Source organism: Streptomyces sp. NPDC029526 (assembly GCF_040637405.1).
GTDB lineage: Bacteria > Actinomycetota > Actinomycetes > Streptomycetales > Streptomycetaceae > Streptomyces.
Genome location: NZ_JBEZWE010000002.1, coordinates 395,663 through 452,011, shown reverse-complemented (window position 1 = coordinate 452,011; position 56,349 = coordinate 395,663). Strand labels below are relative to the sequence as shown.

Sequence of the window (56,349 nt, the reverse complement as noted above, 5' to 3'; positions counted from 1 at the left end):
CGCCGCCGGTCGCGCCGGTCCCGCCGGTCGCGCCGTCCCGCCAGAGGAAGCCGTGGAAGGGGGCGACGGTGACGGCCGTGTCGGCGCGGCCCTCGACGACCGCGGCGGCCACCGCGTCGACGTCGTCGGAGGTGAGGAACGGGCTGGTGCACTGCACCAGCAGGACCACGTCCACCGGGCGGCCGTGCGTGTCCTCGTGGGCGTCCAGGGCGTGCAGGACGGCCGCCTCGGAGGTGGCGGTGTCGCCGGAGAGGGCGGCGGGCCGCAGGACGACCTCCGCGCCGGCCCGCCGGGCGACGTCGGAGATGGCCGGGTCGTCGGTGGAGACGACGACGTCCGTGACGTGCCGGGCGGCCCGGCAGGCGCGCACCGCGCGCGCCACCAGGGGGACGCCGCCGACGGGGGCGAGGTTCTTCGCGGGCACTCCCTTGGAGCCGCCGCGCGCGGGGATCACGGCGAGCACCCGGCGCGCCGGGGGCGGAGAGGACATCGGATCAGCTCCTGGAGGCGGGGTCGGGGTGGCGGGCGGCGGGGTCACAGCTCCCCCATGCGGCGGATCGCGGGGGCCACCCGCTGCACGCCGTGCCGGTAGGCGCCGCGGGCGGCCCGGCGCACGATCTGCCGGACCGCGCCCGGGGCCCGGCCCGCCGCGGGGGCGCCGGGCAGCGGGGTGCCGTCGGGGGCGAGGTGGTGGCGGGCGAGGACGCCGGGCAGGTAGCCGGGCGCGGTGGCGGCCGTGTAGTAGGGGGCCAGCGGCGGAAGTCCGCCGGGGCGGTCGAGCAGGGCGCCGATGCGGGCGCGGGCGGCGTCGAAGGCGTGCTCGTACGCCCCTGCCCCGGAGGCGGTGCCCCCGGGGGCGACGCCCTGTCCCGCCACCCACCGCGGGTCGGGTTCCGGGCGGTGGCCGGCATCGAGCCGGTCCCAGGAGGTGAGGCAGCCGGAGCCGACGAAGTGGTGGTTGCCGAGCGCCTCGCGAATGCCCAGGTCGGTGAGGACGGCGGTGGGGATACGGCGGTGCAGGGACTCCAGGGCGGCCGTGGAGCTGACCGTGACGAGCAGGTCGGTGCGGTCCAGCACCTCCCCCATGTGGCCGTGGACGAGGCGGAGGTTGGCGGGGAGGTCGAGGCCCCGGGCCAGCTTCTGGTAGGGCACCTCCTCCAGGTGCGTGGTGTGCTCCCCGGGCTTGGAGCGCAGCTTCAGCAGCACCTGGCGCTCCGGGTGGCGCCGGGCGTGCCGCACCAGCCGGTCCAGCAGGTACGCGCGCTCGCGGCGGCTCTCCGGCACGGACGGCTGGGCGGCGAACACCACCGTGTACGGGTCGCGCGGGCCGGTGTACGGCTCGCCGCCCAGGAAGGGCAGGGCCACCTCGGTCACCGCGGAGGCGTCGGCGCCCACCCCCTCGTACACGGCGCGGAACCGCTCGGCGTCCCGGCGGGAGTTGGCGAGGACCAGATCGGCCCCGTGGCGCAGCAGCAGGCCGTCGGCCAGCTTCTCGTAGACGATCCCGACGTAGCCGGTGACCACCACCGGCCGGTCCGGGCGGTCCTGCCAGACCCGTCCGAGCCCGTGCAGCATCGCCTGCACTCCCCCGCCGACGAGGGCGAGGACCACCACGTCGCAGGGCTCGGCGTCCATGGCACGCAGGAACTGCGCCGCGGTGACCTCGCTCAGGCCGTCCGCCGGGACACCGACCTCGGTGAGCTGGCGGGCGGTGGGGGTCGCACGGCCGCGCAGGAGGTATCCGTCCAGGCGGATATCCGTGTCCCCGGGGGCGAGGCGGCGCGCGGTGAGGGCGCCCCATTTCCACCGGGTGTCGGAATCCGCGAGAACGGCCACTCGCAGGGAATTCGTCGCACTTGCTGGCACGTCGAAAACGCTAGGAAGCAATTCCGAGGAGCGGCCCAACCGGAATCCAACAAACGGTGAACAGCGGCCCCCCGAAAGGCGAATCGGCACGCCGGGGCCGCCGAATTCCGCCCGCTTCACGGCTTCGCCATATGCCGTTCACCGGAATTCAAGGATCAGGTCAGGACGAATGCCGGGCCGTCCTCTAACGTCGCCGACGTGCCGAAGCTCTCCGTCATCGTGCCGTTCTACAACGTGCGGCCCCATGTGCCCGATGCCCTGCGAAGTCTGCGTGCCAACGCGCGCGACGACTTCGAATTCGTCCTCGTCGACGACTGTTCGACCGACGGGACCGCGGAACTCCTCGCCGCCGCGGAACGCGACCTGCCGGGGGCCGTCCTGGTCCGGCACGAGCGGAACGGCGGGCTGGCGACGGCCCGCAACACGGGCATCGACCGGGCCCGCGGGGAGTACCTGACCTTCCTGGACGGCGACGACTGGCTCGCCCCCGGCCACTACGCCCGGCTGGTCGCCGTGATCGAGGAGCTGGGCTGCGACTTCGTGCGCACCGACCACGTGCAGTGCACGGCCCGGGCCCGCACCGTGCACCGCGTCCCGCACGGCCGCCGCAACGTGCCCGTACGCCCCCGGGACGCGATCCTGCCCGCCCACCGGACGACGTCCGTGGACTACGCCTACGCCTGGGCGGGCATCTACCACCGCCGGCTGGTGGAGCGCGGGCTGCTGCACTTCACCGACGGGCTGCGCACGGCGGAGGACCGGCCGTGGATATGGCGGCTGCACCGGGAGGCGGACTCCTTCGCCGTGACCGGTCTCCTCGGTGTCTTCTACCGGCGCGGGCTGTCCTCGTCACTGACGCAGATCGGCGACGACCGGCAGCTGGACTTCATCCGCGCGTTCGACCAGGTGGTCGAGGAGACCGCCCGGGACCCGGAGGCGGCGGCGCTGCTGCCGAAGGCGGTCCGCACCTACTGCGCCATCATCGCCCACCACCTGGGCAACCTGGACCGGTTCGAACCGCCGGTCGCCCGGCGGCTGAGGACGATGAGCGCCGCCGCGCTGCACCGCCTGCCGCAGGACGTGCTCGACGGGGCGCTCGACGCGATGGACGCCGGGCGCGCCACCCGGCTGCGCCGGCTGCGCCGCCGTCCGGTGTCCGCCGTGGAGGGTGCCGCGTGACCACCCACCTCTTCATGGCGTCCACCCTGTACGGCACCGCCACGCTCGCCGCGGCCCTCGACGCGGGCTGCTTCGGGCCCGCCGACCGGCGGATCCTGCTGGTGTCCAACAACGCGGCGACACCGGAGACGACCCCGTCCGTGGACGAGATGCCCGGCTTCGAGCGCCTGCGGTCGCGCTTCGACGACGTGGTGTCGTGGAACGCGGCCGTCTTCCCCCTCCATCCCGGCGCCTGGTCCCCGCGCCCGGACGACGAGCCCCTGTGGGAGCGGCACCTGCGGCTGGCCTGGGGCATCGGCGACGACGACGTCGCGCTCACCCTGGAGTCCCTCCAGGTCGACCCGGCGCTCGGGGTGGCCCGGATCTTCACCGACGCCCCGCTCACCGTCTACGCGGACGGCCTGATGAGCTACGGGCCCACCCGCAACAAGCTGGACCCGCTGGTCGGCACCCGGGTGGAACGGCTGCTCCACCTCGATCTGGTGCCGGGCCTGCGGCCCCTGCTGCTCACCGAGTTCGACGTGCCGGCCGAGGTGGTGCCCACCGCGGCGTTCACCGCGGTGCTGGCCGAACTGGCCGAGGCGGCCGACGTCGCCGAACCGGCCGGCTCGGCCGACCTGGCCGACCTGACCGGCGCGGCGGAAGCCCCCGTCCCGGCCGGGCGCCCCGCCGCGGCCGACCCGGCGGGGCCGGCGGCGCCCGTCCCCCCGGAGGCAGCCGATCCGGCGGGGCCCGCGCTGCTGCTCGGCCAGTACCTGTCCGCGCTGGACATCCTCACCGCCGAGGAGGAGGAGCAGCTGCACGTGCGGATGCTCCGGGGCGCGGCCGGACTGGGCCACACCCGCGCCGTGTTCAAGCCCCACCCCACGGCCCCCGCCCGCTTCACCCGCACCCTGGAGGAGGAGGCCGGGCGGCTCGGTGTCCGGCTCACGGTGGTGGACACCCCGGTGCTCGCCGAGGTGCTGTACCAGCGGCTGCGCCCCGGGCTGGTGGTGGGCTGTTTCTCCACCGCGCTGCTCACCGCGTCCGCGTTCTACGGCCTGCCCGTCGCCCGGGTCGGCACGGACACCCTGCTCCAGCGTCTGCGCCCGTACGAGAACAGCAACCGCGTCCCGGTGACCGTCGTCGACGCCCTGCTGCCCGCGCCGGACGACGCCGCGGCGGTGGCCGCGGGGCGCGGCGCCCTGGACACCGACGCGCTCGCGGACCTGATCCGCGCCGTCGGGTTCGCCATGCAGCCGCGGCTCCTGCCGGACCTGCGGGCGGAGACCGAGCGGTACCTGGCCGCCCGGCTCGACGCGCGGACCCGGCGGTACTTCACGAAGAAGCGGCTGACGGCCCTGGGCCTGCCCGGCGGCGTGCCGGCCCGGCTGGCGTTCCTGCCGCGCAACGCCACCGTACGGCGGGCCGCGCGGACGGCCCGCCGCCTGCGACGGGCGGTGGCGCGCGGCTGAGGCGGGCCCGCCTCCCGCCGACCGCACGGCGGCCGGACGCGTGCCCGTCCGGCCGCCGTGCGGTGCGGTGCGGTGTCCGGCGATGGTGGGAAGCCAGTACGACGCCGAGGCGCACGGGCCGCCACCGGGCGGGGAAGGGGTGCTCCGGGCGGGGAAGGGACGCTCAGGGCGGGGGCCGACGGGCCGGGACAGCGACGCACCCGCACCTGAGGGGGCGTCACACCCCGCAGTGCGACGGGCCCCTGGGGCGCCACGCCCGGCACGGTGACGGGCCCCGCAGGGTGACCTGGGCGGGCTGACGGGCGGAAGCAGACCGGGCGGAACCAGCGGGTTCACGGGCACGGGGGCCCAACGGGGCTGGGCCCCACGGGGGCTGGGCCCACGAGGGCTGGGCCCCAAGGGGACTGGGCCCCACGAGGGCCGGGCCCGCCGGGAACAGGACGGGCGGCGGCCGGCGGCTGACCGGGCGGACCCGGTGGCGTGTTACGCGCTCGCCAGCGAGAGCTTCGCCGCGAACCCGAGGAACAGCGCGCCGGCCGCCGAGGTCGCCCCGGCCGACAGGGCCCGGCGGCGGCGGAAGGCTGCGGCGAGCCGGGTCCCGCCGAAGATCAGCGCGCTGAGGTAGAGGGCGCTGGCCAGTTGCAGGAAGCCCCCGAGGATGAGGAAGGACAGCGCGGGATAGGCGTACCCGGGGTCGACGAACTGTACGAAGAAGGCGACGACGAACAGGATCGCCTTCGGGTTGAACACGCTGATCACCAGGGCCTGCCGGAAGGGCCGCTCCCCGGTGGCGCCGCCGGCGTCCGCCGCCCCGCCCGTGTCCCGGTCGCCGCGGGTGCGCCACATGGCCCACGCCGCGCGGAGCATGCCGACGGCGAGCCAGGTCAGGTACCCGGCGCCCAGGAACTTCACGATCCCGAACAGGAACGCGTTGGTCTGGAGCAACGAGGCGGCACCGGCGGCCGCCAGGGTCATCAGGACCGCGTCCCCGCACCAGACGCCGGCGGCGGCCGTGTACCCGGTCCGGACCCCGCGCCGGGCGGCCACGGACAGGACGTAGAGCGAGTTGGGCCCGGGGAGCAGCACGATGAGGACGAGGCCCGCCAGGTAGGTGGGCAGATCGATGACGCCGAACATGCGGGGAGTTTCGCATGAGGGTGGGACATGTCGCACGGGAGTTCCGCACGTCGGGACACCACCGCCGGGCGAGTGGGCCGGGACCGGGACGTCCCCGCCGGCCCGGCGGGGACGGTCGCGACCGTGACTGCGGTCGCGGTCGTGCTCGTACTCGCGACCGTGCTCGCGGTCGCGGTCGCGGTCAGAACGCGTCGCTCGGCACGTACGTCCCCCACACGTCCCGCAGGGCGTTGCACACCTCGCCCACGGTGGCGCGGGCGCGCAGGGCGTCCTTCATCGGGTACAGGACGTTGTCCTCGCCCTCGGCGGCCTTCTTCAGGGCCGTCAGGGCGGCGTCGACGGCGGCCTGGTCTCGCTCGGCGCGCAGCGCGGCGAGGCGTTCGGCCTGCTGCGCCTCGATGGCGGGGTCGACGCGCAGGGGCTCGTACGGCTCCTCCTCGTCGAGCTGGTAGCGGTTGACGCCGACCACGACCCGCTCGCCGGAGTCGGTCTCCTGGGCGATGCGGTAGGCGGAGCGCTCGATCTCGCTCTTCTGGAAGCCGTGCTCGATGGCGTTGACCGCGCCGCCGAGGTCCTCGACCTTCTGCATCAGCTCGAGGGCGGCGGCCTCCACGTCGTCGGTCATCTTCTCGATGACGTACGAGCCCGCGAACGGGTCGACGGTGGCGGTCACGTCGGTCTCGTAGGCGAGGACCTGCTGGGTGCGCAGGGCGAGCCGGGCGCTCTTGTCCGTCGGCAGGGCGATGGCCTCGTCGAAGGAGTTGGTGTGCAGCGACTGGGTGCCGCCGAGGACGGCCGCCAGGCCCTGGACGGCAACGCGGACCAGGTTCACCTCGGGCTGCTGGGCGGTCAGCTGCACACCGGCGGTCTGCGTGTGGAAGCGGAGCATCAGCGACTTGGGGTTCTTCGCGCCGAACTCCTCCTTCATCACTCGGGCCCAGATCCGGCGGGCCGCGCGGAACTTGGCGACCTCCTCCAGGATCGTGGTGCGGGCGACGAAGAAGAACGACAGGCGGGGCGCGAAGTCGTCGACGTCCATCCCGGCCGCGACGGCGGTGCGCACGTACTCGATGCCGTCGGCCAGGGTGAAGGCGATCTCCTGCGCCGGGGAGGCACCCGCCTCGGCCATGTGGTAGCCGGAGATCGAGATGGTGTTCCACTTCGGGATCTCGGCCCTGCAGTACTTGAAGATGTCGGCGATCAGGCGGAGGGAGGGCTTGGGCGGGAAGATGTACGTGCCCCGCGCGATGTACTCCTTCAGCACGTCGTTCTGGATGGTGCCGGTGAGCTTGTCGGCGCTCACGCCCTGCTCCTCGGCGACCAGTTGGTAGAGGAGCAGCAGGAGGGCGGCCGGGGCGTTGATCGTCATCGACGTGGAGACCTTGTCCAGCGGGATCCCGCCGAACAGGACGCGCATGTCGTCGATGGAGTCGATGGCGACGCCCACCTTGCCGACCTCGCCGGAGGCGATCGGGGCGTCGGAGTCGTGGCCCATCTGGGTGGGCAGGTCGAACGCGACCGACAGGCCCATGGTGCCGTTGGCGATCAGCTGCTTGTAGCGGGCGTTGGACTCGGTCGCCGTGCCGAAACCGGCGTACTGGCGCATCGTCCAGGGGCGGCCGGTGTACATCGTCGGGTACACGCCCCGCGTGAAGGGGTACGCGCCCGGCTCACCGAGCTGTTCGGCCGGATCCCAGCCCTCCAGGGCCTCGGGCCCGTAGACCGGCTCGATGGGCAGTCCGGACTCCGACTCGCGTGCCATGGTGTGTCTGCCTCCCGCTGAGCAGTACCGCTCGGCCTGCCCACCCGTTCTCGTCCGTCGCTCCGCCCGCCCCTGTGGTCCGAGCCTCTACGGACTGTAGCGGTGGGTGCGCGGCCGGGTGGAGTGCCGCACCCTGGGACCTTCCTCACAGGGCGGGTGGGAGCCCGCTCACAGGACGGGCGACGCGCTCACCGGGTCCACGACGGGCGTCCTCGCCTCCAGGATGCACCCGGAGTTCGAGCGGGGTCACCCCCGGGGAGTATCCGGGGTACCGGCCGGGCGCGGCCGGTGGGACGAGGGGGGCCTCGGGTGGGGGTACGGATGCGGGTGAGGGTGCGGAGTCGGAGTCGGAGTACGGGCGGGGCGGAACCGGGGAGGCGGCACGCCGGGACGGCAGGTCCGGGGTCCACCGGGACGGCGGGCGGGGTCGCCGTCCGGCGGGGCCTCGCCGTGGTCGTGGCGCTGGCCGGGCTGACCGGGGCCGTCGCGGGCTGCACGGTGCAGCCCGCCGACGGGAACGGCACGGGCGGCCCTCCGGTGCGCGTCGAACTGCCCGACGGCACGCCGTCCGCCCCCCGCCCGTCGGAGGGCTCCGGGGACGACAGCAACGGCAGCGGCAGCGGCAGCCAGGATCCCGGGGACCGCGGCAACTCCGCGCCCGCGCGGGTGCTGTGGTCGCGCGGCGACACCGGCCGGGACGTACGGGAGCTCCAGGCGCGGCTGCGCCAGGTCGCCTGGCTGTTCGACGGGCCGACGGGCACCTACGACGCCCCCACCGAGGAGGCGGTACGGGGCTTCCAGGGGAAGCGGGGGCTGCCCCGGACCGGGCGGACCGACACCGTGACCTGGCAGCGGCTGCTGGGGATGACGCGTGAGCCGGGCCGCTGGGACCTCTACCAGATGGGCGGCCAGCCCGCCGACGCGCCGGACGCGCGCTGCCGGACCGGCCGGGTGCTGTGCATCAGCAAGGAGAGCCGCACCCTGCGCTGGATGGTCGACGGCCGCACCGTGACGACTCTGCCGGTCCGTTTCGGCGACCGGTACACGCCGACCCGTGAGGGGGTCTTCTCCGTCTACTGGAAGTCGCGCGACCACTGGTCCACGCTCTACGACTCGCCGATGCCCTACGCGATGTTCTTCAGCGGCGGCCAGGCCGTGCACTTCTCCGCCGACTTCGCCGCCCGGGGCTACGCGGGCGCCTCGCACGGCTGCGTGAACGTACGGGACGAGGCGGCCATCGCCCGCATCTACGCGCAGGTCCGCACCGGCGACAAGGTCGTCGTCCACTGGTGAGGGTCACCCGGGTGCCGGAGACGGCAAGGAGACGGCGAGGAGGAGTGAGGGGATATGGGGCGCGGGCGGGACCGGGGGAACGTGTCCCGCCCGCGCCGAGGTGCACGAGCCGCGGGTACGGGGGGAACCCCGGCTCCGTGCGACGGCCGATGACCAGTCGGCTCACTCTTTACTGCGTCACGGCGCCCGAAAGTGTCACACCCCTGCGCCCGTGCCCGCGCTCGGGCCGTGAAACAGCAGGTCAGCGGGTTGCGACGGCGAGGGCGACCGTGAGGGAGGCGGGGCCGGCCGCGGAGGCGGCGGCCAGGGAACCGCGGGCGTGGTGCCGGTCGGAGCGGCCCGGACGGTCGTCGCCCCCGCCGCTGCCGCCGCCCTTGCCCCGGTCGCCGCTCCCCTTGCCGTTCTTCCCGCCCGCACCCCGGTCGGGGCCGCCGTCGTGCCGGTCGTCGCCGTGCGCCTCGCCGCCCTTGCCCGCGGCCCCGGCGTCCGCTGCGGCGAGGACGCCCTTGCAGTAGGCGTGCACCCGGGAGGAACCGCCGGCCAGGGAGTCCAGGCGCCGCCGGTGAGCGCTGCCGACGTCCTTGCCGTCGCGCAGGGCGCGGCAGGCGGCGACGGCGTGCTTCCAGCCGGACCCGTGGCCGCCGCCGGGCCGGACGGCGTCCGGGCCGGGCGTCCCCCGGCGTCCGGTGGCCGTGTCCTCGTCACCCGCCGCCCGGGGGTCGTCGGACGCGGTCCCGGCACCCGGCGCTCGCTCCGGGGCGCCGTCGGGGGCACCGCCGGGCGCGGCCGGGTCTGCCGCGTCGCCGCCGGACGGCCGGGGGCTGACCAGCGGCCGGCCGGGCGGCGGGACGCTCGCGCTGACGGAGGCGCCGGGGTCGCTCACCGGGCCGCCGGAGGGCCCGGTCTGTGCGCCGGTCCCGGCCAGGTAGGCGGCGCCCCCGACCATGCCCGCGGTGAGCGCGGCGGCCAGTCCGAAGCGCAGGTACCGCGCCCGGCGGAGTCCGCGTGCGGTTCCGGAAGGGTGCGGGTCCGGGCCGCCGAGGCGGACCAGGCCGCCGTCGGCGACCGCCGTCCGGTCCGGCTCCCCCTCGCGCGCACCGGTGGCCGTGCGTTCCCCGCGTTCGGCGCGGGCGGCGCGGAAGGCGGCCAACGCGGCGGCCTCACCGGGCAGTTCACGGCCGGGCGGAGGGGGCGGGGCGGCGAGCGCGCCGAGAGCGTCGGCGAGCCGTTCCGCCTGTTCGCGGGCTGCGGGATCGGCCACTGCGGAGGGCTCTCCGCTCAGCAGACGCTCCGCCGTCTCACGGTCCAGCCACCCGTTCTGCTCATCGGCCATCACATGTCCTTCTGCGTCCGCGCGCGCGTATGCGTCACAGTCGCGGACGTCACCGCACGCCGGCGCGGTTCTCTCTGCGGCGGGAGGGCGTCGAGCACTCCGGCGGATTCCGGATGGCCCTCCGGATCGTCACCGAGCATCTCGGCCAGCCGTTTCAGGCCACGGTGTGCCGCCGTGCGCACCGCGCCCGGCCTCTTGCCCAGGGTCTCGGCGGCACTCTTGGCGTCCAGGCCCACGACCACCCGCAGGACGACGGCCTCGGCCTGGTCCTGCGGCAGCCGGGCGATGAGGGACAGGGTGCCGTCGGTGGCCAGCGCCTCCATGGCCTCCCCGGCGGTGTCGGATTCGGCGGGCCTGCCGGTCAGTTCCGTCTCGTCACCGCCGATCGCCGGCCGGCGCCCGCGCATGCGGATGTGGTCCAGCGCGCGGTTGCGGGCTATCCGGGCGGCCCAGCCGCGGAACCGGTCCGCGTCACCGCTGAAGCGCTCCAGGTCCCGGGCGATCTGCAGCCACGCCTCGGACGCCACGTCCTCGGCGTCGGCGTCACCGACGAGTGTCCGTATGTAGCCCAGCAGGCGCGGGTGCACGGCCCGGTAGACGGTCCGGAACCCGGTCTCGTCCCCGTCCTGTGCCGCACGCACCGCGGCCGTCAGCTCCGCGTCGTCCCCCAGCACCGCGCGCGCCCTTCTGCGCCTGATCCGGTCCCGTCTGCGCGGACCGGGTTGCTCGCCCTCGTGGTTGCCCCATTGCTCATTGCGGTCTCGGGCCGTGCATCGGTCGTGGTCGTGCGACCGCTCACGGCCTGGCGCGAATGGAACGTTACGGCCTGAAACCGCGCGCCGTCCATGTTCGTACAAGATGCAACTAACCCGTGACACAGAAGGTGTGACAGAAAACGCACCCGCAGCGCTGTAGGAGATACGGGCCGCCGCGCGGCCCGTGCCGCGCGACGGCCGGGGCCTCTCCTGTGGGGGGTGGCGGCCCCGGCCGTTGCCTTGGCCCTCCCCTGCCGCCCCCGCACCGGCACAGGTGGGGGTGTCGCTCAGCGGGATGCCCCAGGCTCTGCCCCTCGTCGAACGCGGCGCGGACGATCTGCCGCACGCATCTCGCCGGGATCTCACGTCAGCGCACATGGTGCCGCTGGTCAGCGGACCACTGCCGCTCTTTCAGCCGCCCGGGACGCCATGTCCTCGCCGAAGCGGTGCGCGGCCAGCGCGAACAGCGACCCGCCGAGAACGAACCCTCCTGGGGACGGCGGCACAACGGCTCCGCCTGCTTCGTGACCCGGCCCCTTGTTTCTGCCGGACACCTGGTTCAGCCGTCACGTGCGTCGCGCGGGGCTCGGCCGGTGCAAGGGGCACTGCTCAGTTGCCCGGAGGCGCCGACGGCGCCAGCAGCGGCCCCGGAACCCGGTTCAGGGACGTTCAGGGACCTTCAGGGACGTGCGGAGGGCAGCACGGCAGCGGGGGCGTGCTCCGGGTCACCGTCGGCGGTCGCCGGCGCGGTGCCGACGCCCGCCCAGGCGACACCGCCCAGGGTGAGGACGGCGACCAGGACGGAGAGCGTGGCCTTGAGTGCCGGTCCGCCCGTGCGGGACTCGCGGGGCCGCCAGTCGTCGCGGCGGCGGGTGCGGGCGCGGGCGCCGTGAGCCCCCGTGTCCCGGGCGGTCCGGAAGGCGGCCAGCGCCCGCTCCTCGGCCCCGGTGTCCGTGCCGTCGCCGGTCAGCGCCGCGGCGAGCAGGGCCTCGACGCCCGCCGGCGCCGGCCGGGTCCCGGCGGGGACGGCCGCGTCGGGGTGGGGTGCGTCCGGTCCCGTCGGCATTCCCGGGGGGCGCACCCGCCGGCGGCCGGACAGCCCGCCGCCGCTCTGCCGTTCACCCATGTCCGTTCCCGTCCCTGCTCGCTCCGCCCGGGCCGCCGGCCCGGGCCGTCCCGGCCGTCCCTCATGTCGACTCCCCCAGCGTCCGGGACTCCCCATCCGTCACACCCTCGGCGCCCACCTGTTCGGCCAGCCGTCTCAGCCCCCGGTACGCGGCCGTCCGCACCGCCCCCGGCCGCTTGCCCAGCACGCGTGCGGCGGCGGGCCCGTCGAGGCCGACGACCACGCGCAGCAGCACGGCCTCCGCCTGGTCCCGGGGCAACGTCCCGACCAGGGCCAGCGCCTGCTCGGTGGAGAGCGACTCCATGGCCTGGTCGTACGTGCTCTGCGGGCCGGGCAGGTCGAGGACGTCCTGCTCCAGAGCCGACGGGCGGGGCCGCACGCGCTGCCGGCGCAGGTGGTCCAGCGCCCGGTGCCGGGCGATGGTCGCCGTCCAGCCGCGGAAACCCGCCCCGTCCCCCTTGAACCGGCCCAGGTCGCGGGCTATCTCCAGCCAGGCGTCCGAGGTGACGTCCTCGGCGTCGTCCCCGACGAGTCCGCGGACGTAGCCGAGCAGTCCGGGCTGCACGAGCCGGTAGGCCACGGCGAACGCGGCCTCGTCCCCCTGCTGGGCCCGCGCGACCGCCGCGCCCAGCTCCCCGTCGTACGCCTGCACGGGGCGGAATTCCCCTCCGTGGCCCAAGAACTGTCCTTGTCCGTACCGAGTCGTCCGTACCGCGTGCGCAGCGCAACCGCCGGGCGGCGCACGTGCCCGCGCACGCCCTCACGGTGCTCAGCGTCGGTCGTCGCGAAAGTGTCACAGCTCGTGACGGGGCCGACGGCGGCCTCCCGGCCCGGCTGCCGGGCCGGTCGCGCTCGGCGGTGGGCGAGCCGGTGACGGGCCGGTGGAGCAACGCGGGACGGGCCGGTCGGCCGGCGGACGGTGTCAGTGGCGTCCGGTGCCGCGCAGGGCGTCCCGGCAGAGCAGCCGCAACGAGCCGTCCGCCGTGTAGCAGCGGCGGGCCTCCTCGACGGGGTCCCAGAGACGGCCGTCGGGGGTGCGCACCCAGTGGTCGCCACCCGTGGCCCACCACTCACCCCCGCTGCCCCGCACGATCACCTCGCCCGCGTAGGCGCCGAACCCGCGCAGCACGGTCTCCAGGGCGGCGATCGGGGCGCCCTCCCGGCGGATCGCGGCGATCATCCGGTCCACGCTCCACAGGCTGTTGGGGGAATAGTCCAGGCGCAGCCGCGCCCCCTCCCGCATCGCGGCCACGGTGTCCGCGGCCCACCGGACCGGCTTCGACGCGGCAGCGGGCCGGCTGTGGTGCGGTGTCGTCACACTCGTCGCAGTCGTCACACCCTGTAGAGCGCTCGGGCGTAGCGCCGCGTCACCGCTTTCCGGCCGCCTCCCCGGACCCGGCGCACGATCCCCGCAACCCCCCGACGACCGTCACACACCCTCCCCCACCCCACGGTTGACACCCCTTCACGTCCTGCACCGCACAGGGCGAGGACCACGGCGCACGCAGCCGCCGCACCCGCAGGACCACGACCTCACCCCAGCGCCCCCACCGGGGCGCGGGGACCCGCGTACACCCCCCGACCCACCCGCAGACGACAGCCCGACCCCCTGAGGGTCGCGGGGAACTGCGCGAACGCCCCCACCCACCCGCGGACAACACCCCCACAGCGCCCCCACCAGGGACGCGGGGAACCGCGCACCACCCCCCACGCGCCCGCGCAGCCCCACCCCCAGCCGGCCGCGGGCCCCCTCAGCCGTCCCGCCGGCTCCGCCGGGACACCGCGGCGCGCAGCACCCGGCGTCCCTCCGTGGAGATCTCCAGCGCGCGTCGCAGTCCCGTCGCCCCGTGGGCCTCCAGGACCTCCAGTACGGCGATCTGCCGCCGCAGTTCCGCCGCAAGCAGGGGCGACAGCCCTTCCGTGTGCCCCTGCCGGGACGCCTCGACCGGGTCGGCGGCGTCGGCCGGGGCCGCGCCGTCCAGCAGCCGGTGGATGCGCAGCGCGGCGACGGAGCAGCCGTCGGCCCACTCCCGCAGGGCCCCGCCGTCCCGCCGGAGCGGCGCGGCGGTGAGCATGCCCTGGGCCAGGCGCACCGCCTCGTCCTCGTCGCCGAGGCCGGCCAGCTTGCCGCGCACCCGGTCGAGGTGCTCCGCCCAGTCCTCCTCCGCGGCGCCCTCGGCCAGGCACCCCCACAGGGGTCGCAGCGCTTCGTCGTCGCCGCCCAGCAGCGGCACGCACCGATCCAAACAAGCCACCCCGCTCGCGGCCGTGCCGCGCTCGTCGGCCCGCGCGATCAGTTCCACCAGGCTCATCCACGCCTCCTCAGCGGGTACCCACCGGCCCCGTACGAGGCCCTCACGGACCTCGCACTTCACGGAGCCCGCACTTCCCCTTACTGCGTGCGACGGCCCGGGAGTGTCACGCAGGCACCACCCCGAGCCGGTCCAGTAAACGGAAGAAGAGGTTTTCGGCCACGTCGTCGGGCTCGACGGAGAGCACGTCCAGCAGGTCGTCGGCCGACGCCGTGCACCCTGCCTCGGCGGCCCACGCCAGGGCCCGTTCGGCGGCGTCGCGCGGTTCGAGGAAGTAGTCCTCCACGGTCAGCCCGTCGGGGTCGCCGCCCTCGGCGGTGGTCCCGCCGCCCAGGTGACCGGCCATGGCGGCGCGCCCCAGGCAGGCCGTCCACGCACCGTGCTCCGGGGAGGCCGCCTCCACCACCACGCAGTCGCTGTCCATGACGTACCCGAAGAGGGCGGGCGCGCCGGTCTCCCGGGCAAGGTCGTTCATGCTCCCGATGCCGCCCGAGGCGCCCGGGTACTCCCACACCTGCCAGCCGCCCGGCGCGGAGGTGCGCAGGGTCAGGCCCTGGGCGGCGCCGGACAGCGCGTCGAGTGCGGCGAGCGGCCGCTCCCCGCGGCCCACGACGAAATAGCCCCAATAGCCCATGTGCCGCTGTTCCCCCCGGTGTCGTGGTTCGGCTCGTCAGAACACCACCACAGTCGTACGGGGGTTCGCAGGCGTATGCGGCAATCCGCCCCCGCCGGATCAGTCCAGCTCGTCGGCGAGCGCGCGGAACTGCGCCCAGGTGAGGGACGGTTCGCCCGGGTTCCACAGCTTCTGCACCAAGGCCCGCAGCGGCATCCGGATGCCCGCGGCGACCTGGTCCTGGGTCTGCGAGCGGGGCAGGTCGCCCCAGATGGCGAGGGAGCCGCCGGTGATCTGGTCGTCGTACTCGGCGGGGACGGCGGTGGTGCCGCGCAGCACACGCGGGGTCCACTGCTCGTAGATCCGCTCGCCGGTCGGGTAGACGAAGGTCAGCGGTTCGCCGAGCACGTAGTAGAGGAACTCGTCGTTGTAGTTGAGGACCGTGCGGCCCTCGCGCAGGTACTCCAGCGGCTGCCGGGCGCCGATCTCCTTGCCCGTCCAGTAGGCGACCTGGATGTCCTTGTCGGCGCTCACCGAACCGCCCCGGAAGAAGCCGTCGTTCCAGGCGCGCGGGACGCGGTCGTGGGCGCGGACGGTCGCGGCGCGGTCGTTGAGCCAGCCGGTGGTGAGGTCCTCGACGGTGGCGCCGGGGCCGTAGCGCTCGCGGGCCGCGGCGGCCAGGCCCGGGAACGACGCCTGCGGGTCGGACACCACCAGCGCCTGGTACTCGTCGCCGCCGAGGTGCCACTGGCGGCCGGGGAAGAGGTCCGCGTACTCGTCGAGCAGGTCGTCGACGATGTCGGCGGCCTTCTTCTTGGAGATGTCGATCGCGCCCCGCACGGCGGCGCCGTTGACGTTGCGCAGCTGGAGGTCCGGGTGGGCGGCGATGACGGCGCCGAGGTGTCCGGGCGAGTCGATCTCCGGGACGACGGTGATGTGCCGGCTCGCCGCGAGGTCGACGATCCGCTTGACCTGCGCCTTGGTCAGGTGCTCGCGCGAGACGACCTCCGGGTGGGAGTCGGACGCGATGCGGAAGCCCTGGTCGTCGGAGAAGTGCAGGCCGATCTCGTTGAACTTCAGGTCGCCGAGCTCGCGGATCCGGTCCTCGATCCAGTCGGCGGTGTAGTGCTTGCGCGCGATGTCCAGCATCATCCCGCGCCGCTCCTTGGCGGGCTCGTCGCGCACGACCCCCTCGGGTGCGCTGCCCGCGCCGCGTATCTCCTGCTTGAGGGTGCGGGTGCCGTAGAAGACGCCCGCCTCGGCGGGGGCGCTGACCGTGACCCGGCCGCCCCGCACGGTCAGGGTGTAGGACTCCGGGTTCGCACCCTTGTCCCGGTTCAGCGACAGGCGCAGGTCGCCGGCCTTCTCGTCGTCCTTCTCCCCCGCGTAGGAGAGCCCCAGTTCACCGGCTATCAGCCGCCCCTCGTCGGCCAGCGCGGGATCGTCCACCACGACGCGGTGGCCGCGCGCGGGGCGCCAGCCGGGGCCGCGTTCGGCGGTGTGCTTGCGGACCGCGGGGATGGTGCGCGGCGCCTTCGACAGGGGGTAGCTGCGGGTGGGGCTCGGTTCCGGCGAGGTGGCGCCGGGGGACGCCCCGGCGGGGCTCTCACCGGTCGCGGAGGCCGATCCGGCCGGCGCGCCGTCGTCGGAGGTCGCCCAGAGCCCGATGCCCACGCCGGACGCCGCCACCAGCGCGCCCGCGGCGACCGCCGCCACCAGGACCGGTCGGCGCCTCACCCCTTCGGTGCTGGTCTGCCGCCGGTGCCGCCTGTGCCTGTGCTGACTCACTCTGCCAACCTACGGCCCATCCGGGTGAAGGGCGTCGTCGAGCCGTTCCCCAATCGCCCCGTCCGAGTGAATTTCGAAAATCGATCGGACACACGGTGGGCTCGGTCGATACCGTGAGGGCACAACTCTCACACCTTTCCCCACCGACACACACGCGACACCGACACACACGCGACGCCCACGAGGACCCACGCTGCCCGCGCACCGTCTCCCAGAGTTCCCCGGGCGGGTCGCCGTTCCCGGACAGTCCCGCGGCACGCCCGTCACCCCCTCCGCCCTGGAGCACCTCAACGCCGCGCCCGCCGCGGAGGCCGAGCACGCCCTGCTGGCCTGCCTGCACAGCCTCCGCTGGGCCGTGCGCGTCGCCGGCCACCGCCCGTACCCCGACCTGCCGTCGCTGCTGGCGGCGTGCGACGAGGCGGCGTACGACCTCACCCCGCCGGAGCTGGCCGCGGCGCTGGCCGCCGAGACGCTGCCGCCGCTGCCCGAGGACGCCTACTCCGCCGCCCACACGGCCCTGGACGCGGCGCACGCGGCCTACGAGGCGAAGTTCGGCCACGCGTTCGTGATCTGTCTCGACGGGGTGGCACCGGCGGAGAGCCTGGACCGGGTCCTGGAGCACATCCGGTCACGATTGGCGAACGATCCGGAGGAGGAGCGGGTGGTCGCGGCCGAGGAACTGCGCCGCCTCGCCGCGGAACGGCTGACCAGGTTCCTCACGGGTACCGGGGGCCCCGCGTCCCGCCTCGACTCCTTCCGCACGGCGGGTCACGCCACGTAGCCGGACAAGAGCCGCGAAAGCCCGGTCTCTAGCCCGTAAGCGTGCCGATTCGATCACACAGCCACACCCCGGGGACGACGGGCGCCGAGGCATGGCTACGATGCTGGGGGCCGGTGGACCGTACCCGGCCGGGCCCGACCGACAAGGAAAGCCGGCGCGGCCCCGAACCCCGCTCCCGGAGGAAATTTCCGTGCCGGCTGGAACGCTGTACCGCGGCCGGGAAGGAATGTGGTCCTGGGTGGCTCACCGAGTCACCGGCGTCCTCATTTTCTTCTTCCTGTTCGTTCACGTGCTGGACACCGCCCTCGTGCGCGTGTCCCCGGAGGCCTACGACACCGTCGTGGCCACGTACAAGACGCCGATCGTCGCGCTGCTGGAATACGGCCTCGTCGCCGCCATCCTGTTCCACGCGCTCAACGGCCTGCGTGTCATCGCCGTCGACTTCTGGATCCAGGGCGCCCGGTACCAGAAGCAGATGCTCTGGACCGTTGTCGCCGTGTGGGTCGTGCTGATGCTCGGGGCGATCTACCCCGTCCTCGGCCACGCCGCTCGTGAACTGTTCGGGAGCTGACGCGCATGTCCACCACTGAAACCTCCGCCTCGGGCACCGGCCCCGTCGAGGGCGCGTCCCTCTACTCCGTCGACAACCCGGCACCGGTCATCGAGCCGCCGCGCAAGCGTACGAAGAAGACCCCGAAGACCACCCGGGGCAACTTCGAGCTGGCCGCCTGGCTGTTCATGCGCCTGTCCGGCGTCGTCCTGGTCGTCCTGGTCATCGGCCACCTGCTGATCCAGCTCGTGCTGGACGGCGGCGTGTCCAAGATCGGCTTCGCCTTCGTGGCGGGCCGCTGGGCCTCGCCGTTCTGGCAGGTCTGGGACCTGCTGATGCTGTGGCTGGCGATGCTGCACGGCGCCAACGGCCTGCGCACGGTCATCAACGACTACGCCGAGCGGCCGAACACCCGCCTGTGGCTCAAGGGCCTGCTCTACACCGCCACGGTGTTCACCATCCTGCTGGGCACGCTGGTGATCTTCACCTTCGACCCGAACATCCGCTAGGCACGGGGCTGCGAGAATCATGAAGATCCACAAGTACGACACCGTCATCGTCGGCGCCGGTGGCGCCGGTATGCGGGCCGCCATCGAGGCGACCAAGCGCAGCCGCACGGCCGTCCTGACGAAGCTCTACCCCACCCGCTCCCACACGGGCGCCGCGCAGGGCGGCATGGCCGCCGCGCTGGCCAACGTGGAGGAGGACAACTGGGAGTGGCACACCTTCGACACGGTCAAGGGCGGTGACTACCTGGTCGACCAGGACGCCGCCGAGATCCTGGCGAAGGAGGCCATCGACTCGGTCCTCGACCTGGAGAAGATGGGCCTGCCGTTCAACCGGACCCCGGACGGCACCATCGACCAGCGTCGCTTCGGCGGTCACTCCCGCAACCACGGCGAGGCCCCGGTCCGCCGCTCCTGCTACGCGGCCGACCGCACCGGCCACATGATCCTTCAGACGCTGTACCAGAACTGCGTGAAGGAGGGCGTGGAGTTCTACAACGAGTTCTACGTCCTGGACCAGCTGATCACCGAGGTCGACGGCGTCAAGAAGTCGGCCGGTGTGGTGGCGTACGAGCTGGCCACCGGTGAGATTCACATCTTCCGGGCGAAGTCCGTCATCTACGCCTCCGGCGGCAACGGCAAGTTCTTCAAGGTGACGTCCAACGCGCACACCCTCACCGGCGACGGCCAGGCGGCCGTGTTCCGGCGCGGGCTGCCGCTGGAGGACATGGAGTTCTTCCAGTTCCACCCGACCGGCATCTGGCGCATGGGCATCCTGCTGACGGAGGGCGCCCGCGGTGAGGGCGGCATCCTGCGCAACAAGGACGGCGAGCGCTTCATGGAGAAGTACGCGCCGGTCATGAAGGACCTCGCCTCCCGCGACGTCGTCTCCCGCTCCATCTACACGGAGATCCGCGAGGGCCGCGGCTGCGGTCCCGAGGGCGACCACGTCTACCTGGACCTGACGCACCTCCCGCCGGAGCAGCTGGACGCCAAGCTGCCCGACATCACCGAGTTCGCGCGGACCTACCTGGGCATCGAGCCGTACACGGACCCGATCCCGATCCAGCCGACCGCGCACTACGCCATGGGCGGCATCCCCACCAACGTCCGCGGCGAGGTGCTGGCCGACAACACCACCGTCGTCCCCGGCCTGTACGCGGCCGGCGAGGTCGCCTGCGTGTCCGTGCACGGCGCCAACCGCCTGGGCACCAACTCCCTGCTGGACATCAACGTGTTCGGCAAGCGGGCGGGCATCGCCGCGGCGGAGTACGCGCAGGACGCCGACTTCGTGGAGATGCCCGAGGACCCGGAGGCGTTCGTCGTCGGGCAGATCGAGCGGCTGCGGTCCTCCACCGGCTCCGAGCGGGTGGCCGAGCTGCGCCGCGAGCTGCAGGAGACCATGGACGCCAACGTCATGGTGTTCCGCACCGAGCAGACGATCAAGACGGCGGTCGAGAAGATCGCCGAGCTGCGCGAGCGCTACAAGAACGTCGCCGTCCAGGACAAGGGCAAGCGGTTCAACACCGATCTGCTGGAGGCCGTCGAGCTGGGCAACCTGCTCGACCTCGCCGAGGTCATGGCCGTCTCGGCGCTGGCCCGCAAGGAGTCCCGCGGCGGTCACTACCGCGAGGACTTCCCGGACCGCGACGACGTCAACTTCATGCGTCACACGATGGCCTACCGCGAGGTCGGCGCCGACGGAACCGAGACCGTCCGTCTGGACTACAAGCCGGTCGTCCAGACCCGCTACCAGCCGATGGAGCGTAAGTACTGATGGCTACCCCTGTTCTGGACAAGGCGGGCTCGGCCGGACAGCCCGAGCCGGGCTTCGCCGACTCCCCCTACATCACCGCCACCTTCCGGATCCGCCGGTTCAACCCGGAGGTCTCGGCGGAGGCGACCTGGGAAGACTTCCAGATCGAGATCGACCCCAAGGAGCGCGTCCTGGACGCGCTGCACAAGATCAAGTGGGACCTGGACGGCACGCTGACGTTCCGCCGTTCCTGCGCCCACGGCATCTGCGGCTCCGACGCGATGCGGATCAACGGCAAGAACCGCCTGGCGTGCAAGACGCTGATCAAGGACATCAACCCGGAGAAGCCGATCACGGTCGAGGCCATCAAGGGCCTGACGGTCCTGAAGGACCTGATCGTGGACATGGAGCCGTTCTTCCAGGCGTACCGGGACGTGATGCCCTTCCTGATCACGAAGGACACCAACGAGCCGACGCGCGAGCGGCTGCAGTCCGCCGAGGACCGCGAGCGCTTCGACGACACGACGAAGTGCATCCTGTGCGCCGCCTGCACCACCTCGTGCCCGGTGTTCTGGAACGACGGGCAGTACTTCGGCCCGGCGGCCATCGTCAACGCGCACCGGTTCATCTTCGACTCCCGCGACGAGGCCGGTGAGCAGCGTCTGGAGATCCTCAACGACCGGGACGGCGTGTGGCGTTGCCGCACGACGTTCAACTGCACGGACGCCTGCCCGCGCGGCATCGAGGTCACCAAGGCGATCGCCGAGGTGAAGCGGGCGCTGATCACGCGCCGCTACTGATCCCTTCGCGGACGACATGAGAGAGGGCCCCGATCCTGGATCGGGGCCCTCTCTCGTGTACCGGGTCCGGCCGCCGGGGCGGCCGTGACGGCGTCAGCCGCGCAGCGGGCGGCCTTCCTTGTCGGTGCGGTCGTTGCTGACCAGGAACATGATGCCGTCGACCAGGGCCCAGATGCCGAGGCCACCGCAGGTGAGCAGCTGGGCGACGCCGACACCGACGGAACCGACGTAGAAACGGCCGATGCCCAGGGACCCCAGGAAGAGCTGGAGGATGCCGGCGACGATCTTCGACTTGTCCGAGTAGGGACGACCCTGGGGGTCGAGGCCGTACGGCGCCTGGGGGTTCGGGGGGACGGTCATGGTGCGGTGCTCCTGGAAAAAGAAGGACAAACCTGGGCGGATTGCCCGGGTGGCCCAGGAGGGACACCGGCGGAACCCTGACGGGCTCCCGCGCGACGGACCACATTCGGAAACGGGCCGTCCCCCCTGCGCGAGAAGGAGCGTAGAAGGAGCGCGTGGGGGTTAGGGAGAGGCCGGAAACAAACGTTCCCGTTCCGTGATCAACCCGGGACCGCCCCGACGCGTGATCAGCGGAGGTTGCGCAGCACGGTCCAGGCGACGGCCGCCACCAGGATCAGGACCTGCACCCGTGGCGCGATCCGCGGCGCCCAGGAGCGCCCGCGCAGCCCTTCAAGGGTCCAGCGGCCCCACAGCGCCAGCGCGAACGGGGCGGCGAGCAGCAGGGCACGGTTGTCCAGCCAGGCGGCGGCGAACTGACCGTGCATGAGGTCGTAGACCATGCGGGTGCCGCCGCAGGCCGGGCAGAGCAACCCGGTGACGAGCCGGAAGGGGCACTGGGGCAGGACGTGCCCGGGCTCGTGCGGGTCGGTGAACCACAGGTAGGCCGCGCCCGCCGTGCCGGCCACCAGTACCGCCAGGGGGGCCGCGGCGGGATGCCACCGCGGACGCCCCCCACGGGGCACGGGACCGGCCACGTCAGCCACGCAGGATCCGCCCCTGGGCGTCCGTGCGGTCGTTGCTGACCAGGTACATGATGCCGTCGATCAGGGCCCAGATGCCGAGCCCGCCGCAGGTGAACAGCTGGGCGATGCCGACACCCACGGAGCCCACGTAGAAGCGGCCGATGCCGAAGCTGCCGAGGAACAGCTGCAGGACGCCCGCGACGATCTTCGACTTGTCGGACAGCGGACGCCCGTACGGGTCGTAGCCGTAGGGTGCGTTGGGGTCGGCTGCGTAGCCCTGGTATCCGCCACCCTGCGGGTAGCCGGGCGGCGGCGGGTACGCGCCGGGCGGCTGCTGCCCGCCCTGCGGGTAGCCGTAGGGACCGGACTGGCCGCCGGTCGCGCCGGCGTTCGGGTAGCCGTAACCGGGCGGCTGGTTCGGCTGCTGCGGCTGCTCGCTCACGGGATTCACTCCTGGAGTACGGGATGCTGGGGGTCATATTGTCAGCCATCGGTTGGCCGGGAGAAGCCGGGCCGACGCCGGCCGCCCCTCCCATAGGGTGACCCCCCGGTCCGCCGTACCGCCGGATCTGCCCGGCTCGACGCATCAGCGCCTAATGTGACGGTATGTCAGGCAATGAGTCCTACGAACTGCTCGGGTTCGACAACGTGCTGCTGCCGGTCGGGGACCTCGGTGAGGCCGTCTCCTTCTACGGACGCGCCGGATTCCCGGTCGGGTTCCGGCTGGACGAGGCCGGGATCGCGATGCTGACGGTCGGCCGCGAGACGCCGGGTCTGCTGCTGCGGCAGGAGGAGGGGCTGGGCCCGCAGCCGCCGCAGTGGCCGGGCGGGAGGGTGTGGCTGGAGGTCCGGGACGCCCGCTCGGCCGCGGGGTCGCTGCGGGACGCCGGCATCGGCCTGCTCGACGAGCCGTTCCCGGTCGCCACCGGCTGGACCGTCGAGTTCGCCGACCCGTGGGGCAACGTGGTCGGGCTCACCGACTACAGCAAGCGGCCCTCTCTCGCGCGCCGGTCCTGAGGTCCCGGCGGTGCCTGGGGCGACGGCCACCGCATCCGTCCGGGGCGTCGGCCCGCCGGCGGCCCGCCGGGTGCCGGGGCGGGGACCTGCTGCCGCCGACCCGTGCGGGACGTCCGGCGACGGGGCCGTCGTCCCCGGGCCGGGGCGGGGCACCGAGGTCCTGTCGTCACCTTCCCGCCGTTCGCCCGAAGGGCGGGCCGTGCGTGCATGGCGGCGCACGGCGGACGGCCTGTCGCGGCACTGGCAGTCACCGCCCTCGCCGAGCGCGGCGCCCCGCTCGCCACCCGCGCCCTGTCCCCGGCCCCGGCCCCGGCCCGCTTCCGGGTGCTGCGCCCCCTGGGCCGGGAGGCGCACGAACTGTTCACGGACTTTCCGCCCGGCCCGCCCCGGGCCCTGCCCGACCCGGCTCGCCGGCGGGTGCCCGCCTCCGGGGACGGGCACCCGGAACCGCTCAGTTGACGGCGTCCACCTCCCCCGCCGCCAGCTCCACGTCGTGCACCACCGGCCCGTCGCCGACCACCGTCAGGCGGGCCGCCTCCGAGGCGTACGGGGCGGCCGTGACCGCCAGGAAGTACGTGCCCGGACCGGGCACGGCCAGGACGTAGGAGCCGTCGGCCAGCGCCGTCACCCGGTCCAGTTGCCGGCCGCCCGACGTGCACAGGGTGAGGACCGCGTCCGCGACCGGCTCGCCGCCGGTGGTGCGGACGAAACCGTGCACCACGGAGGCCGCGCCGTGCGGTGCGGGCCCGTCGGCCCCCTCCCCGGTGCCGGGCCCGGCCGCGTCCTCGCGGGGTTCGACCGCCAGGTGCGGCAGGCGCTTGTCCAGCGCGGCGGGCAGCCACCAGTTGGCGCGGCCCAGCAGGTGCATCGCCGCCGGGACCAGGGCCGTCCGCAGGATGAAGGCGTCCAGGGCCACCGCCGCGGCCAGCCCCACCCCCGCCATGGCCGCGCCGAAGTCGCCGCTCAGCACGAAGGCGAGGAAGACGCTGACCATGATGAGCGCCGCGGAGTTGATGACCCGGCTGGTCTCCGCGAGGCCGACGCGGACGGCGCGCGCGCTGTCCCGGGTGTGCGTCCACTCCTCGTGCATGCGGCTCACCAGGAACACCTGGTAGTCCATGGAGAGGCCGAACAGCAGGGAGAGCATGATGATCGGCAGGAAGGCCGGGATCGGCCCCTCCGTGCCGAGGGCGAGCAGGTCGAGGCCCCAGCCCCACTGGAAGACCGCCACCAGCACGCCGAACGAGGCCGCCGCCGCCAGCAGGTTCATCAGGGCGGCCGTCAGCGGCACCACCACCGACCGGAAGGCGAGCATCAGCAGCAGGAAGCCGAGCCCGATGATCGTGAGGACGAACAGCGGCATCCGGTCGGCGGTGACGGACGCGAAGTCCTTGGACACCGCGGTGACCCCGCCGACGTGCGCCTCCACCCCGGTCTCCGGCAGGACGTCCTCACGCAGCCGGTCGATGAGCCGGTCGGTGGCCGCCTCCCGCGGCGAGGTGGTGGGCACGACCTGGACGACCGTGACGCCGTTCTCGGGCGGCAGGGCCGCCACCTGGGCGACGCCCTCGGTCCGCTCGACGGCCGTGACCAGGGACTCGGGGGCCTCGCCCGCCACGACCACCTGGAGCGGGCCGTTGAAGCCCGGGCCGAAGCCCTCGGCGAGCAGGTCGTACGCCTTGCGGGTCGTGGTGGTCACGTCGTCGCTTCCCTGGTCCACGGTGCCCAGGCGCAGCGACATCAGCGGCACCGCGAGCACCGCCATGACGACCAGGGCCAGCGCGCCGATCGCCCGGGGACGGCGCTCGACCAGGGCCGACCAGCGGGCGGCGAGCCCGTGGGACCGGTCGGGCTCCGGACCGCGGGCGGTGAGCACCCGCCGCTGACGGCGGCTGAGCACCCGGTGGCCGAGCAGTCCGAGCAGGGCCGGCAGCAGGGTCACGGCCGCCAGCACGCTCAGCACCACGGTGAGCGAGGTGCCGATGACCACCCCGTCGAGGAAGCGCAGGTTGGTCACCAGCATCCCGGCGAGCGCGATGCACACCGTGCCGCCGGCGAACAGCACCGCCCGGCCGGAGGTGTTGAGGGCGCTCACCGCGGCGTCCTCCGGATCGGCGCCGGCGAGGATGTTGCGCCGGTGCCGGGTGACGATGAACAGGGCGTAGTCGATGCCGACGCCGAGACCGATCAGGGTGGCCAGCAGCGAGGCGAGGTCGGGCACGTCGGTGACGTGACTGATCAGCTGGGTGCCGAACATGCCGGTCCCCACGCCGAACACGGCGACCACGATCGGCAGCACCGCCGCCAGGACGGATCCGAAGGCCACGAACAGCACCACGGCGGCGGCCAGGATGCCGACCAGCTCCGCGGTGCCCGTCGGCGGCTCCTGGGTCCGGGCCACCGCCTGACCGCCCACCTCCACCTGGAGCCCGTCGCCGGCCGCGCCCCGGGCGGTGTCCACGACGTCGTGCACCAGGTCCAGCGGCAGGGCGTCCGCCTGCTCGGTGAACGTCACCTGCGCGTAGGCGATCCGCCCGTCCTGCCCGATCTGCGTCTCGCCCCGCTGCTCGTACGGGCCGGTGACGTCACCGACGCCCTCCATCGCGCCGATCTCCCGCAGCGCGGGCTCGATCCGCGAGCGCACGGCGTCGTCCCGCACCGAGCCCTCGTCCACCTTCCACACCACGGTGTCGGTGCCCCCGGCGCGATCCGGGAACGCCTGCTCCAGCAGGTCGTACGCCCGCTTGGAATCGGTGTCCGGCAGGGAGAAGACGTTCGCGTAGTTCGTCCCCGCGCTGCTCGCCGTCACCGCCAGTCCGCACAGTGCCCCCACCCACAGCAGGAGGACCACCAGCCGGTGCCGATAGCACCAGCGTGCCAATGCCGTCACGTGTGAAACTCCTTCGTCGCTCGACGGGTCCCCCAGGTCCTGGCAGCAGCATCGGCAGCGACACCCCGGGCGGCCCACGGCTCGCCCGCGACTCTCAAGGAACTCCAAGGCTGCGGACGGCCCTTGGCGGGCGGACCCCGCCGATACTGGGGGCATGACGACGGCCGAAGGCACCGTGCTGGTGGTCGAGGACGAGGAGAGCATCTCGGACGTCCTCGCCATCGCCCTGCGCTACCACCGCTTCGACGTGATGACGGCGGGCACCGTCCGCGAAGCGCTCTCCCTCACCGAGCACACCCGTCCCGACGCCGCCCTCCTCGACGTGATGCTGCCGGACGGGGACGGGCGCGCCCTGGGACGCGAACTGCGCGCCCGCAGACCGGAACTGGCGCTGGTCTTCCTCACCGCGCGGGATGCGCCCGCCGAGATCGTCGGCGCCCTCGGCTTCGGAGACGACTACATCACCAAGCCCTTCCACATCGACGAGGTCGTCGCCCGGGTCACGGCGGTGCTGCGCCGCACCCGGCCCGCCGACGTGCTCCCGCAGCGGGCCCCGTTGCGCCACGGCGACCTGGAGCTGGACGAGACGACGTACTCGGTGCGCCGCGCGGGCCGCACGGTCGAGCTCACGCCCACCGAGTACGCGCTGCTGCGCTTCCTGGTCCGCAACAGCGGACGGATCGTGCCCAAGGAGCAACTGCTGCGGCACGTCTGGCAGTACGAGCACGCGCCCGCCGAGTCGACCGTGGTGGAGACCTACGTCAGCTACCTGCGGCGGAAGCTGGACGTCCTCGGCCCGCCGGTCATCACCACCCGGCGCGGGGTCGGGTACGGCCTGATATGAGGCCGTCGACCCCCTGGCCGCGGTGGAGGCGGCTGCGCTGCGCGCGGGGCATCCACTCCCTGCGGGGCAGGCTGACGCTGGCCAACGTGGCGCTGCTCGCCGTCGGTGTCGTCGCGGCCACCGCGGTGAGCGTGGTCGGCATGCGGTACTACCTGCTCGACCAGATCGACGCGGAGCTGACCGCGAACCGGGACCGGCTGGGCGGCTCCTCCCTGACTCTGCGGCAGATCGACTCGCTGAGCGTGCTCAAGTTCCTCGCCGCCCGCACCGACCCGGGCCAGGAGGCACCGGACGCCCCGGAGACCCTGTTCGCCGCCGTGGACGGCGACGGCTCCACCGTGGCCGTCCTCGGCTTCCGGCCGACGCCGACGCAGGAGGCCCTGGCCGACGCGGTGGGGGACCCCGGCCCCCTGGTACGGGACCCGGAACCGCACGACGTCACCGTCCGGGGCGCCGCCTACCGGGTCACGGCGACCCGGCTCGCGGACGGCACGTACATCCTGCTCGGCGCCTCCACCGAGGCGCTGCACGAGGGCGTCGGCAAGGCGGTGCGGGCGAACCTGGCGATCGGCACGCTGCTGCTGGTGGGGCTGGGCTGTCTGACGATGGTCAGCGTGCGCCGCCGGATGCGGCCGCTGGAGGACATGGTCGAGACCTCCTCGGCGATCGCCGAGGGTGACCTGGCCCGGCGCGTGCCCTCCAGCCGGAACCCCATCCTGGAGGTGGAACAGCTGCGGCTGGCCCTGAACTCCATGCTCCAGCAGGTCGAGTCGGCATACCGGACGCGCGAGCGCAGCGCGGCCCAGCTGCGGCGGTTCGTCGCCGACGCCTCCCACGAACTGCGCACCCCGCTGGCCGCGATCCGCGGCTACCTCCAGCTGTACGACCGGGGCATGCTGCGCGACCCGGCCCAGCGGCGGCGGGCACAGGAGCGGATGCTGGCCGAGTCCGACCGCATGGCCCGCCTGGTCGACGAACTGCTGGTGCTGGCCCGGCTGGACCAGCGGCCCGAACTGCGGTTGCGGGACGTGGACGTGTGCCGCCTGGTGCGGGACGCGGCGCAGGACCTGCGGGTGCAGCAGCCGGAACGCCCGGTGGACGTCGACGCCGACGGCTCGGTGACGGTGCGCGCCGACGAGTCGGGACTGCGGCAGGTGCTGGGCAACCTGCTGGGCAACGTCCGCACCCACACGCCCGGCCACGCCCCGGTGCGGCTGTCCGTGACCGAGGAGGGCGGCACGGTCCGGCTGTGCGTCGAGGACCGGGGCCCCGGCCTGGCCGCCGACGACGCCGCCCGCGTCTTCGACCGCTTCTTCCGGGCCGGCGGCGGTGCGGGCAGCGGGCTGGGCCTGGCGATCGTGCAGGGCGTGGTGGACGCCCACGGCGGCGAGGTCGCGGTACGGACGGCCCTGGGCGAGGGCCTGGCCGTCACGGTGACCCTCCCCCGCCGGCCGGCGCCTGCGGACACCGTTCCGGAGGACCGCCCGGCCCCCGTGCCGGCGTCCCTCCGGGGCACGGAGGAAGCGGGCGGGCCGTCGGGCTCGGGGAGGTCGGGCTCGGGGTGGTCGGGCGGTGGCGGGCCGGGCGGGGACGAGTAGGCCCCCGGAGATCGGGGCCGGGTAGGCCCCCGGAAATCGGGGCCGGTTCCTCAGCCGGGATCCCGGTCCGGCTGAGGAACCGGTCTCAGAGCCGGTTGAGGCGCCACAGGCGGAAGACGCCCGTGCCGTCCGACAGGTACTGGCCGCCGCCGATGTCGTCGCTGGTGACCACGTACTCCTTGGCCTGCCACAGCGGCAGGACCGGCACGTCCTCGGCGACGGCCGCCTGAAGGTCACGGAAGTCGTTGCCGGCGTCGGCCCGGTTCTGGTGCTGCTGGCTGGCCTTGATCATCCGGTCCACGGCCTTGCTGCTGTAGCCGGTGTTCATGGTGCCCCCGGTGCCGACCAGCGGGCCGCCGAAGGTGTCCGGGTCGGGATAGTCCGCGACCCAGCCGACCGCGTAGGCGTCCAGCTTGCCGCCCGCCCACTGCTTCTGGAAGTCGGTCCACTGGTAACCCTTGAGGGTCACCTCGAACAGGCCGCCCGACTCCAGCTGGCGCTTGAGTTCCTTGGCCTCCTCGGCCGCGGCCCCGCGGCCCTCGGCGTACCCGTAGGTGAAGCGGACCGGTGCGGACACTCCCGCCTCGGTGAGCAGTTGCCGCGCCCGATCGGTGTCGCGCTTCGGGTAGGTGTCGAAGAACGACGTGGTGTGGCCGGGGATACCGGTCGGGATCAGGGAGTACAGCGGGTCGACGGTGCCCTGGTAGACGGTGGCGGCGAGCCGCTCACGGTCGATCAGCCACGCCATCGCCTGCCGGACCCTGACGTCCTCCAGCGGCTCGCCCTCGCGGGTGTTGAAGTACAGGTTGCGGATCTCGGAGCTGTCGGCCTCCGACACGCGCTGGCCGGGATCGCTCGGGTCGAGGTCGGCGAGCACGTCCGGCGGCAGCTGCCGGGCGACGACGTCGACGCTCCGGGTGCGCCAGGCGTTGTCGAGGGCCCCGGGGTCGCCGAAGTAGCGCAGCTCGATGGGGCGGCCCAGGTCCTTGACGGCGCCCCGGTAGCGGCCGTTGGGCTTCAGGACCGCCCGCTCACCGTCCTCGTAGGACTCCAGGACGTAGGGGCCGGTGCCGTCGGCTCCGCCGGCCCGCAGCTTGTCGGCCGGGTAGGTGCGGGAGTCCACGATGGAGCCGGCCCCGGTGGCCACCTTGAACGGGAAGGTCGCGTCGGGCGACTTCAGCTCGAAGGTGACGACCCGTCCCTTCGCGCGCACCGCGCCGAGGGTGTCCAGCAGGGACGCCGGACCCACGTCGGACTTGATCCTCAGCACCCGGTCGAACGAGAACTTCACGTCCTCGGCCGTCATCTCCCGCCCGCTCGGGAAGACGAGGCCCTCACGCAGCTCGCAGCGGTAGGTCCGCAGGTCCGTGCCCACGAACGCGCAGCTCTCGGCCGCGTCCGGGACGGGCCGGGCCCCGCCGGGCTCCACGGTCAGCAGCGACTGGAAGACGTTGCTGAACAGTGCCCAGGAACCGGCGTCGTAGGCGCCGGCCGGGTCGAGTGACGTAATGGAATCCGTCGTGCCGACCCTGATGGCCTCGCCCGACTCCTCGTCGGACGGCAGCAGTTGCCACCCCACCACTCCCACGACGGCGATCACCAGCAACGCCGCGAGAATGCGCATACGAACCGATCGCATCGGTCCTGTCCTCCCCTGGCCCACTACGGGCCGGTTAAATATGCCACTCCCCTTAGTGGCCGGTTCACCTAATCACAGGGGTTTCGAGAGGGGGAAGGGGGGTTTGGTTCAGTGAGAAACAGGTCACGCACGGGGGCCGGGGGCTCGGCCGCGACGGGCGGCGGGGGCGCGCCCACCGCCCGGACAGCGGGCCTGAGCCGCCGTTCCCGATGAGCGCGGCGGCGCCGCACGCCCGGTCGCCTCGAAGACCCCAGCCGTCGCTCGTCCGCTGCCGGAGGGCGGGGTGCGGGAGGACGAGGTGCGGCAGGACGAGGTGCAGGCGGACGGGATGCAGGCGGACGGGATGCAGGCGGACGGGATGCAGGAGCGTACGTACCGGCGCTGGTGACGGAGGGCGGTGGTGACGGAGCGCGCCGTGCCTGTGAGCGGCGTCGATGCCGGAGCGCGGCGGTACCGGAGCACGGCAGTGGCGGAGGGCGGCCGTGGCGCGGAGACCGTCGGCGCGGGTCCGGTCCGCGTCGGGCCGGGGGCCGGCCTCAGGTCTGCTTCGACGCCAGCTCGATCACCGTGATGTCCGACGGGGCGCCCACGCGGGTCGGCGGTCCCCAGGCACCGGCGCCCTTGCTCACGTAGAGCTGGGTGTCGCCGTAGCGCTCCAGGCCCTGCAGGGTCGGGTTGGCGGCGCCGGCGATCAGGCTCGCGGGCCAGAGCTGGCCACCGTGGGTGTGGCCGGACAGCTGGAGGTCGACGCCGTGGTCGACGGCCTCGTGGATCTGCACCGGCTGGTGGGCGAGGAGGACGCAGGCCCGGGCCCGGTCCCGGTCACCGAGGGCCCGGGCGTAGTCGGGGCCCTGCCCCTCGTTCTCGCCGGCCAGGTCGTTGACCCCGGCGAGGTCGAAGTGCGGCAGCTCGGTGCGGGCGTTCTCCAGGGGGCGCAGACCGAGCCGCCGGACCTCCTCGACCCACTGCTCGGCGCCGGAGAAGTACTCGTGGTTGCCGGTGACGAAGAAGGAGCCGTGACGGGCTCTGAGCTGGGCGAGGGGGGCCGCTGCCGGACCGAGGTCCTTCACGCTGCCGTCCACCAGGTCGCCGACGACCGCGATCAGGTCGGGCTGGGTGGAGTTGATGGTGTCGACGACCTTCTGGGCGAAGCCCCGGCCGAGGACCGGCCCGAGGTGGATGTCGCTGACCACGGCGATGCGGTAACCGTGGGCCGCGCGGGGCAGCTTGGCGAGCGGCACGGTGACCCGCTCGACGCGCGGGCCGCGCAGCACCCCGTGCGTCCCGTACCCGACGGTGCCGACGGCGGCCGCGGCGGCTGCCCCGGCGACCACCCGGGAGACGAAGAGGCGGCGGGAGGGGCCGGAGGGAGGGGTGGGGGCGGCGGTCCCGTCCGGGCCGTGGGGCGATGCGTCACCGGCGCGGCCGGATTCGTCGGAGCGGCTGGATCCGGCCGGGTCCGCCGGGGCGTCGGAGGAGTCCGGGGCGCCCGGGGCCGCGGCGGCGTCGTCCGTGCGGTCCGGGACGGGCGGGGCGCCGGGGGTCGCCGCACGGGCGCCCGGCGCGGCGGAGGTGGCGCCCGCCGGTATCGGTGGCGCGGGCTCGCCCGGGGTGGGCACGGCGGACCCCGCGCGTCGCTCCAGGAACCGCCGCAGCAGCGGCCGGACGGCCTCGCCCGCCACCATCGCCAGGACCAGGTAGAGCACCAGCGCCAGCCACAGGTAACCGGGCCAGGCCAGCACCTGCTGGAGCAGGAACGGGGCGTCGGACCGCGCCGCGACGAACGCCCCGACGGTCACCGCCCAGCCGCCGGCGATCACCACGACGCCGAGCCGGCGCACCCGGCCCGGCCCTGCGGTGGTGTCCCGGAACAGGCGTCGCCACAGGTACCAGTTGGCCGTCACGAGCACGGCCAGGACCAGCACGGCGACGAGGACGAAGACGATGCCCACGGTGCGGAGTTCCCGTTCTTCCCGTTGTTCTCTATGTGCTCGACGTTCCGGGCGGTGCCGTTGTTCCCGCCGGGTCCGCCGACGACGTCACGGCGTCCGTGACGTCCGGCTCAGTGCGCGCAGCCCGCGCAACCCGATGACCCCGACAACCGTCCCCAGTACGAAGGAGACGACGGCGAGCAGCAGGTGCACCCAGAAGTACGCGGTCGGCTCGCCGTCCTCGAAGGCGAGTCCGCTCCCGTCCTTGGCCAGGTTCTTGACGAAAGTGATCCAGATGACCCAGCTCCACACCCCGAAGGCGAGCAGGAACCAGGACACGGGGCGGCTGAGCTTCACGACAGCAGACCTTTCATCACGACGCCGGGCAGCCGCAGCCGGCCGGGAGTCCGGAAACCGTCCCCAGGACGGACACACCCGTCCAGTATCGCCGTCGGTTGTCCGGATCCTTGCGCGGGGTGGGACCCGGGGCGGGACGCCAGGGGCCGCGGCAGGTACGTTTCCGACCGTGCCCGCACCCCAGAAGACCGTCAGACGTTCCCTGTTGGTCGCTTCCGCCGTCCTATTGTCCACCGCGCTGACGGCGCCCGGCGCCCTCGCGGCGCCGTCGCCGTCGCCCTCGAAGAGCGCGTCGGCCGAGCCGCCGGCCCGTATGTCGACGGTGGGCGGGCCCCGGCTCGGGCAGCCGGGCACCCAGGTGAACCTGGCGAGCGGTGTCCCGGTGCTGCCCAAGGGTCTGTCGGCCCGGTCCTGGATCGTCGCCGACGCCGAGTCCGGCGAGGTGCTGGCCGCGCACAACGCGCACTGGCGGCTGGCCCCGGCGAGCACCCTGAAGATGCTGTTCGCCGACACGCTGCTGCCGAAGTGGCCCCGCTCGGAGAAGCACGAGGTGGTCCCGTCCGACCTGGCGGAGGTCGGTTCCGGCTCCAGCCTGGTCGGGATAAAGGAGGAGGAGACCTACACCGTCCACGACCTGTGGCTGGGGGTCTTCCTGCGCTCGGGCAACGACGCGGTGCACGTGCTGTCCGCCATGAACGGTGGCGTGGAGAAGACCGTCCGCGAGATGAACGAGCACGCCGAGGAGCTCCAGGCCCTCGACACGCACGCGGTCAGTCCGGACGGCTACGACGCCCCCGGGCAGGTGTCGTCCGCGTACGACCTGACGCTGATCGCCCGGTCGGGGCTGCAGAAGAAGGACTTCCGGGAGTACTGCTCGACGGTCCGCGCGAAGTTCCCGGGCGAGACGAAGAAGAACAAGAAGGGCAAGAAGGTCCGGGGCAGCTTCGAGATCCAGAACACCAACCGGCTCCTCGCGGGCGCCTCGGACGTGCCCGTCTACCAGGGCATCGCGGGGGTGAAGAACGGCAACACCACCAACGCGGGCGCCACCTTCACCGGGGTCGCGGAGCAGGACGGCAGGGTGCTGCTCGTCACCGTGATGAACCCGGAGAAGGACGAGAGCAACGAGGTCTACAAGGAGACCGCGAAGCTGTTCGACTGGGGTTTCGAGGCGGCCGGCAAGGTCGAGCCGGTGGGCGAGCTGGTCCCGCCGAAGAGCGCGGTGAAGGACGCGGGCCGGCCGGGCGCGTCGGCCTCCCCGGGCGAGGCGGGCGGGGCCGGGGAGGGCACCGGCGCCGCCGGGTCGAAGCCGGTGGCGAGCGCCCCGGCGGGCGGCTCCGGCGGGATGGGGGTCGCGCTCGGTGTCACCGGCGGGGTGCTGGTGCTGCTGGCCGGCGGGGTGTTCCTGGTCAACCGCCGGTGGCCGCTGCCGGATCTGGTGCGCCGCCGTTCGCGTCCGTGACCCCGTCCGGTCCGGCAGGTTCCGGCTCCTGCCCCGGGGTCGCCGTCCAGGCGGCGCAGAACAGCACCAGTCTGGACGTGAAGTTGATCCACAGCAGCAGGGCGACCGGGACGCCGAAGGCGCCGTACATGCTCTTGGTGGCCACGCCCTGCATGTAGCCGCTCAGCAGCAGCTTCAGCAGTTCGAAGCCGACGGCGCCGGTGAGCGCGGCGACCACCAGGCGGCGCCGGGCGGGCTCCACACCGGGCAGCAGGGTGAGGACGTAGAGCAGCAGCAGGAAGTCGGCGCCGACGGCGACGGCGAAGGCGGCGGTCCGCAGCACGGCCCCGCCCCAGCCGCCCTCCTCCAGCCCGATCGCGTCGCTGATCCGGCCGACGAGGGCGGAGGCGACGGTGGAGGCGACCAGGGTGACCAGCAGCGCCCCGCCGAGCCCGACGAGGATCCCCGCGTCCTTGCCCTTGCGCCAGAGGGGGTTCTCGTCGTCCTCCGGCAGCTCCCACACGGCGCGCAGGCACTCGCGCATGGAGCCGGCCCACCTGATGCCGGTGAACAGCAGGACCGCGCCGGCGATGAGACCGATGGCGCCCGCGTTCTGCACCAGGCCCTCGATGTCCAGCTGTTCGGAGATGCCGGGCACCTGGTCGGCGATCCGGTCCTGGAGGGCGTCCTGCCGCTGTGTGCTCAGGGTGGCCGCGCCGATCGCGGCGGCCACGGTGAGCAGCGGGAAGAGGGCCACGAAACTGGTGAAGGTCATCGCCGCCGCCAGTCGCGTCCAGTGCACGCGGTCCAGCCGTTCGTAGGAGCGCCAGGCGTGGGTGCGGCTCAGGCGCGCCACCCACGGTCCCACGACCGGGAGTCTCTTCAGCCAGTCCATGAACCGACTCTGCCCAGGTTCCGCCGGGCCAAGGCGCCGCGCACGGCCGGTGTTCCGGGTCCGGGGCGGGTTCGACCCGAATGCGCCCCACCGCCGGTCCGATGGAGTGACATACCACTAATCGTCCATCTCGGGGACGAAGGCGATGTTCCGCACGAGACCCCACAGACAGGGGCGATACGGTCACCGTCATGCCTGCCGACACCGTTCCCGCCCCGGGAAGGGGCCGCACCGCCCCCGCCGCCCGGCCGACGCGCCCGCGGACCGCACACCGGAAGGAGCAGCCGTGAAGGACGCCTCCGGTCTCCCCCGGTCGATGCTCGTCCTCGGCGGCACGTCCGAGATCGCGCTGGCCACCGCCCGGCGGATGATCGCCCGCCGCACCCGCACGGTGTGGCTGGCCGGCCGCCCCTCCCCCGCCCTCGACGCCGCCGCGGACCATCTGCGCGGCCTCGGCGCCGACGTCCGCACCGTCGCGTTCGACGCCCTGGACCCGGCCTCCCACGAGACCGCGCTCGGCAAGGTCTTCACCGAGGGCGACATCGACCTGGTGCTGCTGGCCTTCGGCACCCCCGGCGACCAGGCCCACGACGAGCAGGACCCGCAGGCCGCGGTGCGGGTGGCGCAGACCAACTACATCGGGGCCGTCTCCTCCGGCCTGGTGTGCGCGAGCGCCCTGCAGGCCCAGGGCCACGGCTCGCTCGTGGTGCTCTCCTCCGTCGCGGCCGAGCGGGCCCGCCGGATGGACTTCATCTTCGGCTCCAGCAAGGCGGGCCTGGACACCTTCGCGCAGGGCCTGGGCGACGCGCTGTACGGGACGGGGGTGCGCGTGATGGTGGTGCGGCCCGGCTTCGTGCGCACCCGGCGCAACGCCGGCCTGCCCGCCGCGCCGCCGGTCACCACACCGGAGGCCGTCGCCACGGCCGTCGAACTGGGTCTGCGGCGCGGCTCGGAGACGGTGTGGGTGCCGGGCGCCCTGCGCCTGGTGTCGACCGCCCTGCGGCACCTGCCGCGCGCCCTGTTCCGGCGGCTTCCGCTCTGACGGCGGAACGGGCCGCCCGCGGCGGCGGACCCGGTCAGCAGGCGGAGACGGAACCCCGGTCCACGTGGCCGGCCTGCGGCGGGACGGCCAGGGAGCCGAAGGGGAAGTCGCGCAGCTTGCGCCACACCCCGTCCTCGCCCTGCTCGTACAGCGCGAAACCCGTGCACGCCCAGCGGGCCTCGTAGTCGGCCAGCTCCTCGAAGGCGCGGTCCATGGCCGCCTCCTCGATGCCGTGCGCCACGGTGACGTGCGGGTGGTAGGGGAACTGCAGCTCCCTGGCGACGGGACCGGAGGCGTCCCGGATCCGCTGCTGCAGCGCGGCGCAGGCCTCCGCGCCCTCCACCACCTTCACGAACACCACCGGCGACAGCGGCCGGAAGGTGCCGGTGCCCGACAGCCGCATGGGGAACGGACGGCCGGTCGCGGCGACCTCGCTCAGATGGGCCTCGACCGCCGGGACGACGGCGGCGTCTATGGCGGTCGGCGGCAGCAGGGTGACGTGCGTGGGGATACCGTGAGCCGCGGCGTCGCCGAAGCCCGCGCGCAGCTGCTGAAGCCGGCTGCCGTGAGGCTCCGGGACCGCGATCGACACGCCGATCGTTACGGTCCCCACGTCGTCTCCTGTCGTTGTCGCGGTGAAGCTCCGGTGAGCTCCGGGTGACCGTCGTGACGGTCACCCGGATATCGACTGTACGGCCCCGGCCCGGCCGCGGGCAGGCGCAGCCGGAGTGATGTGCAGCGCTGTGCGGTGGTACGGATCCGTCCCGGGGGCCCGTTCAGTGCGCCGGTGCCGCCCCCGCCGGCGGTCCGGCCGTGGTCCTGCTCAGTGCTTGGCGGACACGAACCCGACCCGCTCGTAGGCCAGGGCGAGGGTCTCCGCGGCGACGGCGCGGGCCTTCTCCGCCCCCTTGGCCAGGATCGAGTCGAGCGTCTCGGGGTCGTCCAGGTACTGCTGGGTGCGCTCCTTGAACGGGGTCACGAAGTCGACCATGACCTCCGACAGGTCCGTCTTCAGCGCGCCGTAGCCCTTCCCGGCGTACTGCTCCTCCAGCTCGGCGACGGCCGTCCCGGTGAGCACCGAGTAGATGGTGAGGAGGTTGCTCACACCGGGCTTGTTCTCGACGTCGTAGCGGATCACGGTGTCGGTGTCGGTGACCGCGCTGCGGACCTTCTTCGCGGTGGCCTTCGGCTCGTCGAGCAGGTTGATGAGGCCCTTCGGCGTGGACGCCGACTTGCTCATCTTGATCGTCGGGTCCTGCAGGTCGTAGATCTTCGCCGTCTCCTTGAGGATGTGCGCCTTGGGGAGGGTGAAGGTGGGTCCGAACCGGCCGTTGAAGCGCTCGGCGAGGTCGCGGGTCAGCTCGATGTGCTGGCGCTGGTCCTCGCCGACCGGCACCTCGTCGGCGTGGTACAGCAGGATGTCGGCCACCTGGAGCACCGGGTAGGTGAACAGGCCGACGGAGGCCCGGTCGGTGCCCTGCCGGGCGGCCTTGTCCTTGAACTGGGTCATGCGGGACGCCTCGCCGAAGCCGGTGAGGCAGTTCATCACCCAGGCCAGCTGGGCGTGCTCGGCCACGTGGCTCTGGACGAAGAGCGTGCAGCGGTCCGGGTCCAGCCCCGCGGCCAGCAGCTGGGCGGCGGCGAGGCGGGTGTTCGCCCGCAGTTCCTTCGGGTCCTGCGGGATCGTGATCGCGTGCAGGTCGACGACCGAGTAGAACGCGTCGTGGGTCTCCTGCAGGGCCACCCACTGGCGCACGGCGCCGAGGTAGTTGCCGAGGTGGAAGGAGCCCGCCGTGGGCTGGATTCCGGAGAAAACACGGGGTCGGTCAGTCGCCATGCGGCCCATTCTCTCAGGTCCCGCGGGGCGCTCCGGAACCGACCGGAAACAGGTGGGAACCGATTCCGACCGGGCGGTGTAACAAGAGTGTGAGGACGCGGGAGGGGGGCCGCACGGTCGACGAGGCCGCCGTGATCGCCCGGGTGCGTGCCGGAGAGCCGGAGGCGTACGCGGAGCTGGTGCGTGCCCATACGGGCATCGCGCTCAGGGCGGCCGCCGCGCTCGGGGCCGGGGCGGACGCGGAGGACGTGGTGCAGCAGGCGTTCGTGAAGGCGTACTGCTCGCTGGGCGGCTTCCGGGACGGCATGCCGTTCCGGCCGTGGCTGCTGTCGATCGTGGCGAACGAGACACGCAACACCGTGCGCGCCGCGGCGCGCCGCCACACCCTGGCCGACCGCGAGGCGGCCCTGGTGGAGGCGGAGCCGGTGATACCGGAGTCGGCCGACCCGGCGGTGGCGACGCTGGAGACGGAGCGCCGCGCCGTCCTGGCCGGCGCGCTGCGGAAGCTGAGCGAGGAGCACCGGCTGGTCGTGACGTACCGCTATCTGCTGGAGATGGACGAGCGGGAGACCGCGCTGGCCCTGGGCTGGCCCCGGGGCACGGTCAAGTCGCGGCTGAACCGCGCCCTGCGCAAGCTGGAACGCCTGCTGCCGGACTTCCGGCCCCGGACGACCCCGGAGCCGCAGGTGCTGCCGGAACCGCAGGCGCCCCCGGAGCCCGGGCTGCCCCGGCAGTCCCGAAGGTCCCGTCCGTCCCGGCGCTCCGGGGAAGGGGGTGGGCGGGCATGAGCGGGTCCTCACGCGGGGAGGCCGCCCGGCTGCGGGAGGAGCTGCGCGCCTTCGGCCGCTCCCTGGACGGGCCGGGCGGGTCGGCGTCCCCCGAGTCGATGGCCGAGCGGGTGCTCGAGCAGATACTCGCCGAGGGTGTCCCGGCGCCGGCGCCCGTGCCGGTGGCGGAGGAGGCGGAGGCCCGGACGCGCGGGGCGCGGGCGCGACCGTACGGGGCCGGGCAGAGGGCACGGCTGCGCGGGGTGCGGCGGTGGGCGCGGCTGCGGTGGCGGTCGCTGGTCGCCGCCCTCTGCGGACTGCTGACGGTGTGCGTCCTGACGCCCCCGGTGCGGGCGACGGTCTCCGACTGGTTCGTCTTCGGCGGGGTCGAGGTGCGCCGGGATCCGTCGGCGGAACCGTCGCCCGGTCCCGGTGTGCCGGGCTGCGGGCCACCGGTGCCGCTGGGGCGCGCGGCCCGGCAGGCGGGGTTCCGGCCGCTGGTCCCCGCGGCGCTGGGGACACCGGACGCGGTGGCGGTCGACGGGCTGCCGGGCGGGCGGTCGCTGGTGAGCCTGTGCTGGCGCGAGGGCGGGCACACGATCCGGCTGGACGAGTTCCCGGCCCGCCTCGATCCGATGTTCGCCAAGCTGGTGCGCGAGCAGCCGGAGTGGCTGACGCCGGGCGGGGAGGAGAGCGGGGGCGGGGGCGCGGACGGATCCTGGACGTCCGGCCCGGTGCTGTGGTTCGCCCGGCCGCACCGGCTGGTGCTCCGGCTGGTGGACGCGGACGGCCACCGCTTCGCCCGGGAGCAGCGCACGGCCGGGCCGACGCTGCTGTGGACCGTGGGCGGCGGGGACGCCGAGGGGGCGGGCGGCGCGGCCCGGGACGGGGTGACGCTGCGGCTGGAGGGGGTGGCCTCGAAGGCCCGGGCGCTGGAGATCGCCCGGTCGCTGGAGGAGGTCGGCACCGTGGACGGGTGGGGCGGCCGGGGGGACGGGGGCTGAGAGCCGGAGGGCGTGCCACCCGGGGGCCCCCGACATTCGACGCGGGGAGGTGGGAACCCCGGCGGCCCGGGCGGTGTACCAGAAGTGACAGGCGGTCCGCGCGCGGGCCGCACGGGGATCGGCCGGCCGAGTGGGGGTCCGGATGCACAGGTGGTGGAAGGGCGGGTTCCGACGACTGTCGTCGGGGCTCGGGGTGGTGACGGTGTGTGCGGCGCTGCTGGTGTGGGGTGCGTCGCCCGCGGCCGCCGGCGGGCCGACGAGCGTGCTGCTCGTCTCGCCGCCGAGCGGGCAGTCCGCGGCGCTGACCCACACCGACAAGGAGTACGCCGAGCTGGAGAAGCTGCTGGGCCCGCCGGAGCGGGGCGTCAGGGACATGCCCCGGGAGGCCAGTGTCACAGCCCTGCTGATCAACGTCACCTGGATGCTGCACGACGTGTCGCCGTGGCGGGTGGACCGGGTCTTCCCCGCGGAGGACGGCGACGTCGTGTGGATCCACACGGAGCAGAGGTTCACGGAGGAGCCGGCCACCGGTGTCTGGCGGCGTGCCGCCCGCCCGGGTCCGCTGCGGGCGCTGCTGAAGGAGCTGGGGCTGATGGGCCCGGCGTCCGACGCGGGCACCAGCTCCGCGATCTACCCGGTGCCCTGGGAGGCGGAGGCAGAGGCGGAGGCCGGCCGTTCGGGCCCGGACGACAGCGCCTCCGGGACGGAGCGCGACGGCTCCGCCGCCCCCGCGCAGGCCGCGCCGCGGGCCGCGGCCGGCGGCACCGGCTGGTGGTGGGCGATACCGGGAGCGGCGGCGGGAGCCGTGCTCGCCCTGCTGCTGCGCCCGTACGTGACGCGGCTGCCGTTCCCACCGCGGCGGCCAGGAGGCCGGGGAGGTGAGCCGGGGCCGCGGCAGGAGCTGCTCGACCTGTGAGTCCGGGGTGCGGCCCGCCACGGGGGTGCGGGCCGCCACCGGATGCCGGGCGGGGCGGGCGCGGTGCCCGCCCACGCGGCCTCAGCCGAGGTCGACCTCGGGGTACAGCGGGAAGCCCGCCACGAGGTCGGTGGCACGCTGGGAGATCTCGTCGGCGACCTTCGGGTCCAGGACGTGCTGCGCCCTGGAGGGGGCGCCCTTGCTGGTGGTGCCGGCCTCGGTGGTCGTGAGGACGCGGTCGATGAGACCGGCGACCTCGTCCATCTCGTCGGTGCCCAGGCCGCGCGTGGTCAGCGCGGGGGTGCCGATGCGGATGCCGGAGGTGTACCAGGCGCCGTTGGGGTCGGCCGGGATGGCGTTGCGGTTGGTGACGATGCCCGAGTCGAGCAGGGCGGCCTCGGCCTGCCGGCCGGTGAGGCCGTAGGAGGTGGCGACGTCGATCAGGTTCAGGTGGTTGTCGGTGCCGCCGGTGACGAGGGTGGCGCCGCGGCGGGTCAGCCCCTCGGCGAGGGCGCGGGAGTTGTCCACGATGCGCTGAGCGTAGTCCTGGAACTCGGGGCGGCGGGCCTCCGCCAGGGCGACCGCCTTCGCGGCCATCACGTGCGGGAGCGGGCCGCCCAGGACCATCGGGCAGCCGCGGTCGACCTGGTCCTTGAGGGAGTCGTCGCACAGGACCATGCCGCCGCGCGGGCCGCGCAGCGACTTGTGGGTGGTGGTGGTGACGATCTGCGCGTGCGGGACCGGGTCGAAGTCACCGGTGAGGACCTTGCCGGCGACGAGACCGGCGAAGTGGGCCATGTCGACCATGAGCGTGGCGCCGACCTCGTCGGCGATCTCGCGCATCTTCCGGAAGTTCACCAGCCGGGGGTAGGCGGAGTAACCGGCCACGATGATGAGCGGCTTGAACTCGCGCGCGGTGGCGCGCACGCCCTCGTAGTCGAGCAGGCCGGTGGCGGGGTCGGTGCCGTAGGACCGCTGGTCGAACATCTTGCCGGAGATGTTGGGCCGGAAGCCGTGGGTGAGGTGGCCGCCGGCGTCCAGGGACATGCCGAGCATGCGCTGGTTGCCGAAGGCCTGCCGCAGCTCGGCCCAGTCGGCCTCGGAGAGGTCGTTGATCTGGCGGACCCCGGTCTTCTGCAGGAACGGCGCCTCGACCCGGTCGGCGAGCACCGCCCAGAAGGCGACGAGGTTGGCGTCGATGCCGGAGTGCGGCTGGACGTAGGCGTGGCGGGCGCCGAAGAGTTCCCTGGCGTGCTCGGCGGCCAGCGACTCGACGGTGTCGACGTTGCGGCAGCCGGCGTAGAAGCGGCGGCCGACGGTGCCTTCGGCGTACTTGTCGCTGAACCAGTTGCCCATCGCCAGGAGGGTGGCCGGGGAGGCGTAGTTCTCCGAGGCGATCAGCTTGAGCATCTCGCGCTGGTCGGCGACCTCCTGGCCGATCGCGTCGGCCACGCGCGGCTCGACGGCGCGGATCACGTCGAGGGCGGAACGGAAGGCGGTGGAAGCGGTGGAGAGGGGCTCGGCGGCAGACATGGGGACCTCCGGACGTGGCGTTCGGCGTTCACGGTGCGGCCCAGGCGCACGGCACGGTGCCGGGTCCCCGTCGTCCACGGGCCCGGGGGCCGCTTCCCGATGGTTGTTCCATCCCAGCACGCCAGTCACGACCCGAGGTCAGGGTACCGGGCGGCACCCAGTGCCGTGGCCGGCCGTCCACGATGCGGGAGCCACCACGCCGGCCCTGCCGGGGCCGGTGAGGGGACGCCCCCCGGGGGCCACGGTGCCGTGCCGTGTGGTGCGGCACAGCACGGCACGGCACGCAGCCTCGCAGCGCGGGGGGACGGCCGGCCGGAGGCGGATCGAAGCCGTGTTCGCCACCCCTGAAAGACCGGCTCAGCCTGGACCGACACGGCGGCACAACCCCGGCCGGAGTCCTCGCCCGCACCGGACGAGGGCTCCTCGCCCTCGCCGCCGGCATCTGGCCCGCCTGGGCCACCGGCGAAGATCAAAGGGTCCCTGATCGCCCATGACCACTGAGAACATCGGACTCAGGTGCTGCATCCCGGCACCGGGGCGGCGTGGCCCGCCCGGCGCTCACCGCACAGGCCGGCGGGCACAGGGCCGATCCGCGAAGCTGCGACGGACGAGGAAGAAAAGGGAACATGAGAAAGCCGATGGCCGACATGGCCGGAGCCGCCCTCCGGCTGGGGCGCCCACCGGCCGACCGCGAGGCCGCACGTCACTCGGCCATCCCCGTCGGCACTGTCACCGTCGCCGACGTGTGGATCAGCGGCGGCCTCGGGTTCGTCCTGCTGCTGCACCGCAGGCACGACGGTCTCCTCGCCGAAGAGCTGTACTACTCCGTGCAACGCCCGGACGGCGACTGGGAGTGCCCGGACCATCTCAGCGGGGGCCTGGTCGGCGGAGAGTTGGGCACTTCGGCCATGGTCGAGGGCGCGCTCGGCGGGGCTTCCCTCTCCGTCGCCGCCGAATCCGAGTCCCTCGTCCTCACCGGGCGTGGCCCGGACGGTGACGAAGAAGAACTCGTACACACCTGGGAGCTTCTGGTGAGCGGTGACACAGACCTCCTCCAGATCGAGCACTTCTCACCGGACGCCCCCGGGACACCGACGATCTCCAGACGCACCGTGGTACGGCCGCTGATGCTCCTTGTCCTGCTGCCGGGTGAACGAGCCCGTGTGTCCACTGTCCGCGAGGAGAACTCGGTGTTCACCCGCTTCGGCGACGTGCTGGACCTGCACCACCCGGCGCACTGACCCTCACCGACTCCGCCGGCGGACCGTCATGGACCTCCAGGCTGGAGGATCACGTGGGGCAGGAAGCGGGCGTACTCGTCGGTGATCAGTCCCGAGGACTCGCGGATGCCGAGTCCGGCGGCCTCGTTCTCGACGACCCACGCGCCGAGGACGACGTGGTTGCCGTCGAAGTCGGGCAGCGGCGCGAGTTCCTGGTAGCAGCAGGGCTCGTCGCGGACCACGGGAGCGGTGCCCGCCGGGTGGACGGTCACTCCGGCGCCCTCACGGCCCAGCAGCGGCTTGGCGACGTATCCGGTGGTGTCGGCCAGGTCGCGGGGGCCGTCGAGGTAGGAGGGCAGGAGGTTGGGGTGGCCGGGGTGCAGTTCCCACAGGATCGCCAGCAGGGCCTTGTTGCTCAGCAGCATCTTCCAGGCCGGTTCGATCCACAGGGTGCTGCCGGTGCCGCCGCCGTTGTCCAGCGTCTCCAGCACATGGTCGGCGAACCGGTCGGTGGTGAGCCACTCCCAGGGGTACAGCTTGAAGATGCTGCGGATGAACCCCAGTTTGTTGTCCACGAACCTGCCGGACAGGCGGTCCCAGCCGATCTCCTCCATCGTGAGCCAGTCGGTCTCCAGCCCGGCCTGCTCGGCCGTCTCCTTGAGGTAGGCGACGGTCATGAGGTCCTCGCCGATCGCGTCGGCGGAGGAGTGGGCGAAGTACAGGGGCGAGCCGGGCGGCAGCAGCGCGGACTGCCGCCTCCAGGCGTCGACGAGGCGCTCGTGGAGGGAGTTCCACTGATCGGCGCCGGGGAACCGTTCCTCCATCCAGAACCACTGCGGGGACGCGGCCTCCACCAGCGAGGTGGGCGTGTCGGCGTTGTACTCCAGCAGCTTCGCCGGTCCCGTGCCGTCGTAGCGCAGGTCGAACCGGCCGTAGAGGGAGGGCAGTTCGTCGCGCCGCTGCCACGCCTCGGTGACCGCGCGGACCACGCGCGGGTCGGTGATGCCCAGGTCGGCGAAGCGGTCCTCGGCGACGATGTGCCCGGCGGCCTCCAGGCACATGCGGTGCAGGTCCTCGACGACCTCCTCCAGCGCCTCCACCTCGTCCAGGGTGAAGACGTAGTGCGCGCTCTCGTCCCAGTAGGGCACCCACGCGTCGTCGGGCACGGGCCGCCCCGCCTCCCGGGCGGCCTCGTGCTCCGCGGGCAGCGTGAGCGGGTAGATGAGCCCCTGTTCCTCGACGGTCCGCTGCCAGTCGGGGCGGGGCGTGATGGTGCGGCGTTCCACGGTCCGGTCCCTCCGTCGCCCGCGGCTCAGCCGCCACCGCTGCCGGACCCGGAGCAGCCGAAGCCGCCCCGGTCGACGGCGGCGCTGCGGCTGAAGGTGCCGTTGTCGGCGTAGCCGCGGCTGACGTCGGCGTCGTAGTACCAGCCGGCGTTGCCGGTGCCGCCCCTGCGGTTCTTGCCGGAGCTCCCGTAGGAGCCCGAACCCGAGGACGACTTGCAGTTCTTGTCGGCCACGACCTTGTACCCCTTGAGGTAGTCGTAGCTGTTGCGGTCCACGCAGCGCCGGTCGGGATCCGACCCGCAGGCGGACAGGGCCGCCGCCAGGACGCCCATCCCGCCGAGCACCACCGTGCTGGACCTCAGTCGCCGTCGCGTTTCCGCCATGTCGGCCACTCCCCCTTGTTATGCGTGTGTACGCGGCCGGACCCATGCTCCCCGGCTCGCGGCGGACAGCCTAGAGACCCGGGCGACGGCGCGTGCCGCAGGGCCCCGCGCGGCGCCCGGCTCTACTGTCGTTTTGTGATCTTTGGCATGGTGTGCGCCCTCGGCGCAGCGGTCTGTTACGGCACGGCGACGGTGCTCCAGGCGATCGCCGCCCGCGCGGCGGCCCGCACGGACCCCGGCGGGGACGTGTTGCTGCTGCTGCGGGCGCTGCGGCAGTGGCGCTACCTCGCCGGACTCGCCCTGGACGGGTTGGGGTTCGTGCTGCAGATCGTCGCGCTGCGGGCCGTGCCCATCTACGCGGTGGGCGCGGCGCTGGCGGCCAGCCTGGCGGTGACCGCCGTGGTGGCGGCGGTGCTGCTCCGGGTGCGGCTCAGCCGGGCCGAGTGGACGGCGGTGGCGGTGGTGTGCGCCGGACTGGCGATGCTCGGGCTGGCCTCCGGGGCGGAGGGCGACCGGTCGGGGCCGGACTGGCTGGGGTGGGCGATGCTCGGCACCGCCGCCGCGGTGCTGCTGCTCGGCACGGCGGGCGGCCGGCTGCCGGAACGGGCGCGGGCGGGTGTCCTCGGCCTCGGGGCCGGGTTCGGGTTCGGGGTCGTCGAGGTGTCGGTCCGACTCGTCGACGACGTCTCCCTGTCCTCGCTGTCCTCACTGACCTCGCTGTTCACCGACCCGGCCGCCTACGCGCTGGTGCTGGGCGGCGGCGCCGCGTTCCTGCTCCTGACGTCGGCGTTGCAGCGCGGCTCGGTGACCGCCGCCACGGCCGGCCTGGTCCTCGGGGAGACGGTCGGTCCGGCCCTCGCCGGGGTGATCTGGCTGGGCGACCGCACCCGGCCGGGCTGGGGCTGGCTCGCGGTGCTCGGCTTCGCCGTGGCGGTGGCGGGCGCGCTGGCCCTGAGCCGCTTCGGCGAAGCCCCGGAGGACGAGGCCGGCTCCTCCCCGGACGGAACGCCGTGAGGACCCGTCACCCCGGACACCCGAGCGCCACCACCGGCCAGGCCACCCCCAGTCAGGACGCCACCGGTCAGGCCACCGCCGGTCGGGCCACCGCCGGTCGCGTCGACCGGCGCGAGGCACCCGGCCCCCTTCGGCGAAGCCTCGGAAGAGAGACCCGGAGCCTCCCCCGACGGAACGACGTGAAGGGCCATCACCGCGAACGCCCGACAGGCACCACCGGTCAGGACACCCCCAGTCAGGCCACCCCCGGTCAGGCCACCCCCCGTCAGGGCAGCGCCTTGCAGAGCGCCTCCAGGGCGCCCGCCCAGGCGTGGTCGGGCGGGGTGGCGTAGCCGACGACGAGGCCGTCCACCGGGGTGTCCGTGGCGGCGGGGTGACGGAAGCGGCCGAGCCCGAGGACCCGCAGGCCCTGCCAGGTCGCGGCGCGCACCACCGACGGCTCGGTCCCCGGCGGCAGCCGCAGGACGGCGTGCAGCCCGGCGGCGATGCCGGTGACCCTGACGTCCGGGGCCCGGGTGGCGAGCGCCTCGACCAGGGCGTCACGGCGCCGGCGGTAGCGCAGGCGGGCGGCGCGGACGTGGCGGTCGTAGGCGCCGGAGGTCAGGAAGTCGGCGAGCACCAGCTGGTCGACCACGCCGACGGAGCGGGCCCCGCCGTGGGCGGTGACCTCCGGCACCAGGGACGGCGGCAGGACCATCCAGCCCAGGCGGAGTCCGGGGGCGAGGGACTTGCTGGCCGTGCCGAGGTACACCACGTGAGCGGGGTCGAGGTCCTGGAGGGCGCCGACGGGCTGGCGGTCGTAGCGGAACTCGCCGTCGTAGTCGTCCTCCAGGACCAGGCCGCCGGTCCGCCGGGCCCGGTCGAGCACCTCGGCCCGGCGGGCGGGAGGCAGGGCGCCGCCGAGCGGGAACTGGTGGGACGGGTTGAGCAGGACGGCGCCCGCGTCGCTCCCGGCGACCAGCGGGCCGTGCTCGTCGTAGGGCAGCGGCACGGTGCGGGTGCCGGCCCGTTCCACGAGGTCCCAGTGGACGTCCAGCCCGTAGGACTCCACGGCCAGGGTGTGCACGCCCCGGTCTCGCAGGACCGCGGTGAGCAGGCGCAGGCCGTCGGCGAAGCCGGCGCAGACCACGACGTTCTCCGGGTCGGCGCGCACGCCGCGGGCCCGCGCGAGGTAGTCGGCCAGGGCTTCGCGCAGTTCCGGCCGGCCCCGCGGGTCGCCGTACCCGAAGGCGTCGTGGGGAGCGGCGGCCAGGGCGCGGCGGGTGGCTCGCAGCCAGGCGGTGCGGGGGAAGGAGGCGAGGTCCGGGGTGCCGGGGACGAGGTCGTGCGGGAGCCGGCCCGGCGGGCGCGCGGGGGCCCTGCGGGCGGGCGGCCGGGGTACGGCGCGGTCGGCGACGTGGGTGCCGGAACCCTGCCGCGCGGTGAGGCGGCCCTCGGCCACCAGGTCGGCGTAGGCGTCGGCGACGGTGTTGCGGGCGACGCCCAGGTCGGCGGCGAGCGAGCGGGAGGAGGGCAGCCGGGTGCCGGGGGCGAGGCGGCCGGTGCGGATGGCGTCGCGCAGGGCGTCGGTCAGGCCGCGGCGCAGTCCGGGCCCGCTGCGTTCGAGGTGCAGGTCGACGCCGTAAGTGGCCCAGGGTTTCGCCATGGGAATGGACCATACTCCTGGGCCGCTCCGCTCGTAGGCTCGCCGTCATGACGACCACAGCGAAGCAGAGCACGAACCCCGGCTCCACCGACGGCGCCGGGGGCGCGGCGTACGCGCCGGAGCCCGCTCCCCGCCTGGACTGGGCTTCCCTGGTCCCGGACGTGTACAAGGCGATGGTGCGGCTGGACGCGGCGTCCCGGAAGGGGCTCGACCCGAAACTGCTGGAGCTGGTGAAGATCCGCGCCTCGCAGCTCAACCAGTGCGCCTTCTGCCTGGACATGCACTCCAAGGACGCGCTGGCGGCGGGCGAGAGCGTGGAGCGGATCGTGCAGCTCGCGGCCTGGGAGGAGTCGCCGCACTTCTACACGGAGCGGGAGCTGGCGGCGATCGAACTGACGGAGGCCGTGACCGTGCTGACCGACGGCTTCGTGCCGGACGAGGTGTACCGGCGGGCCGCCGCCCGCTTCGAGGAGGCCGAACTGGCGCAGCTCGTCGCCGCGATCACGGTGATCAACGCGTGGAACCGGTTCGGCGTGACGTGCCGCCTGACGCCGGGCCACTACCGGCCGGGGCAGCGGCACTGACGCCCCGCGGGTACGGGTGAGCGCGGACGGCCCTCGCGACGCCGAGGTCGCGAGGGCCGTCCGTGCGAGGCCGGCGGCGTGCCGTGGGGCTGCTGCCGCAACCCGCCGGATGCCGGCGAGGACCCGCCGGGTGCCGGCGAGGGCCGGGCGGGGGTCCGGTCAGGGCAGCCACTTCTCCCAGACGTCCTTGTTGGCCTTGACCCACTTCTCGGCCGCCGCCTCCGAGCTCATCTTCTGGCCCGCGATCATCGCGGCGACCTCGTTCTGCTCGTCCGCGGTCCACTTGAAGTTCTTCAGGAACTTCGCGGCGTCACCGCCCTCCTCGGCGAAGTCCGCGTTGAAGTACTTCTGCAGCGGGGTCTCCGGGTAGGCGCAGGCCACCTTCTCCGGGTCGGCGTCGCAGCCCTCCTTGTGCTCGGGCAGCTTCACCTCGACCATGTCGATGTCGGCGTTCAGCCACTGCGGGGTCCACCAGTAGCTGATGAAGGGCTTCTTGGCCTTGTAGTTCTCCCTGATCTGGGTGATCTGGGCGGCCTCGGAGCCGGCGTAGACCGTCTTGTACTCCAGGTCGAGGTTCTTGATGATCGCGTCGTCGTTGGTGGTGTACGACGGGGAACCCTCGAGCAGCTGGCCCTTGTTGCCGCTCTCCGCGGTCTTGAACAGGTCCTTGTACTTGTTGAGGTTCTTCCAGTCCGTGATGTCCGGGTGCTTGTCGACCAGGTACTTCGGCACGAACCAGCCGATGTGGCCGACGACGCCGAGGTCGCCGCCCTCGACGACGGTCTTGTTCTCCTCGACGTACAGCTGCACCTTCTTCGGCGCGCCGCCCCAGTCCTCCATGATGGCGTCGACCTTGCCGCTGTGCAGGGCGTCGAAGGCGACCGACTCGTCGAGCTGCTTGAGCTCGGCCTTGGTGTCCAGCTCGTTCTCGAGGATGTACTTGGCGACGGCGCCGTTGGCCTCCGCGCCGACCCAGGACGGCACGGCGATGGTGACCTTGCCGGAGGAGCCCTTGGCGGAGGACGACGAACCGGTGTCGGCGGCGGCGCAGGCGCTCACCCCGGTCAGGCCGAGGACGACGGCGGCGGCGCCCGCCGCGCGGACGAGGCGCGTTCTCCCGCCGCCGGCCGCGGTGTTCTTCCGGCCGGTGGAGTGTTCGTTCTTCATGCGCATGGTGCGTTCTCTCGTTTCTGTTGCGAGGGGGACGGTCCCTCTTGCGAGGGGTGGACGGTGCCGCGGTCCGGCGCGGGTGCGGAGGTTCGGCCCCGCGGCCCGCGCCGGGCCGGGTGGGGGGTTCAGGGCGTGCCGGCGGCCGCGCGGGTGCGCTGGGTGGTGCGGTCCAGGACCAGGCCGAGCAGCACGATGGCGACGCCGGCGGTCAGGCCGGTGCCCAGGTCGCTCTTCTGGAGGCCGTAGACGACGTCGTAGCCGAGGGCACCGGAGCCGACGAAGCCGCCGACGATGACCATGGCGAGGACGAGGACGACGCCCTGGTTGAGGGCGAGCATCAGCGCCGGACGGGCCAGCGGCACCTGGACCTGGCGGATCTGCTGGAAGGTGCCCGCGCCCAGGGAGCGGGACGCCTCCAGCGCGGCGGGGTCCACCTGGCGCAGGCCCTGCACGGTGATCCGGACGACGGCGGGCAGCGCGTAGAGCACCGCGGCGGCGACCGCGGCCGAGCGCCCCACGTTGAACAGGGCGACCACCGGGATCAGGTAGATGAACTGCGGCAGGGTCTGCATGGTGTCGAGCACCGGCCGCAGCAGCCGTTCCACCACCGGCACCCGGGCGGCGAGCACGCCGATCAGGAAGCCGAGGACCAGGGTGACGACGACGCCCGCGACGGCCTGCGACAGCGTGTCGAGGGACCGGTTCCACACGTCGATGACGCCGACCCCGGCCATGGCCGCGGCGGCCGTGGCCATGGCGCCCCAGCCGCCGGCGAGGAGGCCGAGCACCGCGGCGACCAGGACCAGGACCCACCACGGGGTGCCGGTCAGTCCGGACCGGATCGGGTCGAGCACCCAGGTGGTGAAGCCGTCGGCCCAGGTGCGGGTGCCGCCCAGGACGGGCACGCCCTCGGCGAGGTGGCCGGTGAACCAGTCCGTGGCCCGGTTGACGGGCCCGGAGATGTTCACCGTCCACGGCTCGGGCCACTCCTCGATGAGCAGGAGATAACCGGCCACGGAGACCACCGTGGCCACGACCGCCGTCAGGCCCCAGCCGGCCCAGCCGTGCAGCAGGGGGACGGGCGACGGGCCGGGGCCCTCGCCGAGACGGTCCCCGGCGGCAGCGGTGGTGCGGTCCAGCCAGACCGCCAGCAGCACGATGGGGATGCCCGCGGCGAGCGCCCTGCCGACGTCGACGGTGGACAGGGCCTGGAAGACCTCCTCGCCCAGGCCGCCGGCGCCGACCACGGAGGCGATGGTGACCATGGACAGGGCCATCATGATCGTCTGGTTGAGACCGAGCAGGATCTCCTTACGGGCCAGGGGCAGCCGCGCGCTCAGCAGCCGCTGCGCGGGGCTCGCCCCGAGGGACTTGGCCGCCTCCATCACGCCGGGGTCGGCACCGCGCAGGCCGAGCGCGGTGAGCCGGGCCATGGGCGGGGCGGCGTAGATGATCGTGGCGATCAGCGCGGACGGCACGCCGATGCCGAACAGCAGCACCAGCGGCAGCAGATAGGCGAACGCCGGCATGATCTGCATGGTGTCCAGCGCCGGGCGCAGCACCCGCTGGAAGCGGTCGGACAGGCCGCCGCCCAGGCCGAGCAGCCCGCCGACGACCGCGGACACCGCGACCGCGATCGCCATCAGGGCGAGGGTCTCCATGGTGGCTTCCCACATGCCGAGCACCCCGCACAGCGCGAAGCAGCCCGCGGTGACGCCGGCCAGCTTGAGGCCGCGCCGGCTCTGCAGGCCGCCGACGCGCCACGAGACCAGGACGGCGATCAGCGTCACCGGGAACCAGCCGACGTCGACCAGCAGGGCCGTCATCCAGCCGACGGAGTCGTCGGACCAGTTGCTCAGGTGGAGCAGGAAGTAGAGGAAGACGGGGTTGGTGTCCCGGTTGCGCACGACCCAGGAGTAGGCGTCGTCCAGCGGGGTCTTGACGTCGACGGTCAGTGCGGCGGGCCAGGTCCCGCTGCCCCACAGGGCCACCGCGACCGGCACGAGCACGGCCGCGGCGACCGCGAGCGGGATCAGGCGGCGCACCAGCGGGTGGACCGTACGGGAGCGCAGCGTCGGCGTTGCCTGCTCCTCGGCCGGTTCCACGGGCGGTGAGGGCGGCGCCGGGGTGGTCACGGCACTCATCCGCCGCACCCCCGCGCCGTTCGGGCGGACGTGGGTCTGACGCAGGTGCTCATCGCACGGCCTCCTTCGCCAGGCTCGGGCCCCGGTCGAGACCGGCGACGACCTTCAGGAGGCCCACGTGGTCGACCTGGCCCAGGCAGCGGCCGTCCTCCACCACGCAGGCGGCCCGCCCCGTGCGGGCGACGGTCCCGACGGCGACGGAGACGACGGTGTCGGGGGCGAGGGCGCCCGGGTGGTCGGGGCCGCCGCAGTCGCCGGGGGTCATCGCGCTGCGGACGGTCATGACCTGTTCGCGCGGGACGTCCCGGACGAAGTCGCGGACGTAGTCGTCGGCGGGCGCGCCGACGATCTCCTCGGGTGTGCCCAGCTGCACCACGCGCCCGTCGCGCATCAGCGCGATCCGGTCACCGAGGCGGAGGGCTTCCTGGAGGTCGTGGGTGATGAAGACCATCGTGCGGCCCTCCTCGCGGTGCAGCCGGGTCACCTCCTCCTGCATGTCCCGCCGGATCAGCGGGTCGAGGGCGCTGAACGGCTCGTCGAAGAGCAGCACCTCGGGGTCGACGGCGAGGGCGCGGGCCAGGCCGACGCGCTGCTGCTGACCGCCGGACAGCTGGGCGGGTCTGCGCTGTTCCATGCCCTCCAGGCCGACCTTCGCGACGACCTCGGCGGCCCGCTCACGGCGTTCCGCCTTGCCCATGCCCTGGATCTCCAGGCCGTAGGCGACGTTGTCGAGGACGGTGCGGTGCGGCAGCAGGCCGAAGTGCTGGAAGACCATGGCGGCGCGGTGCCGGCGCAGTGCGCGCAGCCGGGCCTTGTCCATGGCGAGGACGTCCTCGCCGTCGATGGCGATGGTGCCCGCGGTCGGCTCGATGAGCCGGGTCAGGCAGCGCACCAGGGTGGACTTGCCGGAGCCGGACAGGCCCATGACGACGAAGACCTCGCCCTTGCGGACGTCGAAGCTCACGTCCCGCACGGCGGCGGTGCAGCCGGTGCGGGCGCGCAGTTCGGCGGGCTCGAGCGCGGCGAGCGCGGGGTCCGCGGGGATCCGCTCGGCCTTCGGGCCGAAGACCTTCCACAGGCCCTGGACGCGGAAGACCGGCGCGTCGTCCGCCGGGGTGTCCGTCGACGGGGCGGCGTCCGCCGCAGTGTCCGCGGACGGGGCGGTGGGCTCGGCCGGGGTCGCGGGCTCGGTGGGCTCGGCGGGGGTGGCGGGCTCGGCGGGGGTGGAGGTGCTCATCGGGCGTCGCCGCCGATCAGGTCGACGGCCCGCTCGCCGACCATCAGCACCGCGATCATCGGGTTGACGGCGGTCATGGTCGGGAAGACGGAGGCGTCCGCGATGCGGATGCCCTCCAGGCCGCGGATCCGCAACTCGGGGTCCACCACGGCCTGTTCGTCGTCGACGGCGCCCATCCTGCAGGTGCCGGCCGGGTGGTAGACGGTGTGGGCGACCTTCCGGGCGTACTCGCTCAGCTCCTCGTCGCCGGTGACGTCCGGGCCGGGCGCGACCTCACGCTTGAGCCAGTGGGCCAGGGGCTCGGTCTTCGCGATCTCGCGGGCGATGCGGATGCCGTCGACGAGGGTGCGGCCGTCGTAGTCGTCCTCGTCGGTGAAGTAGCGGAAGTCGAGGGCCGGCTTGACCTCGGGATCGGCGCTGGTGAGGTAGAGACGGCCCCGGGACTTCGGCTTGGGGATGTTCGGGGTCATCGAGACGCCGAACTCCGGCCGCCGGTAGCCCAGTCGCTCCGGGTTGTCGGTGAACGGGATCTGGTAGAAGTGGAACATCAGGTCCGGGCCCGCGTGCTCCGGGTCGCGGCGCACGAACAGACCGGCGTCGGAGTCCATCGCGGAGTTGTCCGGGATCGGCCCGTCCGTCTCCCACACGATCACGGACTCGGGGTGGTCCAGCAGGTTCTCGCCGACTCCGGGCAGGTCGTGCGCCACGGGTATGCCGAGCGCCTCCAGGTCGGCGCGCGGCCCGATGCCCGAGTGCAGCAGCAGCCGCGGCGAGTCGACGGCGCCGGCGCACAGCACCACCTCGTTGCGGGCGGAGACCAGGATCTCCTCGCCGTCCTTGGTGCGGACGTGGACGCCGGTGGCGCGGGTCCCGTCGAGTTCCAGCCGGTACGCCCAGGTCTCCAGCAGGATCGTCAGGTTGGGCCGCTCGTCCATCACCGGGTGCAGATAGGCCACCGACGCGGAGGACCGCTTGTTGTTCTCCGGGTGGTAGGCGAGGTCGAAGAAGCCGACGCCCTCCTGGAACGGCTTCTTGTTGAAGCTCTCGATCCGGGGCACTTCGAGGGCCTTCTGCGCCGCGTCGACGAAGTCGCGGGCGATGGCGTTCCGGTCCTTCTCGTCGACCGGCACGATGTTGTTCTTCAGCCGGGCGTAGTACGCCTCCATCTGCACCGCGCCCCAGCCGTCGGCGCCGGCCTGCTCCCACTCGTCCCAGTCGGACGGAAGCGGCTTGAAGGCGATGAGCGTGTTGTGCGAGGAGCAGCCGCCGAGCACCCGGGCGCGGCTGTGCCGGATGTGCGAGTTGCCGCGCGGCTGCTCGGTGGTCGGGTAGTCGTAGTCCAGTTCGCCGCCGAGCAGGCCCATCCAGCGGCGCAGGGTCAGCACGTCGTCGCGGCCGACGTCGCTGGGGCCGCCCTCGATGACGGCGACGGTCACGTCCGGGTTCTCGGTCAGCCGCGAGGCGATGACCGAACCCGCCGTGCCGCCGCCGATGACGACGTAGTCGTACGTGTGGGTGTGTTCTGGCATGGCAGTGGTACTCCTCCGGGAACTGGGGACGGTGGGACGGCTTGAGACGGGGTCGACGCCGGGCGTCGAGGAAGGGGAGAAGGGCCGGGCGGGCGCGGACCGCCGGCGCCGCGGGCCGGTACGGGCACGGCGGCGCACCGCGGCACGGCGGCCGCGGTACGGGGCGGGAGCGGTTCGCCGCCGCCCTCCGGCCGGATCACGGCCCGCGGGGCGTCGGGTGACCGGGCGGCACACGGCGGCAGCGTGGCTCGCCGCGGCGGGGCCGGACGGCCCCGCGCGGCGGTGCGCCACGGGGCGTCACGCGGGTGGTGCGTCGCACTGGGCGGGGGTGCCCGGTCCACCGGCGGGTGGCCTGTGGCTCAGCCCGCGAACCAGCGCACCGGCTTGGGCGCGAGGTTCTGGTAGACGTGCTTGGTCTCGCGGTACTCGGCCAGCCCGGCCGGGCCCAGTTCGCGGCCGACTCCGCTCCTGCCGAAGCCGCCCCACTCCGCCTGCGGCAGGTAGGGGTGGAAGTCGTTGATCCACACCGTGCCGTGCCGCAGCCGGCCGGCCACCCGCCGGGCACGGCCCGCGTCGGTGGTCCACACCGCCCCGGCCAGGCCGTACTCGGTGTCGTTGGCGAGGGCGACCGCCTCGTCCTCGGTGCGGAAGGTCTCCACGGTGACGACCGGTCCGAAGACCTCCTCGCGCACCACGCGCATCTCGCGGTGGCAGTGGTCGAGGACGGTCGGCTCGTAGAAGTACCCGCCCGCGGGGCGTTCGTCGGACGGTTCGGGCCGCTTGCCGCCGGAGCGCAGCACCGCGCCCTCCTCCAGCGCGGAGGCCACGTACGCCTCGACTTTGTCGCGCTGCTGCGCGGAGACCAGCGGGCCGCACTCGACGCCCTCCGCGGTGCCCCGGCCGAGCCGGATCCGCTGCGCGCGGCGGGCGAGTTCGGCGACGAAGCGGTCGCGGACCGACTCCTCGACGATGAGCCGCGCACCGGCCGAGCAGACCTGGCCGCTGTGGATGAAGGCCGCGTTGAGGGCCTGGTCGACGGCGGTGTCGAAGTCCTCGTCGGTGGCGCAGGCGTCGGCGAAGACCACGTTGGGGTTCTTGCCGCCGAGTTCGAGGGCGACCTTCTTCACGGTCGGCGCCGCCGCCCGGGCGACCTTGGTGCCGCTGGCCAGCCCGCCGGTGAAGGACACCAGGTCCACGTCGGGGTGCTCGGCCAGCCGGGCGCCCACGGTGTGCCCGGGGCCGGTGACGATGTTGGCCACCCCGGCCGGCAGCCCGGCCTCGATCAGCAGGTCGATGAGGGCGACGGTGCTCAGCGGGGTGATCTCACTGGGCTTGACGACGAACGTGTTGCCCGCCGCCAGCGCCGGAGCGATCTTCCAACTGGCCTGCAGCAGCGGGTAGTTCCACGGTGTGATCATGGCGCAGACGCCGACCGGCTCGTGCACGACCACGCTGTGCACGTCGGGCGAGCCCGCGTCCACGACCCGGCCGGGGGCCTCGCCCGCGACCAGGTCGGCGAAGTAGCGGAAGGCGTCGGCGACACAGTCGATGTCGACGCGGCCCTCCTCCACGGTCTTCCCCGCGTCCCTGCTCTCCAGGAGACCCAGCCGCTCCCGGTCGCGGGTGAGCAGTGCGGCGACACGGCGCAGCAGTTCGGCCCGTTCGGCGACCGGGGTGGTAGGCCAGGGGCCCTCGTCGAAGGCGTGCCGCGCGGCGGTCACCGCCAGGTCCACGTCCTTCTCGTCGCCCTCCGCGACCACGGCGAAGGGCTGGGCGTCGGCGGGGTCGATGATCTCCCGCGTGGCCCCGGACACCGCCGCCCGCCACTCGCCCCCCGCGTGGATCGTGCCGCGCGCCTCGCGTTCCGTCTTGTCCGCCATGATCGCTGACTGCCTTCCGTTCCTGTTGCCCGCCCACGCGCCGCACGGATGTCGTCGCATGGGACCGGGTGCACCTGCCCCGGAAGGCCGAAAGCATGCGCGATTCCCGGCCGGAAGTGCGCCGAGTCACGGAAGAGGGGGACACCGAGGGAGGAAACGCCCGGGCCGTGAGCACACGGTCACGGCCCGGGGCCGCATGGGGAGGGCGGAACGGGCGGTGGGCCCGGTCAGCCGGCGCCGTCGGCGCAGGTGGTGCCCGGCGGGCAGAAACCGTCGAGTGCCGTCCGCAGCAACTGCCGCCGGCTCTCCCGGTCCTCCGCGTCGGGCCCGTAGGCGGCGACGGCGTAGACCTTGCCGTCGGCGGAGGTGAACCGCTCGTCCACCACGTGCCACGGCCCGACGTCGGGCTGGCCCGTGAGGGAGTCGACGAGGTACTCCAGCCGGGACACGGAGTCGTCGCCGGAGCCGCCGTCCGTCAGGGAGAGTTCGGTGAACCCCGGTGCCTTCTGCACCGCGTCCGAGAGGAACAGCGCGTGCGACTCGGCGGGCGAC

The 56,349-nt window shown here is 73.7% G+C and carries 51 protein-coding genes and 1 pseudogene (2 of these 52 only partly in view); 20 read left to right on the top strand and 32 right to left on the bottom strand.

Going from position 1 to position 56,349, the window contains the following annotated elements; translation table 11 throughout:
* Both AB0F01_RS07590 and AB0F01_RS07585 read right to left on the bottom strand, forming a co-directional pair.
* On the bottom strand, window positions 1–490 hold the 5' portion of the coding sequence (locus AB0F01_RS07590) for an N-acylneuraminate cytidylyltransferase (RefSeq protein WP_362090857.1). Its footprint begins 815 nt before the window's first position; 490 of the gene's 1,305 nt are visible here — the first part of the coding sequence; its start codon is at window positions 488–490; its stop codon lies off the left edge, out of view.
* A 44-nt stretch (window positions 491–534) separates the two neighbouring features.
* Complete coding sequence (locus AB0F01_RS07585) at window positions 535–1,866, bottom strand: DUF6716 putative glycosyltransferase (protein WP_362090855.1); 1,332 nt, start codon at window positions 1,864–1,866, stop codon at window positions 535–537.
* 198 nt (window positions 1,867–2,064) lie between these two features.
* Between AB0F01_RS07585 and AB0F01_RS07580 the strand changes: the two genes are divergently transcribed.
* Both AB0F01_RS07580 and AB0F01_RS07575 read left to right on the top strand, forming a co-directional pair.
* Window positions 2,065–3,045 carry a glycosyltransferase family 2 protein gene (locus tag AB0F01_RS07580; RefSeq protein WP_362090853.1) on the top strand — a complete coding sequence of 327 codons (981 nt, stop codon included), beginning with the start codon at window positions 2,065–2,067 and terminating at the stop codon, window positions 3,043–3,045.
* A complete protein-coding gene (locus AB0F01_RS07575) occupies window positions 3,042–4,499 on the top strand; it encodes a polysialyltransferase family glycosyltransferase (protein WP_362090852.1) in 1,458 nt (485 codons plus the stop codon). Before AB0F01_RS07580 ends, AB0F01_RS07575 begins: the two co-directional genes overlap by 4 nt.
* A 483-nt stretch (window positions 4,500–4,982) precedes the next feature.
* Here the strand turns inward: AB0F01_RS07575 and leuE are convergent, their stop codons facing one another.
* Together leuE and AB0F01_RS07565 are read right to left on the bottom strand one after the other, a co-directional pair.
* A complete protein-coding gene (gene leuE, locus AB0F01_RS07570; RefSeq protein ID WP_362090850.1) occupies window positions 4,983–5,636 on the bottom strand; it encodes a leucine efflux protein LeuE in 654 nt (217 codons plus the stop codon).
* Window positions 5,637–5,817: 181 nt separating this feature from the next.
* Entirely contained in the window at window positions 5,818–7,398 is a 1,581-nt protein-coding gene (locus tag AB0F01_RS07565; RefSeq protein ID WP_362090849.1) for a methylmalonyl-CoA mutase family protein, read from the bottom strand.
* Between the two features lie 456 nt (window positions 7,399–7,854).
* Between AB0F01_RS07565 and AB0F01_RS07560 the strand changes: the two genes are divergently transcribed.
* Window positions 7,855–8,691 carry a L,D-transpeptidase family protein gene (locus AB0F01_RS07560; protein ID WP_362092499.1) on the top strand — a complete coding sequence of 279 codons (837 nt, stop codon included), beginning with the start codon at window positions 7,855–7,857 and terminating at the stop codon, window positions 8,689–8,691.
* Window positions 8,692–8,932: 241 nt separating this feature from the next.
* Here AB0F01_RS07560 and AB0F01_RS07555 read toward each other — a convergent pair whose 3' ends face one another.
* From AB0F01_RS07555 to AB0F01_RS07520, 8 genes are all read right to left on the bottom strand, one after another.
* Entirely contained in the window at window positions 8,933–10,024 is a 1,092-nt protein-coding gene (locus AB0F01_RS07555) for an extensin (protein ID WP_362090847.1), read from the bottom strand.
* A complete protein-coding gene (locus AB0F01_RS07550; protein ID WP_362090846.1) occupies window positions 10,024–10,698 on the bottom strand; it encodes an RNA polymerase sigma factor in 675 nt (224 codons plus the stop codon). The genes AB0F01_RS07555 and AB0F01_RS07550 overlap by 1 nt, the downstream gene beginning before the upstream one ends.
* 760 nt (window positions 10,699–11,458) lie before the next feature.
* Complete coding sequence (locus tag AB0F01_RS07545) at window positions 11,459–11,905, bottom strand: hypothetical protein (RefSeq protein ID WP_362090844.1); 447 nt, start codon at window positions 11,903–11,905, stop codon at window positions 11,459–11,461.
* Between the two features lie 61 nt (window positions 11,906–11,966).
* Entirely contained in the window at window positions 11,967–12,584 is a 618-nt protein-coding gene (locus AB0F01_RS07540) for an RNA polymerase sigma factor (RefSeq protein ID WP_362090843.1), read from the bottom strand.
* 243 nt (window positions 12,585–12,827) lie between these two features.
* The gene (locus AB0F01_RS07535; RefSeq protein WP_362092496.1) at window positions 12,828–13,223 is read right to left on the bottom strand and encodes a hypothetical protein; all 396 of its coding nucleotides are present in this window, start codon (window positions 13,221–13,223) and stop codon (window positions 12,828–12,830) included.
* Between the two features lie 433 nt (window positions 13,224–13,656).
* Entirely contained in the window at window positions 13,657–14,217 is a 561-nt protein-coding gene (locus tag AB0F01_RS07530; RefSeq protein WP_362090841.1) for a hypothetical protein, read from the bottom strand.
* A gap of 106 nt (window positions 14,218–14,323) precedes the next feature.
* A complete protein-coding gene (locus tag AB0F01_RS07525; protein WP_362090839.1) occupies window positions 14,324–14,851 on the bottom strand; it encodes a hypothetical protein in 528 nt (175 codons plus the stop codon).
* 99 nt (window positions 14,852–14,950) lie between these two features.
* On the bottom strand, window positions 14,951–16,549 hold the full coding sequence (locus AB0F01_RS07520; protein WP_362092494.1) for a family 20 glycosylhydrolase: 1,599 nt from the start codon (window positions 16,547–16,549) through the stop codon (window positions 14,951–14,953).
* A 262-nt stretch (window positions 16,550–16,811) separates the two neighbouring features.
* On the opposite strand from AB0F01_RS07520, the gene AB0F01_RS07515 reads away from it, so the two are divergent.
* The 5 genes from AB0F01_RS07515 (at window position 16,812) to AB0F01_RS07495 (ending at window position 21,011) form a co-directional block, all read left to right on the top strand.
* Window positions 16,812–17,399 (top strand): 2-oxo-4-hydroxy-4-carboxy-5-ureidoimidazoline decarboxylase, encoded by a 588-nt coding sequence (locus AB0F01_RS07515; RefSeq protein WP_362092491.1) that lies wholly within the window; start codon window positions 16,812–16,814, stop codon window positions 17,397–17,399.
* Window positions 17,400–17,589: 190 nt separating this feature from the next.
* Window positions 17,590–17,970, top strand: coding sequence for a succinate dehydrogenase, cytochrome b556 subunit (gene sdhC, locus AB0F01_RS07510; protein ID WP_109377789.1), 381 nt, complete (start codon window positions 17,590–17,592; stop codon window positions 17,968–17,970).
* Between the two features lie 5 nt (window positions 17,971–17,975).
* Window positions 17,976–18,458, top strand: coding sequence for a succinate dehydrogenase hydrophobic membrane anchor subunit (locus AB0F01_RS07505; protein WP_362090837.1), 483 nt, complete (start codon window positions 17,976–17,978; stop codon window positions 18,456–18,458).
* A gap of 19 nt (window positions 18,459–18,477) precedes the next feature.
* Window positions 18,478–20,232 (top strand): succinate dehydrogenase flavoprotein subunit, encoded by a 1,755-nt coding sequence (sdhA, locus tag AB0F01_RS07500; protein ID WP_362090835.1) that lies wholly within the window; start codon window positions 18,478–18,480, stop codon window positions 20,230–20,232.
* A complete protein-coding gene (locus AB0F01_RS07495; protein ID WP_192229849.1) occupies window positions 20,232–21,011 on the top strand; it encodes a succinate dehydrogenase iron-sulfur subunit in 780 nt (259 codons plus the stop codon). Before sdhA ends, AB0F01_RS07495 begins: the two co-directional genes overlap by 1 nt.
* A gap of 93 nt (window positions 21,012–21,104) precedes the next feature.
* On the opposite strand, the gene AB0F01_RS07490 is transcribed toward AB0F01_RS07495, so the two are convergent.
* From AB0F01_RS07490 to AB0F01_RS07480, 3 genes are all read right to left on the bottom strand, one after another.
* Window positions 21,105–21,371 carry a TM2 domain-containing protein gene (locus tag AB0F01_RS07490; RefSeq protein WP_362090833.1) on the bottom strand — a complete coding sequence of 89 codons (267 nt, stop codon included), beginning with the start codon at window positions 21,369–21,371 and terminating at the stop codon, window positions 21,105–21,107.
* A gap of 227 nt (window positions 21,372–21,598) precedes the next feature.
* Window positions 21,599–22,015: a DUF2752 domain-containing protein gene (locus AB0F01_RS07485; protein WP_362090831.1), complete on the bottom strand. Its 417-nt coding sequence runs from the start codon at window positions 22,013–22,015 to the stop codon at window positions 21,599–21,601.
* Window positions 22,008–22,436 (bottom strand): TM2 domain-containing protein, encoded by a 429-nt coding sequence (locus AB0F01_RS07480; RefSeq protein ID WP_362090830.1) that lies wholly within the window; start codon window positions 22,434–22,436, stop codon window positions 22,008–22,010. Before AB0F01_RS07480 ends, AB0F01_RS07485 begins: the two co-directional genes overlap by 8 nt.
* Before the next feature lie 164 nt (window positions 22,437–22,600).
* Here AB0F01_RS07480 and AB0F01_RS07475 point away from each other — a divergent pair, with 164 nt between their 5' ends.
* Window positions 22,601–23,011, top strand: coding sequence for a VOC family protein (locus AB0F01_RS07475; protein WP_362090828.1), 411 nt, complete (start codon window positions 22,601–22,603; stop codon window positions 23,009–23,011).
* A 255-nt stretch (window positions 23,012–23,266) separates the two neighbouring features.
* A pseudogene (locus tag AB0F01_RS07470) lies at window positions 23,267–23,470 on the top strand (TetR/AcrR family transcriptional regulator); the annotation flags it as partial.
* Here the strand turns inward: AB0F01_RS07470 and AB0F01_RS07465 are convergent.
* The gene (locus AB0F01_RS07465; protein ID WP_362092488.1) at window positions 23,463–25,892 is read right to left on the bottom strand and encodes an MMPL family transporter; all 2,430 of its coding nucleotides are present in this window, start codon (window positions 25,890–25,892) and stop codon (window positions 23,463–23,465) included. The pseudogene AB0F01_RS07470 and the gene AB0F01_RS07465 sit on opposite strands and share 8 nt — an antisense overlap.
* A 163-nt stretch (window positions 25,893–26,055) precedes the next feature.
* On the opposite strand from AB0F01_RS07465, the gene AB0F01_RS07460 reads away from it, so the two are divergent.
* Both AB0F01_RS07460 and AB0F01_RS07455 read left to right on the top strand, forming a co-directional pair.
* Window positions 26,056–26,745: a response regulator transcription factor gene (locus tag AB0F01_RS07460; RefSeq protein ID WP_362090827.1), complete on the top strand. Its 690-nt coding sequence runs from the start codon at window positions 26,056–26,058 to the stop codon at window positions 26,743–26,745.
* Window positions 26,742–28,343, top strand: coding sequence for a HAMP domain-containing sensor histidine kinase (locus AB0F01_RS07455; RefSeq protein ID WP_362090826.1), 1,602 nt, complete (start codon window positions 26,742–26,744; stop codon window positions 28,341–28,343). Before AB0F01_RS07460 ends, AB0F01_RS07455 begins: the two co-directional genes overlap by 4 nt.
* A gap of 85 nt (window positions 28,344–28,428) precedes the next feature.
* Here the strand turns inward: AB0F01_RS07455 and AB0F01_RS07450 are convergent, their stop codons facing one another.
* The 3 genes from AB0F01_RS07450 to AB0F01_RS07440 all read right to left on the bottom strand — a co-directional run bounded on the left by AB0F01_RS07450 (window position 28,429) and on the right by AB0F01_RS07440 (window position 32,270).
* Window positions 28,429–29,967, bottom strand: a complete 1,539-nt coding sequence (locus AB0F01_RS07450; protein WP_362090824.1) for an ABC transporter substrate-binding protein — start codon at window positions 29,965–29,967, stop codon at window positions 28,429–28,431.
* 551 nt (window positions 29,968–30,518) lie between these two features.
* On the bottom strand, window positions 30,519–31,934 hold the full coding sequence (locus AB0F01_RS07445; protein ID WP_362090822.1) for a metallophosphoesterase: 1,416 nt from the start codon (window positions 31,932–31,934) through the stop codon (window positions 30,519–30,521).
* A gap of 87 nt (window positions 31,935–32,021) precedes the next feature.
* Window positions 32,022–32,270 (bottom strand): hypothetical protein, encoded by a 249-nt coding sequence (locus AB0F01_RS07440; RefSeq protein ID WP_362090820.1) that lies wholly within the window; start codon window positions 32,268–32,270, stop codon window positions 32,022–32,024.
* A 169-nt stretch (window positions 32,271–32,439) separates the two neighbouring features.
* On the opposite strand from AB0F01_RS07440, the gene AB0F01_RS07435 reads away from it, so the two are divergent.
* Window positions 32,440–33,732 (top strand): D-alanyl-D-alanine carboxypeptidase, encoded by a 1,293-nt coding sequence (locus tag AB0F01_RS07435; RefSeq protein ID WP_362090818.1) that lies wholly within the window; start codon window positions 32,440–32,442, stop codon window positions 33,730–33,732.
* Here AB0F01_RS07435 and AB0F01_RS07430 read toward each other — a convergent pair.
* A complete protein-coding gene (locus AB0F01_RS07430) occupies window positions 33,680–34,606 on the bottom strand; it encodes a YihY/virulence factor BrkB family protein (RefSeq protein WP_362090817.1) in 927 nt (308 codons plus the stop codon). The genes AB0F01_RS07435 and AB0F01_RS07430 overlap by 53 nt on opposite strands.
* A gap of 286 nt (window positions 34,607–34,892) precedes the next feature.
* On the opposite strand from AB0F01_RS07430, the gene AB0F01_RS07425 reads away from it, so the two are divergent.
* On the top strand, window positions 34,893–35,648 hold the full coding sequence (locus tag AB0F01_RS07425; protein ID WP_362090815.1) for a decaprenylphospho-beta-D-erythro-pentofuranosid-2-ulose 2-reductase: 756 nt from the start codon (window positions 34,893–34,895) through the stop codon (window positions 35,646–35,648).
* A gap of 34 nt (window positions 35,649–35,682) precedes the next feature.
* On the opposite strand, the gene AB0F01_RS07420 is transcribed toward AB0F01_RS07425, so the two are convergent.
* Entirely contained in the window at window positions 35,683–36,261 is a 579-nt protein-coding gene (locus AB0F01_RS07420) for a 2'-5' RNA ligase family protein (protein WP_362090813.1), read from the bottom strand.
* A 210-nt stretch (window positions 36,262–36,471) separates the two neighbouring features.
* Window positions 36,472–37,485 carry a tryptophan--tRNA ligase gene (gene trpS / locus AB0F01_RS07415; protein ID WP_362090812.1) on the bottom strand — a complete coding sequence of 338 codons (1,014 nt, stop codon included), beginning with the start codon at window positions 37,483–37,485 and terminating at the stop codon, window positions 36,472–36,474.
* 131 nt (window positions 37,486–37,616) lie between these two features.
* Between trpS and AB0F01_RS07410 the strand changes: the two genes are divergently transcribed.
* The 3 genes from AB0F01_RS07410 (at window position 37,617) to AB0F01_RS07400 (ending at window position 40,172) form a co-directional block, all read left to right on the top strand.
* Window positions 37,617–38,273, top strand: coding sequence for a sigma-70 family RNA polymerase sigma factor (locus AB0F01_RS07410; RefSeq protein WP_362092486.1), 657 nt, complete (start codon window positions 37,617–37,619; stop codon window positions 38,271–38,273).
* On the top strand, window positions 38,270–39,256 hold the full coding sequence (locus tag AB0F01_RS07405; RefSeq protein ID WP_362090810.1) for a hypothetical protein: 987 nt from the start codon (window positions 38,270–38,272) through the stop codon (window positions 39,254–39,256). The genes AB0F01_RS07410 and AB0F01_RS07405 overlap by 4 nt, the downstream gene beginning before the upstream one ends.
* Window positions 39,257–39,398: 142 nt before the next feature.
* Window positions 39,399–40,172, top strand: a complete 774-nt coding sequence (locus AB0F01_RS07400; RefSeq protein WP_362090808.1) for a hypothetical protein — start codon at window positions 39,399–39,401, stop codon at window positions 40,170–40,172.
* 81 nt (window positions 40,173–40,253) lie between these two features.
* Here the strand turns inward: AB0F01_RS07400 and AB0F01_RS07395 are convergent, their stop codons facing one another.
* Window positions 40,254–41,705 carry a glycine hydroxymethyltransferase gene (locus AB0F01_RS07395; protein WP_362090806.1) on the bottom strand — a complete coding sequence of 484 codons (1,452 nt, stop codon included), beginning with the start codon at window positions 41,703–41,705 and terminating at the stop codon, window positions 40,254–40,256.
* Window positions 41,706–42,331: 626 nt separating this feature from the next.
* Between AB0F01_RS07395 and AB0F01_RS07390 the strand changes: the two genes are divergently transcribed.
* Window positions 42,332–42,946 carry a hypothetical protein gene (locus AB0F01_RS07390; protein WP_362090804.1) on the top strand — a complete coding sequence of 205 codons (615 nt, stop codon included), beginning with the start codon at window positions 42,332–42,334 and terminating at the stop codon, window positions 42,944–42,946.
* Window positions 42,947–42,972: 26 nt separating this feature from the next.
* Here the strand turns inward: AB0F01_RS07390 and AB0F01_RS07385 are convergent, their stop codons facing one another.
* Window positions 42,973–44,211, bottom strand: coding sequence for a glutathionylspermidine synthase family protein (locus AB0F01_RS07385; RefSeq protein WP_362090802.1), 1,239 nt, complete (start codon window positions 44,209–44,211; stop codon window positions 42,973–42,975).
* Window positions 44,212–44,237: 26 nt separating this feature from the next.
* Window positions 44,238–44,594, bottom strand: coding sequence for a hypothetical protein (locus AB0F01_RS07380; protein WP_362090800.1), 357 nt, complete (start codon window positions 44,592–44,594; stop codon window positions 44,238–44,240).
* 147 nt (window positions 44,595–44,741) lie between these two features.
* Here AB0F01_RS07380 and AB0F01_RS07375 point away from each other — a divergent pair, with 147 nt between their 5' ends.
* Entirely contained in the window at window positions 44,742–45,608 is an 867-nt protein-coding gene (locus tag AB0F01_RS07375) for a hypothetical protein (protein ID WP_362092483.1), read from the top strand.
* Between the two features lie 265 nt (window positions 45,609–45,873).
* Here the strand turns inward: AB0F01_RS07375 and AB0F01_RS07370 are convergent, their stop codons facing one another.
* Window positions 45,874–47,253, bottom strand: a complete 1,380-nt coding sequence (locus AB0F01_RS07370) for a PLP-dependent aminotransferase family protein (RefSeq protein ID WP_362090798.1) — start codon at window positions 47,251–47,253, stop codon at window positions 45,874–45,876.
* 47 nt (window positions 47,254–47,300) lie between these two features.
* Here AB0F01_RS07370 and AB0F01_RS07365 point away from each other — a divergent pair, with 47 nt between their 5' ends.
* On the top strand, window positions 47,301–47,837 hold the full coding sequence (locus AB0F01_RS07365; RefSeq protein ID WP_362090796.1) for a carboxymuconolactone decarboxylase family protein: 537 nt from the start codon (window positions 47,301–47,303) through the stop codon (window positions 47,835–47,837).
* A 159-nt stretch (window positions 47,838–47,996) separates the two neighbouring features.
* On the opposite strand, the gene AB0F01_RS07360 is transcribed toward AB0F01_RS07365, so the two are convergent.
* The 6 genes from AB0F01_RS07360 to AB0F01_RS07335 all read right to left on the bottom strand — a co-directional run.
* Window positions 47,997–49,010, bottom strand: coding sequence for an ABC transporter substrate-binding protein (locus tag AB0F01_RS07360; protein ID WP_362090794.1), 1,014 nt, complete (start codon window positions 49,008–49,010; stop codon window positions 47,997–47,999).
* Window positions 49,011–49,132: 122 nt separating this feature from the next.
* On the bottom strand, window positions 49,133–51,151 hold the full coding sequence (locus AB0F01_RS07355) for an ABC transporter permease subunit (protein ID WP_362090792.1): 2,019 nt from the start codon (window positions 51,149–51,151) through the stop codon (window positions 49,133–49,135).
* 49 nt (window positions 51,152–51,200) lie between these two features.
* Window positions 51,201–52,388 (bottom strand): betaine/proline/choline family ABC transporter ATP-binding protein, encoded by a 1,188-nt coding sequence (locus AB0F01_RS07350; protein ID WP_362090790.1) that lies wholly within the window; start codon window positions 52,386–52,388, stop codon window positions 51,201–51,203.
* On the bottom strand, window positions 52,385–53,917 hold the full coding sequence (locus tag AB0F01_RS07345) for a GMC oxidoreductase (RefSeq protein ID WP_362090788.1): 1,533 nt from the start codon (window positions 53,915–53,917) through the stop codon (window positions 52,385–52,387). The genes AB0F01_RS07350 and AB0F01_RS07345 overlap by 4 nt, the downstream gene beginning before the upstream one ends.
* Before the next feature lie 359 nt (window positions 53,918–54,276).
* Entirely contained in the window at window positions 54,277–55,797 is a 1,521-nt protein-coding gene (locus AB0F01_RS07340; RefSeq protein ID WP_362090786.1) for an aldehyde dehydrogenase family protein, read from the bottom strand.
* Between the two features lie 227 nt (window positions 55,798–56,024).
* A protein-coding gene (locus tag AB0F01_RS07335) for a hypothetical protein (protein WP_362090784.1) crosses the window boundary here: on the bottom strand, window positions 56,025–56,349 show its end. 902 nt of this gene lie beyond the right edge of the window; only the last 325 of its 1,227 coding nucleotides appear in the window; its start codon lies beyond the right edge, outside the window; the stop codon is at window positions 56,025–56,027.

Excerpts from the sequence above, each read along its gene's own strand:
- trpS (WP_362090812.1), bottom strand. The coding sequence starts at position 37,485 with ATGGCGACTGACCGACCCCGTGTTTTCTCCGGAATCCAGCCCACGGCG.
- AB0F01_RS07405 (WP_362090810.1), top strand. The coding sequence starts at position 38,270 with ATGAGCGGGTCCTCACGCGGGGAGGCCGCCCGGCTGCGGGAGGAGCTG.
- AB0F01_RS07490 (WP_362090833.1), bottom strand. The coding sequence starts at position 21,371 with ATGACCGTCCCCCCGAACCCCCAGGCGCCGTACGGCCTCGACCCCCAG.
- AB0F01_RS07355 (WP_362090792.1), bottom strand. The coding sequence starts at position 51,151 with ATGAGTGCCGTGACCACCCCGGCGCCGCCCTCACCGCCCGTGGAACCG.
- AB0F01_RS07370 (WP_362090798.1), bottom strand. The coding sequence starts at position 47,253 with ATGGCGAAACCCTGGGCCACTTACGGCGTCGACCTGCACCTCGAACGC.
- AB0F01_RS07390 (WP_362090804.1), top strand. The coding sequence starts at position 42,332 with ATGAGAAAGCCGATGGCCGACATGGCCGGAGCCGCCCTCCGGCTGGGG.
- AB0F01_RS07525 (WP_362090839.1), bottom strand. The coding sequence starts at position 14,851 with ATGGGCTATTGGGGCTATTTCGTCGTGGGCCGCGGGGAGCGGCCGCTC.
- AB0F01_RS07365 (WP_362090796.1), top strand. The coding sequence starts at position 47,301 with ATGACGACCACAGCGAAGCAGAGCACGAACCCCGGCTCCACCGACGGC.
- sdhA (WP_362090835.1), top strand. The coding sequence starts at position 18,478 with ATGAAGATCCACAAGTACGACACCGTCATCGTCGGCGCCGGTGGCGCC.
- AB0F01_RS07350 (WP_362090790.1), bottom strand. The coding sequence starts at position 52,388 with ATGAGCACCTCCACCCCCGCCGAGCCCGCCACCCCCGCCGAGCCCACC.
- AB0F01_RS07495 (WP_192229849.1), top strand. The coding sequence starts at position 20,232 with ATGGCTACCCCTGTTCTGGACAAGGCGGGCTCGGCCGGACAGCCCGAG.
- AB0F01_RS07505 (WP_362090837.1), top strand. The coding sequence starts at position 17,976 with ATGTCCACCACTGAAACCTCCGCCTCGGGCACCGGCCCCGTCGAGGGC.
- AB0F01_RS07430 (WP_362090817.1), bottom strand. The coding sequence starts at position 34,606 with ATGGACTGGCTGAAGAGACTCCCGGTCGTGGGACCGTGGGTGGCGCGC.
- AB0F01_RS07340 (WP_362090786.1), bottom strand. The coding sequence starts at position 55,797 with ATGGCGGACAAGACGGAACGCGAGGCGCGCGGCACGATCCACGCGGGG.
- AB0F01_RS07345 (WP_362090788.1), bottom strand. The coding sequence starts at position 53,917 with ATGCCAGAACACACCCACACGTACGACTACGTCGTCATCGGCGGCGGC.
- AB0F01_RS07555 (WP_362090847.1), bottom strand. The coding sequence starts at position 10,024 with ATGGCCGATGAGCAGAACGGGTGGCTGGACCGTGAGACGGCGGAGCGT.
- AB0F01_RS07375 (WP_362092483.1), top strand. The coding sequence starts at position 44,742 with ATGGTGTGCGCCCTCGGCGCAGCGGTCTGTTACGGCACGGCGACGGTG.
- AB0F01_RS07460 (WP_362090827.1), top strand. The coding sequence starts at position 26,056 with ATGACGACGGCCGAAGGCACCGTGCTGGTGGTCGAGGACGAGGAGAGC.
- AB0F01_RS07545 (WP_362090844.1), bottom strand. The coding sequence starts at position 11,905 with ATGGGTGAACGGCAGAGCGGCGGCGGGCTGTCCGGCCGCCGGCGGGTG.
- AB0F01_RS07565 (WP_362090849.1), bottom strand. The coding sequence starts at position 7,398 with ATGGCACGCGAGTCGGAGTCCGGACTGCCCATCGAGCCGGTCTACGGG.
- AB0F01_RS07475 (WP_362090828.1), top strand. The coding sequence starts at position 22,601 with ATGTCAGGCAATGAGTCCTACGAACTGCTCGGGTTCGACAACGTGCTG.
- leuE (WP_362090850.1), bottom strand. The coding sequence starts at position 5,636 with ATGTTCGGCGTCATCGATCTGCCCACCTACCTGGCGGGCCTCGTCCTC.
- AB0F01_RS07360 (WP_362090794.1), bottom strand. The coding sequence starts at position 49,010 with ATGCGCATGAAGAACGAACACTCCACCGGCCGGAAGAACACCGCGGCC.
- AB0F01_RS07380 (WP_362090800.1), bottom strand. The coding sequence starts at position 44,594 with ATGGCGGAAACGCGACGGCGACTGAGGTCCAGCACGGTGGTGCTCGGC.
- AB0F01_RS07455 (WP_362090826.1), top strand. The coding sequence starts at position 26,742 with ATGAGGCCGTCGACCCCCTGGCCGCGGTGGAGGCGGCTGCGCTGCGCG.
- AB0F01_RS07530 (WP_362090841.1), bottom strand. The coding sequence starts at position 14,217 with ATGAGCCTGGTGGAACTGATCGCGCGGGCCGACGAGCGCGGCACGGCC.
- AB0F01_RS07450 (WP_362090824.1), bottom strand. The coding sequence starts at position 29,967 with ATGCGCATTCTCGCGGCGTTGCTGGTGATCGCCGTCGTGGGAGTGGTG.
- AB0F01_RS07395 (WP_362090806.1), bottom strand. The coding sequence starts at position 41,705 with ATGTCTGCCGCCGAGCCCCTCTCCACCGCTTCCACCGCCTTCCGTTCC.
- AB0F01_RS07400 (WP_362090808.1), top strand. The coding sequence starts at position 39,399 with ATGCACAGGTGGTGGAAGGGCGGGTTCCGACGACTGTCGTCGGGGCTC.